General features: G+C 38.1%; 55 protein-coding genes and 1 pseudogene (2 of these 56 running past the window's edge). 31 read left to right on the top strand and 25 right to left on the bottom strand.

The genetic code is table 11. The features are described from left to right. The 4 genes from MMP60_RS08670 to dxs form a co-directional block, all read right to left on the bottom strand. Positions 1–263, bottom strand: partial view of a DEAD/DEAH box helicase gene (locus MMP60_RS08670; RefSeq protein ID WP_241335886.1) — the 5' portion only. Its footprint begins 1,711 nt before the window's first position; the window shows 263 of its 1,974 coding nt (coding positions 1–263); the start codon lies at positions 261–263; its stop codon lies off the left edge, out of view. Positions 264–638: 375 nt separating this feature from the next. Beyond that, positions 639–971 carry a hypothetical protein gene (locus MMP60_RS08665; protein WP_241335885.1) on the bottom strand — a complete coding sequence of 111 codons (333 nt, stop codon included), beginning with the start codon at positions 969–971 and terminating at the stop codon, positions 639–641. Positions 972–1,514: 543 nt separating this feature from the next. Then, entirely contained in the window at positions 1,515–2,345 is an 831-nt protein-coding gene (locus MMP60_RS08660) for an inositol monophosphatase (RefSeq protein WP_241335884.1), read from the bottom strand. A 130-nt stretch (positions 2,346–2,475) separates the two neighbouring features. Further along, positions 2,476–4,377, bottom strand: coding sequence for a 1-deoxy-D-xylulose-5-phosphate synthase (dxs, locus tag MMP60_RS08655; RefSeq protein WP_241335883.1), 1,902 nt, complete (start codon positions 4,375–4,377; stop codon positions 2,476–2,478). A gap of 304 nt (positions 4,378–4,681) precedes the next feature. Between dxs and ribA the strand changes: the two genes are divergently transcribed. The 4 genes and pseudogenes from ribA (at position 4,682) to aroE (ending at position 7,799) form a co-directional block, all read left to right on the top strand. Further along, positions 4,682–5,284 carry a GTP cyclohydrolase II gene (ribA, locus tag MMP60_RS08650; RefSeq protein WP_241335882.1) on the top strand — a complete coding sequence of 201 codons (603 nt, stop codon included), beginning with the start codon at positions 4,682–4,684 and terminating at the stop codon, positions 5,282–5,284. 34 nt (positions 5,285–5,318) lie between these two features. Then, positions 5,319–5,802, top strand: a pseudogene (locus tag MMP60_RS08645) (DUF4844 domain-containing protein). Positions 5,803–5,935: 133 nt separating this feature from the next. After that, entirely contained in the window at positions 5,936–6,877 is a 942-nt protein-coding gene (gene hemF, locus MMP60_RS08640; RefSeq protein WP_241335881.1) for an oxygen-dependent coproporphyrinogen oxidase, read from the top strand. 133 nt (positions 6,878–7,010) lie between these two features. Continuing rightward, a complete protein-coding gene (aroE, locus tag MMP60_RS08635; protein WP_241335880.1) occupies positions 7,011–7,799 on the top strand; it encodes a shikimate dehydrogenase in 789 nt (262 codons plus the stop codon). A gap of 62 nt (positions 7,800–7,861) precedes the next feature. On the opposite strand, the gene MMP60_RS08630 is transcribed toward aroE, so the two are convergent. Then, on the bottom strand, positions 7,862–10,186 hold the full coding sequence (locus MMP60_RS08630; protein ID WP_241335879.1) for a hypothetical protein: 2,325 nt from the start codon (positions 10,184–10,186) through the stop codon (positions 7,862–7,864). A 239-nt stretch (positions 10,187–10,425) separates the two neighbouring features. Between MMP60_RS08630 and MMP60_RS08625 the strand changes: the two genes are divergently transcribed. Beyond that, positions 10,426–12,249, top strand: coding sequence for an acyl-CoA dehydrogenase C-terminal domain-containing protein (locus tag MMP60_RS08625; protein ID WP_241335878.1), 1,824 nt, complete (start codon positions 10,426–10,428; stop codon positions 12,247–12,249). A gap of 58 nt (positions 12,250–12,307) precedes the next feature. On the opposite strand, the gene MMP60_RS08620 is transcribed toward MMP60_RS08625, so the two are convergent. After that, positions 12,308–12,976 carry a hypothetical protein gene (locus MMP60_RS08620; RefSeq protein WP_241335877.1) on the bottom strand — a complete coding sequence of 223 codons (669 nt, stop codon included), beginning with the start codon at positions 12,974–12,976 and terminating at the stop codon, positions 12,308–12,310. A gap of 324 nt (positions 12,977–13,300) precedes the next feature. Between MMP60_RS08620 and MMP60_RS08615 the strand changes: the two genes are divergently transcribed. Continuing rightward, the gene (locus tag MMP60_RS08615) at positions 13,301–13,570 is read left to right on the top strand and encodes a PspC domain-containing protein (RefSeq protein WP_241335876.1); all 270 of its coding nucleotides are present in this window, start codon (positions 13,301–13,303) and stop codon (positions 13,568–13,570) included. 61 nt (positions 13,571–13,631) lie between these two features. On the opposite strand, the gene MMP60_RS08610 is transcribed toward MMP60_RS08615, so the two are convergent. From MMP60_RS08610 to MMP60_RS08600, 3 genes are all read right to left on the bottom strand, one after another. Continuing rightward, positions 13,632–14,744 carry an HPP family protein gene (locus MMP60_RS08610; protein WP_241335875.1) on the bottom strand — a complete coding sequence of 371 codons (1,113 nt, stop codon included), beginning with the start codon at positions 14,742–14,744 and terminating at the stop codon, positions 13,632–13,634. Between the two features lie 122 nt (positions 14,745–14,866). Beyond that, positions 14,867–15,247, bottom strand: coding sequence for a lysozyme inhibitor LprI family protein (locus MMP60_RS08605; protein WP_241335982.1), 381 nt, complete (start codon positions 15,245–15,247; stop codon positions 14,867–14,869). Positions 15,248–15,471: 224 nt separating this feature from the next. Next, complete coding sequence (locus tag MMP60_RS08600; protein WP_241335874.1) at positions 15,472–16,740, bottom strand: hypothetical protein; 1,269 nt, start codon at positions 16,738–16,740, stop codon at positions 15,472–15,474. A gap of 256 nt (positions 16,741–16,996) precedes the next feature. Between MMP60_RS08600 and MMP60_RS08595 the strand changes: the two genes are divergently transcribed. The 5 genes from MMP60_RS08595 (at position 16,997) to MMP60_RS08575 (ending at position 22,213) form a co-directional block, all read left to right on the top strand. Then, positions 16,997–17,437: a phosphoesterase gene (locus tag MMP60_RS08595; RefSeq protein ID WP_241335873.1), complete on the top strand. Its 441-nt coding sequence runs from the start codon at positions 16,997–16,999 to the stop codon at positions 17,435–17,437. A 112-nt stretch (positions 17,438–17,549) separates the two neighbouring features. Next, the gene (gene glyQ, locus MMP60_RS08590) at positions 17,550–18,539 is read left to right on the top strand and encodes a glycine--tRNA ligase subunit alpha (protein ID WP_018679456.1); all 990 of its coding nucleotides are present in this window, start codon (positions 17,550–17,552) and stop codon (positions 18,537–18,539) included. After that, a complete protein-coding gene (gene glyS / locus MMP60_RS08585; RefSeq protein WP_241335872.1) occupies positions 18,539–20,608 on the top strand; it encodes a glycine--tRNA ligase subunit beta in 2,070 nt (689 codons plus the stop codon). The genes glyQ and glyS overlap by 1 nt, the downstream gene beginning before the upstream one ends. A 76-nt stretch (positions 20,609–20,684) precedes the next feature. Beyond that, positions 20,685–21,617, top strand: a complete 933-nt coding sequence (locus MMP60_RS08580) for a hypothetical protein (protein ID WP_241335871.1) — start codon at positions 20,685–20,687, stop codon at positions 21,615–21,617. Positions 21,618–21,790: 173 nt separating this feature from the next. Continuing rightward, positions 21,791–22,213, top strand: a complete 423-nt coding sequence (locus MMP60_RS08575; RefSeq protein WP_241335870.1) for a hypothetical protein — start codon at positions 21,791–21,793, stop codon at positions 22,211–22,213. A gap of 54 nt (positions 22,214–22,267) precedes the next feature. Here MMP60_RS08575 and MMP60_RS08570 read toward each other — a convergent pair whose 3' ends face one another. Then, on the bottom strand, positions 22,268–23,764 hold the full coding sequence (locus tag MMP60_RS08570) for an NAD(P)/FAD-dependent oxidoreductase (RefSeq protein ID WP_241335869.1): 1,497 nt from the start codon (positions 23,762–23,764) through the stop codon (positions 22,268–22,270). A gap of 240 nt (positions 23,765–24,004) precedes the next feature. Here MMP60_RS08570 and MMP60_RS08565 point away from each other — a divergent pair, with 240 nt between their 5' ends. The 3 genes from MMP60_RS08565 (at position 24,005) to MMP60_RS08555 (ending at position 25,847) form a co-directional block, all read left to right on the top strand. Further along, positions 24,005–24,457 carry a hypothetical protein gene (locus MMP60_RS08565; RefSeq protein ID WP_241335868.1) on the top strand — a complete coding sequence of 151 codons (453 nt, stop codon included), beginning with the start codon at positions 24,005–24,007 and terminating at the stop codon, positions 24,455–24,457. Positions 24,458–24,554: 97 nt separating this feature from the next. Next, the gene (locus tag MMP60_RS08560; RefSeq protein ID WP_241335867.1) at positions 24,555–24,944 is read left to right on the top strand and encodes a tautomerase family protein; all 390 of its coding nucleotides are present in this window, start codon (positions 24,555–24,557) and stop codon (positions 24,942–24,944) included. Positions 24,945–25,259: 315 nt separating this feature from the next. Continuing rightward, positions 25,260–25,847 carry a hypothetical protein gene (locus MMP60_RS08555; RefSeq protein WP_241335866.1) on the top strand — a complete coding sequence of 196 codons (588 nt, stop codon included), beginning with the start codon at positions 25,260–25,262 and terminating at the stop codon, positions 25,845–25,847. Between the two features lie 54 nt (positions 25,848–25,901). Here the strand turns inward: MMP60_RS08555 and MMP60_RS08550 are convergent, their stop codons facing one another. After that, a complete protein-coding gene (locus MMP60_RS08550) occupies positions 25,902–27,185 on the bottom strand; it encodes a hypothetical protein (RefSeq protein ID WP_241335865.1) in 1,284 nt (427 codons plus the stop codon). Positions 27,186–27,306: 121 nt separating this feature from the next. Here MMP60_RS08550 and MMP60_RS08545 point away from each other — a divergent pair, with 121 nt between their 5' ends. Both MMP60_RS08545 and MMP60_RS08540 read left to right on the top strand, forming a co-directional pair. After that, positions 27,307–28,086 (top strand): class I SAM-dependent methyltransferase, encoded by a 780-nt coding sequence (locus tag MMP60_RS08545; protein ID WP_241335864.1) that lies wholly within the window; start codon positions 27,307–27,309, stop codon positions 28,084–28,086. Positions 28,087–28,105: 19 nt separating this feature from the next. After that, complete coding sequence (locus MMP60_RS08540) at positions 28,106–28,681, top strand: hypothetical protein (RefSeq protein ID WP_241335863.1); 576 nt, start codon at positions 28,106–28,108, stop codon at positions 28,679–28,681. Between the two features lie 186 nt (positions 28,682–28,867). On the opposite strand, the gene MMP60_RS08535 is transcribed toward MMP60_RS08540, so the two are convergent. Both MMP60_RS08535 and MMP60_RS08530 read right to left on the bottom strand, forming a co-directional pair. Then, entirely contained in the window at positions 28,868–30,826 is a 1,959-nt protein-coding gene (locus tag MMP60_RS08535; protein WP_241335862.1) for a TonB-dependent receptor, read from the bottom strand. 278 nt (positions 30,827–31,104) lie between these two features. Continuing rightward, complete coding sequence (locus tag MMP60_RS08530; RefSeq protein ID WP_241335861.1) at positions 31,105–31,668, bottom strand: hypothetical protein; 564 nt, start codon at positions 31,666–31,668, stop codon at positions 31,105–31,107. A gap of 170 nt (positions 31,669–31,838) precedes the next feature. On the opposite strand from MMP60_RS08530, the gene MMP60_RS08525 reads away from it, so the two are divergent. After that, positions 31,839–32,462 carry a class I SAM-dependent methyltransferase gene (locus tag MMP60_RS08525; RefSeq protein ID WP_018679441.1) on the top strand — a complete coding sequence of 208 codons (624 nt, stop codon included), beginning with the start codon at positions 31,839–31,841 and terminating at the stop codon, positions 32,460–32,462. A 14-nt stretch (positions 32,463–32,476) separates the two neighbouring features. Here the strand turns inward: MMP60_RS08525 and MMP60_RS08520 are convergent, their stop codons facing one another. Continuing rightward, a complete protein-coding gene (locus MMP60_RS08520; protein ID WP_241335860.1) occupies positions 32,477–32,944 on the bottom strand; it encodes a Holliday junction resolvase-like protein in 468 nt (155 codons plus the stop codon). A gap of 129 nt (positions 32,945–33,073) precedes the next feature. Here MMP60_RS08520 and MMP60_RS08515 point away from each other — a divergent pair, with 129 nt between their 5' ends. From MMP60_RS08515 to sodC, 3 genes are all read left to right on the top strand, one after another. Continuing rightward, positions 33,074–33,718, top strand: a complete 645-nt coding sequence (locus MMP60_RS08515) for a ParA family protein (RefSeq protein ID WP_241335859.1) — start codon at positions 33,074–33,076, stop codon at positions 33,716–33,718. A gap of 122 nt (positions 33,719–33,840) precedes the next feature. Beyond that, positions 33,841–34,938: an AI-2E family transporter gene (locus tag MMP60_RS08510; RefSeq protein ID WP_241335858.1), complete on the top strand. Its 1,098-nt coding sequence runs from the start codon at positions 33,841–33,843 to the stop codon at positions 34,936–34,938. Between the two features lie 103 nt (positions 34,939–35,041). Further along, positions 35,042–35,623, top strand: coding sequence for a superoxide dismutase [Cu-Zn] SodC (gene sodC / locus MMP60_RS08505; protein WP_241335857.1), 582 nt, complete (start codon positions 35,042–35,044; stop codon positions 35,621–35,623). A gap of 95 nt (positions 35,624–35,718) precedes the next feature. Here the strand turns inward: sodC and MMP60_RS08500 are convergent, their stop codons facing one another. Further along, positions 35,719–36,948, bottom strand: a complete 1,230-nt coding sequence (locus tag MMP60_RS08500; protein ID WP_241335981.1) for an MFS transporter — start codon at positions 36,946–36,948, stop codon at positions 35,719–35,721. A 364-nt stretch (positions 36,949–37,312) separates the two neighbouring features. Continuing rightward, the gene (locus MMP60_RS08495) at positions 37,313–37,684 is read right to left on the bottom strand and encodes a hypothetical protein (protein ID WP_241335856.1); all 372 of its coding nucleotides are present in this window, start codon (positions 37,682–37,684) and stop codon (positions 37,313–37,315) included. Positions 37,685–37,866: 182 nt separating this feature from the next. Here MMP60_RS08495 and MMP60_RS08490 point away from each other — a divergent pair, with 182 nt between their 5' ends. Continuing rightward, a complete protein-coding gene (locus MMP60_RS08490; protein ID WP_241335855.1) occupies positions 37,867–38,739 on the top strand; it encodes a DUF4349 domain-containing protein in 873 nt (290 codons plus the stop codon). 210 nt (positions 38,740–38,949) lie between these two features. Here MMP60_RS08490 and MMP60_RS08485 read toward each other — a convergent pair whose 3' ends face one another. The 4 genes from MMP60_RS08485 to MMP60_RS08470 all read right to left on the bottom strand — a co-directional run bounded on the left by MMP60_RS08485 (position 38,950) and on the right by MMP60_RS08470 (position 43,220). Beyond that, a complete protein-coding gene (locus MMP60_RS08485) occupies positions 38,950–39,714 on the bottom strand; it encodes a nucleotidyltransferase domain-containing protein (protein WP_241335854.1) in 765 nt (254 codons plus the stop codon). Between the two features lie 585 nt (positions 39,715–40,299). Then, positions 40,300–40,857 carry a hypothetical protein gene (locus MMP60_RS08480; protein ID WP_241335853.1) on the bottom strand — a complete coding sequence of 186 codons (558 nt, stop codon included), beginning with the start codon at positions 40,855–40,857 and terminating at the stop codon, positions 40,300–40,302. Positions 40,858–41,085: 228 nt separating this feature from the next. After that, positions 41,086–42,000 carry a lipid A hydroxylase LpxO gene (gene lpxO, locus MMP60_RS08475; protein WP_241335852.1) on the bottom strand — a complete coding sequence of 305 codons (915 nt, stop codon included), beginning with the start codon at positions 41,998–42,000 and terminating at the stop codon, positions 41,086–41,088. Positions 42,001–42,155: 155 nt separating this feature from the next. Next, positions 42,156–43,220, bottom strand: a complete 1,065-nt coding sequence (locus tag MMP60_RS08470) for a GGDEF domain-containing protein (protein ID WP_241335851.1) — start codon at positions 43,218–43,220, stop codon at positions 42,156–42,158. Positions 43,221–43,830: 610 nt separating this feature from the next. Here MMP60_RS08470 and fadB point away from each other — a divergent pair. From fadB to MMP60_RS08455, 3 genes are all read left to right on the top strand, one after another. Next, positions 43,831–45,984, top strand: a complete 2,154-nt coding sequence (fadB, locus tag MMP60_RS08465; RefSeq protein ID WP_241335850.1) for a fatty acid oxidation complex subunit alpha FadB — start codon at positions 43,831–43,833, stop codon at positions 45,982–45,984. A 12-nt stretch (positions 45,985–45,996) separates the two neighbouring features. After that, positions 45,997–47,169, top strand: a complete 1,173-nt coding sequence (gene fadA, locus MMP60_RS08460) for an acetyl-CoA C-acyltransferase FadA (protein WP_241335849.1) — start codon at positions 45,997–45,999, stop codon at positions 47,167–47,169. 148 nt (positions 47,170–47,317) lie between these two features. Next, a complete protein-coding gene (locus MMP60_RS08455) occupies positions 47,318–47,821 on the top strand; it encodes a hypothetical protein (protein WP_241335848.1) in 504 nt (167 codons plus the stop codon). Between the two features lie 28 nt (positions 47,822–47,849). Here the strand turns inward: MMP60_RS08455 and MMP60_RS08450 are convergent, their stop codons facing one another. After that, positions 47,850–48,158 carry a hypothetical protein gene (locus MMP60_RS08450; protein WP_241335847.1) on the bottom strand — a complete coding sequence of 103 codons (309 nt, stop codon included), beginning with the start codon at positions 48,156–48,158 and terminating at the stop codon, positions 47,850–47,852. Beyond that, a complete protein-coding gene (locus tag MMP60_RS08445) occupies positions 48,149–48,613 on the bottom strand; it encodes a hypothetical protein (RefSeq protein ID WP_241335846.1) in 465 nt (154 codons plus the stop codon). The genes MMP60_RS08450 and MMP60_RS08445 overlap by 10 nt, the downstream gene beginning before the upstream one ends. Positions 48,614–48,966: 353 nt before the next feature. Here MMP60_RS08445 and MMP60_RS08440 point away from each other — a divergent pair, with 353 nt between their 5' ends. Further along, positions 48,967–49,590 carry a PH domain-containing protein gene (locus MMP60_RS08440; RefSeq protein WP_241335845.1) on the top strand — a complete coding sequence of 208 codons (624 nt, stop codon included), beginning with the start codon at positions 48,967–48,969 and terminating at the stop codon, positions 49,588–49,590. Positions 49,591–49,640: 50 nt separating this feature from the next. Here MMP60_RS08440 and MMP60_RS08435 read toward each other — a convergent pair whose 3' ends face one another. Then, on the bottom strand, positions 49,641–50,138 hold the full coding sequence (locus MMP60_RS08435; protein WP_241335844.1) for a hypothetical protein: 498 nt from the start codon (positions 50,136–50,138) through the stop codon (positions 49,641–49,643). 304 nt (positions 50,139–50,442) lie between these two features. Between MMP60_RS08435 and MMP60_RS08430 the strand changes: the two genes are divergently transcribed. Beyond that, positions 50,443–51,141, top strand: a complete 699-nt coding sequence (locus tag MMP60_RS08430; RefSeq protein ID WP_241335843.1) for a hypothetical protein — start codon at positions 50,443–50,445, stop codon at positions 51,139–51,141. A gap of 47 nt (positions 51,142–51,188) precedes the next feature. Here MMP60_RS08430 and MMP60_RS08425 read toward each other — a convergent pair whose 3' ends face one another. Further along, complete coding sequence (locus tag MMP60_RS08425; protein ID WP_241335842.1) at positions 51,189–51,938, bottom strand: hypothetical protein; 750 nt, start codon at positions 51,936–51,938, stop codon at positions 51,189–51,191. Between the two features lie 176 nt (positions 51,939–52,114). On the opposite strand from MMP60_RS08425, the gene MMP60_RS08420 reads away from it, so the two are divergent. From MMP60_RS08420 to MMP60_RS08400, 5 genes are all read left to right on the top strand, one after another. Further along, complete coding sequence (locus MMP60_RS08420) at positions 52,115–52,804, top strand: DsbA family oxidoreductase (protein WP_241335841.1); 690 nt, start codon at positions 52,115–52,117, stop codon at positions 52,802–52,804. 399 nt (positions 52,805–53,203) lie between these two features. After that, on the top strand, positions 53,204–53,389 hold the full coding sequence (locus tag MMP60_RS08415) for a hypothetical protein (RefSeq protein ID WP_241335840.1): 186 nt from the start codon (positions 53,204–53,206) through the stop codon (positions 53,387–53,389). A gap of 11 nt (positions 53,390–53,400) precedes the next feature. Then, entirely contained in the window at positions 53,401–54,843 is a 1,443-nt protein-coding gene (locus tag MMP60_RS08410; RefSeq protein ID WP_241335839.1) for a hypothetical protein, read from the top strand. A 201-nt stretch (positions 54,844–55,044) separates the two neighbouring features. Then, positions 55,045–56,178 carry a hypothetical protein gene (locus MMP60_RS08405; RefSeq protein ID WP_241335838.1) on the top strand — a complete coding sequence of 378 codons (1,134 nt, stop codon included), beginning with the start codon at positions 55,045–55,047 and terminating at the stop codon, positions 56,176–56,178. Positions 56,179–56,313: 135 nt separating this feature from the next. Further along, complete coding sequence (locus MMP60_RS08400) at positions 56,314–57,198, top strand: selenocysteine synthase (RefSeq protein ID WP_241335837.1); 885 nt, start codon at positions 56,314–56,316, stop codon at positions 57,196–57,198. Positions 57,199–57,291: 93 nt separating this feature from the next. On the opposite strand, the gene htpG is transcribed toward MMP60_RS08400, so the two are convergent. Continuing rightward, a protein-coding gene (gene htpG / locus MMP60_RS08395) for a molecular chaperone HtpG (protein WP_241335836.1) crosses the window boundary here: on the bottom strand, positions 57,292–57,671 show its end. 1,540 nt of this gene lie beyond the right edge of the window; 380 of the gene's 1,920 nt are visible here — the last part of the coding sequence; its start codon lies off the right edge, out of view; the stop codon is at positions 57,292–57,294.

The raw sequence follows: 57,671 nt of genomic DNA, 5'->3' as shown, positions 1-57,671 counted from the left end.
ACCAAAATAGTTGGTTGTGTTACAGCTTTCATACGGTCTTTAAAAGAAACAAAAGCTTCTTCGCCAGCTAAAGCATTCAATGTAGGGAGTAAGAATGCAGCTGTTTTACCTGAACCAGTTTGGCTCGAAACTAATAAATCTTTCCCTTCTAACGCAGCGGGAATCGCTTGTTCTTGCACAGGAGTTGGTGTGGTAAAACCTAAACCTTCAAGCGCTTGTTGTAAGGTTTCGTGTAAAGAAAATTCGGCAAAAGTTTTGCTCATAGAGAGTTTCACCCTAATGGGTGCTCCATTTTAATAAATTCAAAAAAATAGACATCGGCAACAAGCGGCAAAGCGACTCAAGCTGAAAATAGATGAAGTTCAGCGGCGATCCGAATAACGACGATGTGGACTAAACGCACGCTTGATTACTGCTTCAACCTGAAGAATCGCTAAGCGATTTGGGCGCAAGATGTGGTCCTCTCGATGGACAGCGTGCGCTTTATGATGAATAGAACTGAATGTTCAGGTAATGAACTGGAATTTAAGTGCGTGGGCGGATTATAGCAGAATAATTTTAAAAGTCACCTTTTTTAATAGGTTTTTTCTATTCGATCACTTTTATTCTTTGTATATTAATTACAACTAAAGAAAAAATTAAGGATTATTGGCTACTTGAGTAAATATCTCCCCAATATTCAAAGATTGATCATTTAAGATATTCCGAATCGCTTTTACCAAACATTCAACTGTCATTTCCTTCAGAATGATCATATCTGAAGCCCAAAAATATGTACCAAAAGCAGATTCACCTGTTCTATTATCTTTAGTCATTAAATATTGAATATTTGCTAGTGTAAAAGCACTTCCCAAAAAAGTTTTGTCACCAATAATAAGCCAAAAATCAATATTTTGTTGCTCAATATCATCCTCTGGAATGTTATGGTATGTCTTGATAGAGAATGCATCATCTTGGTAAATCGTTTGCATTATTATATTTACTCCATTGCTATTTATAAGAAACATTTAAGTCAAACTTAAGTTAAGCTATTATTATTTCTAACAAAAAATATACCACCTGACCACCAATATGAAAAATAAAATTAAAAATCATCGATCACTAATCAAATTATTAATAAGCTTTTGGCTACTCGGATGCCTCAATATTGTCTATTTCGGTTTTCAAATTGATCCGTACCTTAGCAAACATGAGCCTGAGTATATTTATCAATATCCCATAGATGGTGTAATTTTAATTTCTTTATTTTTTTCTAGTTATTTTATCGTTACATATTTCCTAGCATCGACTTCGTTTAATCAAAAACATCCTTTTTTGAGTTGTACAATCTTAAGTATCATTACTTTTGTACAACTTTTAATTGCATATAGCGGTGCTATGCATGCACCACCTTTTATGTGGGCATATATGATAAATATATTTGTTCTATTCTTTTTTCATTTTGCTCTATGTGTTTTTATTATTAGACATAAAAAAGAGTAGCCAATAGCTACTCTTTTCTCAAAATCTACAAATTATTTTGCAGCTTCGCCCCAAGCAGGAACAACAGTCTGCATCAATGGTTTTAACATTTTTAATGTACAAGCAAGCACTTGACCATTTTCCATCGAATCATTACCGCCACGCGCATCAACAACAACACCGCCAGCTTCTTTGACAATCAACTCACCCGCAGCGATATCCCACGGTTTTAAACCAAGTTCAAAGAAGCCATCAAAACGCCCCGCAGCAACATAAGCCAAATCTAAAGCAGCTGAACCACCACGACGGATTTGCGCGCCTGCTTTAGTCACTGCTAATAATGAAGCAAAATGTTGTTCTGCGTAAGAAACGATTTCACCATTACGTTTTGCACGATAAGGATGACCTACTGCAAGGAACGTGTTTTCTAAACTATCTTTTACATTCGCACGGATACGACGTTGGTTCATGACTGCACCACGACCACGGCTTGCAGAGAATAATTCATCACGAACTGGATCATAAATCACACCGTGTTGAGTTACACCTTTATGTTGTACAGCAATAGAAATACAGAAATGAGGAACAGCGTGAATAAAGTTTTGTGTACCATCTAAAGGGTCAATCACCCAACACCAATCGGCATCGTGACCTTTACCTTCTTGCATACCAAATTCTTCACCAAGAAAACTGTGGTTTTTATAGCTTTTACGAAGTGTATCAATTGTTAGTTGTTCGATGTAACGATCTACACGCGTTACTGGACCATCAATGCCTTTTTCTTCAACTTGCAAATCGAGTTTATGACGATTTTGATGCGCCTTTAAAAGCTCTTGACCAACTGTTTGAGCCGCACGCGCAGCCATAACCACCATAGGTTCCATTGAACACCCACTACAAATTTGAAGATTTTGACAAAGAATAATGCATAAAAGCGCTCACATTCTATCAAATATAAGCGCTTTTAGGGGAAAAATGTTGCGAAAAATTATTCCCGCTTTCACATTCTTCTATTTATGAGAACCAGGCTTCTTCAATTGAAGCTAAAATACCATTGCTATCTAAACTACAGTCTTGCAGCATTTGCTGATGGGTCGCTTGATGTAAGAATTCATCAGGCAAACCTAAATTCAACATTGGTTTTAAAATTCGCGCATGTGCCAAAAATTCATTGACCGCACTGCCTGCTCCTGCCATCACTGCATGTTCTTCCACAGTGACAAAAAGTTGGGTGCTCTCTGCAAGCTCACGGATCATTTGTTCATCCAGTGGTTTCACGAAACGCATATTGACCACACGCACACCAATTGCATGTTTATTCGCACACTGTTCTGCGGCTTCAATTGATGCCGCAACTCGACTACCAAACGCCAAAATACTGATCTGCTGTTCAGCATCTACATTAAATTCTGCAACAATTTCAGCTTTACCAATATCCAAAGCCGTCATTTGTTGTTGAATTTCAACACCTGTACCTACCCCACGAGGATAACGCACGGCAGTTGGGCCTTTATAAAGATAAGCTGTGTGTAGCATTTGGCGGCATTCATTTTCATCTTTTGGCGCCATGATCACCATATTCGGCACAGTACGCATATAAGCATAGTCATATGCACCTGCATGGGTTGGGCCATCTTCACCGACTAAGCCCGCACGATCAATACCAAAAGTCACATCTAAATTCTGGAGTGCGACATCATGGATTAACTGATCATAGCCACGTTGTAAAAAGGTTGAATAGATTGCTACAACAGGTTTTAAACCTTCGCATGCCATACCTGCTGCTAATGTCACTGCATGTTGCTCAGCAATAGCCACATCGAAGAACCGTTCAGGATATTGCTTTGCAAACTGTACCATTCCTGAGCCTTCGCACATGGCAGGTGTGATTGCAAGTAAACGCTCATCTTGAGCTGCCTGATCACATAACCATTGCCCAAATACATCTGAATACTTAGGCGCAGATTTTTTTGTCGGTGTTGTCGTCGCTGTAGGCGAAATTTTAGTAATGGCATGGTAGGTAATCGGGTCTGCTTCCGCAGGCGCAAAACCTTTACCTTTTTTAGTATAAATATGAACTAAACGCGGTCCTTTACGTTTTTTCAATGCTTGAAAAACTTGTGCAAGTTGTTCTACATCATGCCCATCAAAAGGGCCAAAGTAATCAAAACCAATTGCTTTAAATAAATTATCGGCAGCATTTGTTGCAGATTGATGCAAACGTGAATTATAAGTCCACTTTGGATGCGGCTGAACATAAGCTTCACCATGTTCATTTAGATTAATGAACTGACCTGTTTCCCAAATCGCTGCTAAGTGCTTGGCAAAACCACCTGTGCTACATGAAATCGACATATCGTTGTCATTTAAGACCACAATCAAATCAGCATCATGCGCTACTGCATCATTCATGGCTTCAAATGCCATGCCTGCTGTCATCGCACCATCACCAACAATCGCAACGACATCACATGGATCTTGTTGATAACGACGCGCCAGTGCCATTCCCAAGCCTGCTGAAATTGCAGTTGATGAATGTCCGACGCCAAAGGTATCAAATTCAGATTCTTCACGTGCTGGGAATGCAGCCAAACCATCTTTAGTACGAATCGTCGTGATACGTTCACGGCGACCTGTCAGCACTTTGTGTGGATAAGCTTGATGACCCACATCCCAAACCAAACGATCTTGTGGCGTATTAAAACAATAATGCAATGCAACAGTTAATTCTATTACACCAAGATTTGCGCCAAAGTGACCACCACTCTGTCCTGCCGCATACAAAATATATTGACGCAACTCATCCGCCACTTGTGCGAGTTGGCTTTGCTCGAGCTGACGTAATTGTTGTGGATGGTCGATTCCATCTAACAATGGCGTAACAGGGCGTTGAGTTGGAATTTCGGTATACAACATAATGTGGCAAAGCCTTTTTAAGCCTGGCAAATCCGAAGCTGGGTTAAATGGGGGCAATCATACAATTAAATACAATCTACCTTCAATCAGCCACATGTGCGAATGATGTAGTGCTGAACATTCTCAAGCCAATCTTAAAGATTGACTCGCTGATTATCCTGAATTATGTCACTGTTTATCAACTATTATTGTGTGCTTTCCATGAAAAAGAAAAACTTATGTGAAAAATCAGAACTCGCAATTCACTCAATCTTCACACATTAAGCTATACTTTGACTGTTTTTATCATGATAGTGAGTTATCTGTGCCGATTGAATTTATTGCAACATCAAAGCTACCAACCGCTTTTGGTGACTTCAATATTTCTGTGTTTCAAGACCCTGGAACGGGTGAAGAACATGTGGCGCTGTCTAAGGGTTTAGAAACAACGCCTGAGGCACCTGTACTGGTACGCATTCATTCTGAATGTTTAACAGGCGATGCTTTCGCTTCGCTTAAATGCGATTGTGGACCTCAACTACAAGCAACTCAACGCTTGATTAATGAAGCAGGTCAAGGTGTGATTTTATATTTGCGCCAAGAAGGGCGTGGCATCGGACTGACCAACAAAATTCGTGCATATGCCTTGCAAGATCAAGGACATGACACCGTTGATGCTAACTTATTATTAAATCTTCCTGCGGATGCACGTCGTTATGATATGTGCAGCATTATGTTAGACCATCTTCAGATTAAAGAAGTCAAGCTCATTACCAATAACCCTTTAAAGCTGAAAGCTTTGACAGATCTTGGTATTCATGTGACTGAACGTGTTCCTCTCACTGTAGGAAGCAACCCATTCAATGAACAATATTTAAAGACCAAACGTGAGCGTATGGATCATCTTTATCACAAAGATGATTTTTAAATTAAAAACAGAGTCTTTTTTAACTCAAAATAAAATGAAATTATTGCAAACTCTGTGGCTAATGAGCCTAGGCTTGTTTAGCCACGAGGCTCAGGTCACAGAGAATAAAACCGAAATAAAAATAAAGGCTTAAAAAATGACAACAATTGAACAGTTAAAATATTTTCAAAAACAAGATCATTTTTCGAGTGATAATTATCTCTACATGTATTCAGGATAAGCAACCAAAAAGATTATTGAATCAAAAAGTAGCCAAAACTGCTGAAGCTTATATCTAGCTTTATCAACGCTCTGAGCAACTGAATACAGAACAACATCTTAAAATACTTTCTGATGGTATCCATCAAATTGATCCTGATTCACTCGATACCAAAGATAGAGAGTAAGTTACAGGCACATTTGAAAAATTCTTAGATATTAAAAGCTTGGAAAGCTCTAAAGGTATTCTAAATACTTGGCTATATAATGAAGAAATTAGTAGACTTATTGAAAAGAATCGTTCTACACAATCAAAGTAAAAGCGTTATTGACTGATCAGAACTTTTCACCCTAAATCATGCATTTTTTAATATAGACTCATAAATCCCTTACTTTTTTTATGGTTTTATGTTTTGATGTAACTAATTCTTAGATCACATCATGAGGATCATCATGCAGCATCCAACTTCAGCTGATATTCAACGTGTTCGCGAGTTTTTACTCGATCTACAAGCACGAATTTGTGCAGGACTAGAGCAACAGGAACGTGCAGGCGGTGGTACCGCTGAATTTATCATTGATGATTGGCAACGAACCGAAGGTGGCGGTGGTCGCTCTCGTGTTTTGCAAAATGGTGAAGTGATTGAAAAAGGTGGGGTGATGTTCTCCCACATCAATATTAGTAAACTCCCCGCTTCTGCAACAGAGCGTCATCCGCAAATTGCTGGCGCAAAAGCACAAGCGTTGGGCGTATCTTTAGTGATTCATCCAAATAACCCCAATATTCCAACCTCACATGCCAATGTTCGTTTATTTGTCGCTGAACCTGAAGGACAAGATCCCGTGTGGTGGTTTGGCGGTGGCTTCGACTTAACGCCTTTTTACCCAGATGATCAAGATATTCAGAATTGGCACCAAACAGCCTACGATCTCTGTCAACCTTTTGGCGAGAATGTCTACGCTGAACATAAACAATGGTGTGATGATTATTTCTATTTAAAACACCGTGATGAACAACGTGGCGTTGGCGGTTTATTCTTTGATGATTTGAACCAGTGGGATTTCGAGACCTGCTTTAAATATATCCAAGCCGTGGGTAATGGCTATTTAGCCGCGATTTTACCGATTTTTGAAAAGCACCGTGAACAACCTTATACCGAAGCACAACGTTCTTTCCAACTGTATCGTCGTGGTCGCTATGTTGAGTACAACCTTGTTTATGACCGTGGCACTTTGTTTGGTTTACAAACAGGTGGTCGTATTGAGTCTATCCTAGTGAGTTTACCAAATCTTGCAGGTTGGTCTTATCGTCCTGAATGGGACGCTGATTCAGCAGAAAAACGCTTAGCCGATTATTATCTTAAACCAAGAGATTGGTTGGGTTTAAATAAATAATTCGCTGTAATAACCCCAAGCACCTAAACTCAGGTGCTTTTTTTGTACCTACAGATTGTCGTATATTGTGTGCGTATAAACATGAAAGCATGTTTAATAACCACCATCCTCTCTTTAAACTTTGGATAAAAGTATGACCAAACAATTTGCTGTCATTGGGAATCCGATTGAACAATCTCGCTCACCAGAACTCCATCACGCATTTGCAGCAAAAACGGGGGTCAATTTAGACTATAAAAAAATTCTTGCACCTTTAGACGGCTTTGAAAGCACAGCAAAAGATTTTTTTGCTCAAAACGGTATTGGGATGAATGTGACTGTTCCATTTAAGGAACAAGCATTTGCCTTATGTGACCAACTCACTGAGCGTGCAAAAATTGCCAAAGCAGTCAATACCTTATGGATGCAAGATGGCAAACTTTTTGGGGATAATACCGATGGTCAAGGTTTAGTTGCAGCCATTCAAGCCTTAGGTTGGGAACTTAAAAATAGCCGTATTTTAATTTTAGGGGCTGGTGGTGCAACACGTGGTGTGATCTATCCTTTAGTACAAGCAGGTGCAAAAAAAATTGTGATTGCCAATCGTACTCAGGCGCGTGCGGAGCAATTGGTTGAAGATTTAAAAGATGCCGTACCACAGGCAGAACTTACCGCACTTAACTTAGAACAGCTTTCTGGTGAATTTGATTTTGTAATTAATGCAACTTCAGCGAGCTTAACTGGTGATACCTTACAACTCCCTGAAAGCTTAGTTTTCCATCATGCTTATGAGATGGCGTATGGCAAACCTTCGAGCTTTTTAGATCAAGCCCAAGAGCGTCAAGTTCCCTCGACAGATGGTTTTGGTATGTTAGTGGGTCAAGCGATTGAAGCTTTTTCTATCTGGAATGGGGTCAAACCTGAATTGAAAGATTTTTTATAATTCACCCTCTATTCAACAAAAAAGAACCTGCATTACGCAGGTTCCTTTTTATCAAGGTTCAATTATTTTGCCGTCAGCATTTTCAAATAAACGTCTTTAAAGATTTCATAATCAATAAATTCATTATGCTCAATTTTTAAAGCTTTAATGGTTTTCTCAGACAACTGATTCTTACGTGCATCAACATACGCTTGCCCTAAGATCGCAGCGGTTTGTGCCAGTAAAGGTTTTTCTTCACTTGAAACCCCATTATCACGTTCAAATTGGATTTGATATTGTTGAGCAAATAGCTGCTGTGGCTGTTTATATTGGGCTTGTAATTTTTTCCATGCTTGACGATCTTGATCACCATGCATCGCATTATTCACAATACGATTAACTGCCTGACCTAACTTGTCATCAAACTGATCTTCTTGCTCAAGATGATGTTTCTTCTGTAAGGTTTCAATGCTTTTTAGTGCTTTGCCTTCTGGGTTATACACATCTTCATCGCCATACCAATACGCATAAACCGCTGCAATTTCTTGTAATTCTTGGCTAGAGTAACGCTGTGCAATTTGAGGCTTACTTTCAACCAATTTAGCAATAAAGACGGCTTTGTAGGTGTGTTCATAAGCATGTGTTGCATCATAACGTTGTTCTGCAATCACTTTCAGTTGATCATCTAAAGATAAAGTATAAGGCTCAACTGAACGCTCTTGGATACCCGTTTGTCCCAATTTCTCAGAGAAACTTCCCATCGCTTGTTCCAGTATTGAACCTTTACTGGTTTCTGCCCATGTTTTTGCACGTTTCAATTGAGCCTGATCAATCGGTGTAGCGTTACCATAGTTCGAAATCAGCATATCCGCTTTCATATTGAAGCGAGCCTTTAACTCAGGTAAGCCATAATTGAAATCATAATCAATTTTGACTGCACGCCCCTCTGCATCTAAACCAATATCAATGATCAATGGATTGCGCTTGTCTACAGGTGGTAATGCTTTATCGATATCAGCTTGGTGTTTTGTCCAAAGTGCTTTAAAGGCTTGATCATCAACAAACTGGTTTTGGTCATAGACAACAAACTCTTTTTCCAAAGCCTGCAATTTATCAATATAAGATAAGAAGCTTGGTTCTGTCTTCTTCACACCAAATACATCAATCTCATACATACTTTGGCAATACTGCGCATCACCATAAATCGCCTTCATGGTATTTTGCAGTGCCGTACATTGCGCCTCGGTTAAACCTTCATCATCTACAGATGAAGCTGAATCAGCGACAACATCAGTTGGTTCTGAAGCATCTTTTGCAGCTTGTCTAGCTGCTTCTGCAGCATCCTCTGCAACGTCAGTAATAGGTGCATCATCTGCTACTTCATTTTCAACACCAAAATGTTGATTCACTAAACGATAGAGTTGTTGGCTGACCACACTAGCATCATCTGCGGAATCTTTTTTATCTAAGACAGAAGTCGTTGTTTCAGGTTTGGCTTTATTTGTTGTACTTACTTCATTTGCAATAAATTTTTCTAAATTTTGCTCTTTAATATTCAAAATGCTTTGCATTAAATATTTTTCATTAACTTTGCTATACAAATTCGCTTGTAGAATTAGCTCTTCAACGGTCGATTTTAAGCGGATTTTTTCAACCACACCTGCCTTTTGGTCAGTTGAAGAAATAGACAAAGCTTGAATATTATTTTGATCAGCAAGGCGATAATACACCGCACCTGATGCTTTCATATATTCGACTAGTTTTTTGTAATCAACTTGCTTAAATAAATCCTGATATTTAGAAAAATCTAAATATGCCAAATTGTTCTGGTTTTCTTTGTTGACCAAATACGGCATCAGCGCAAAGTAGTTGATATAAAACTTATAATTATTCAAATCAAGCACCATCGGCACTTTAGCTTGTATCAATAAGGTTGGTTTTTCATAACGTGCTGTGAGGTTGAATGAGCCTATTTTTTGGCGATAATGCACAGAACCATCATATTCAAATTGCATGTCGTTTAGAATATTGACCATGACCTGCGCAAAATGATCTGCTTTAGAAAGTTTAGTCGTTTTTTGTTCTTGTGCCAGTGCAACATAAAGCGCTTGCTTCTGTTTACTATTTAAATTGACCTTTTGATCTTGTAAATATTGATCAACTTTTTGCTTGAGTGCTGCATCTAGAGATGATTGTGCTGATGGAGCTGTTGACTTATTTCGTTCAAGATCGACGTGAACATTAAATTTTCCGCGATAATCATAGCTCGGATATTCATACATCGCATTGAGACTATTAATTGCCTTTTGCTCTAAGTTTTTAGAACCTGAATTGGTTTTAATGACATGCTGCGAACAAGCAGATAGACCAAGACCCAACAAGCATAATGTTAAATATTTTAAACGCATAGCTTTACCAAACACCCTTATATCGTTATATTTTCAACTATAAAATAGATCATTTTTCACATATAATATACGCAAAGACTCTAACAGAAAAATGATTTTCTTACGTATTACTTTTTTCGAAAATTCGCTTTTCTGACATTTTTTTCCCTAGGGTTTATCAATGTATTTTTATCACCATTATGAATAATCAAAGTATCGAAACAGATAATCCAAAATGATTCAAATACAGGATTAAGATTATGCCAGCATATAAAGCCCCTCTCCGTGATATTCGTTTCTTAATGAACGAAATGTTAGATTATCCAGCACATTACCAAACTTTGACAAGTGGTCAAAATGCGGATGCTGAAACAGTTGATATGATTCTTGAAGGTGCAGCAGATTACTGCGAAAACGTACTTTCTCCACTCAACCAATCAGGTGATGAAGAAGGTTGTACTTTCAACAATGGCGAAGTAACAACACCTAAAGGTTTTAAAGATGCTTATGACCAGTTCGTAATGGGCGGTTGGCAAGGTCTTTCTTATCCAGAAGAGTTTGGTGGTCAAGGCTTACCAATGTCTTTAAACCTCATTAAATCTGAAATGATGGGTACGGCTAACTGGTCATTCACCATGTATCCAGGTTTAAGTACAGGTTGTATGAACACAATCATGCAGTTCGGTACGGATGAGCAAAAAAATACCTATATGCCTAAACTCGTTGAAGGTACTTGGTCAGGCACAATGTGCTTAACTGAACCTCAATGTGGTACAGACTTAGGTCAAGTAAAAACTAAAGCAGAACCTGCTGCTGACGGTACATATAAAATCTCTGGTACTAAAATCTTCATCTCTGCGGGTGAGCATGATTTAACAGACAATATCATTCATATCGTACTTGCACGTCTTCCAGATGCACCTGCGGGTACTCGTGGTATTTCTTTATTCATCGTACCAAAATTCATCCCGACTGCTGATGGCGGTGTAGGTGAGCGTAATACAGTTTCTTGTGGTTCAATCGAACACAAGATGGGGATCAAAGCATCTGCAACTGCAGTTCTTAACTTTGATAATGCAACAGGTTACCTCATCGGTGAAATCAACAAAGGTTTACATGCGATGTTCACCTTCATGAACACTGCACGTATTGGTACAGCGGTTCAAGGTGTTGCTCACGCTGAGCTTTCTTTCCAAGGTGCTTTACCTTATGCGAAAGATCGTATATCTATGCGCGCACTTTCTGGTAAGAAAGAGCCTGAGCGTGTAGCTGATGCAATTATTCACCACGCTGACGTACGTCGTTTGCTTTTAACTCAAAAAGCGATTGCTGAAGGTGGTCGTTCAATGATCTACCATGCTGCAAAACTTGCAGACAAAATGTCAGATGCATTGGCAAGTGGCGATCAAGCTGCTTATGAAGCTGCCGATGACAAACTTGGTTTCTATACACCGATTTTAAAAGGTTTCTTGACTGAGCTTGGCTTAGAATCAGCGAACAACGGTATGCAAGTGTATGGCGGTCATGGCTATATCCGTGAATGGGGTATGGAACAAATCGCGCGTGATGCTCGTATCTCAACATTGTATGAAGGTACAACAGGTATCCAAGCACTTGACTTATTAGGTCGTAAAGTGCTTTTAAGCTCAAAAGGTAAAGTCGTTCGTGACTATACTGCTGAAATCTTAAAGTTCTGCGCAGCACATGCACGTAACAAATACTTACGCCGTTTTGCTTGGGACTTAACAAAACTTTGCGCACAATGGAATACATTGACTGTTCGCATCATGCTTGCTGCTCGTAAAGACCGTGACATCGTATCTTCAGCTTCAGCTGATTTCTTGATGTTCTCTGGTTATGTGATGATGGCTTACTTCTGGGCGCAACAAGCAGTGATTGCTTCTGAGAAATTAGAAGCAGGTAACGGAATTGAGACACCAGAATTCTATAAAGCAAAAATCAAAGTTGCTGATTTCTACTTCGACCGTTTATTGCCACGCGCTCAAGGTCATGCAGAATCAATGGTATCGACTTCACGCACTTTGACTTCACTTGCTCCAGAACATTTCAGCTTCGATTACTAATCGAACCTGCTAAAAAAGAGCGCTTTATGCGCTCTTTTTTATACCTCAATACAAATCATTATTTCACTTTTTTAAATACATATGCCTGTTGAGGAAATGGGTACTCTTTAAAAAACTGACGATTGCGTCCATGATCACCATTCCAAATTTGTTCTAGATCTAGAACCAAATCATGGTTTCGGTTAATTTGATAATATAGATTTACATTTGCAGCATCGCAACGAACAATAATTTCTTTTTCTTTCTGTTGCACATGCCATTGCACTTGTTTGCACGTCTGTTCAATTTTCGTCATATTTCGAGAGGAATCTGAACTTAAGCGCCCAAAGCTGGTATTGGTCCAATACACAGAACCATCTGCTAACAAATTTAAAATGTATTCAGCTTCTTTTTCACCCTTTACACAACCTGCAAAAGCATCTGTACATGGAATTCGTGCATGATAACGCCCAACATAATGCAGATCTTGCTGAGTCGGTTTTGACACATGTTTAGAAGCCACATGAGGTACGGTTGCTTGTCCTGCAACTTCAGTCAATGCAACACCTTCGCTAGATTGTGTTTGCTTATCATCTGAAATCACAGGAATAGAACTTTCTTTATTTGGCTGCGACTGGGTTGCTGTTTGAATAGTATCTGGATAATGGCTATCGCAAGCACTCAAGCCAGAACTAAAAATAAACCCGACACTAAAACACCGTAACAATAATCGGAACTGTGTATCCATAATTCTCTAACATTATCATTTCTTAATACAAAACAAAGCATTGAATACACAAGAGTTATTACTCATGCAAATTCATTTTAGCAAAGGAAAAATCAAGAAAAAAGATTGGTTAAAATAAAAATCTGACCAAGTAAAGTGCTTTAAGTCGGTGCATTTTAGAGGATATTGCCGTTTTCCCCATCAAAATTTTACACACCGTAACGATTTTTTCATCTGTTTAAACTTTAAAAAATCGAGTTCACCCCTATTTCATTATTAACAGCAACTCATCGTGAATGACGTACCATTCTGTTGCTATCTTATATATCTAAGGAGAAAAATTTAATGGCCACTTCTGGTTTATATCGCTCAAACCAACAAAGCATGCTCGCTGGTGTAATGGGCGGTATTGCGGAACGTTTTGGTTGGAATGCAAATTTATTACGCTTGATCTTTGTGGTGATCTCGCTCATGAGTGCCGCATTTCCGGGGATTTTAGTCTATCTGATTTTATGGTTGGTGATTCCAAAACAGCAGCAAGCGCGCGTTGATCACGTACAAGGTTACCCACAACCAGTCAAAACAGTCTATGAAGACCAAAGTATGAAACGTTAATTTTCGGTTACCTTTTTGGTCGCTACGGTTGAGTCTCCCCCGAATACAACCGTAGCTTTTTTTATTCAAATGAAAGTTTTTGACGATTCAGTTGCTGCTGTAATGCAGCAATCATATCAGCACGACTAATGATCCCAATCAAACATTGATTTTCAACTACAGGGATATAGTTAAATGACTTCTCCACAAAATAAGGGATTAAATCCTGAATGGGTTGGGATGGATCAACGATGACAACACGGTGACTCATAATTTGTCGGACATAGTGTTGCCAAGAATTTCTTGGATCAGTCGCACTTTTAAACCATTCCACCACTTCATACAAAGCCAATGTCCCCACCAAATGATTTTCGCTATTCACCACAGGCAAACTCATCAGATTCACTGCTTTAAATTTATCCAAAGCCTGATGAATATCATCATCTTCATGCAGTTTCATCACATCTCGGCTCATAATGTCTTGGCAAACAAATAAGTTCGTCAAACGTTCATTGGCTCGTTCTTGTGCTTCTAAAATAATTTTTTCCAAATCATATTGGCTAATGTCTAATAGCTCAGTGTGATGCGCCAAAGCATATCTAATATCTTTCGGTTGAATCGACACTTTTTGGGTTGGTGTAGGGTCTTTAGAGCGTTCATTAATATGCGCTGTTATTGGATAATGTCGACCAATCAACCGATTAAAAAAGACAGCAATCAATAATAATAAAATCGAATTGAGTAACACAGGATATAAAATAAAGTGAAAACCTAAACGGTGTACAGCATCCCCACCTAATACCGCTGTAATCGCCACTGCTCCACTCGGCGGATGCAATGAATCAGTGGTCATCATCATAAAAATTGCCAACCCAACTGCAATACTAAAAGCAGAGGTTAAATCAGGCAAAAGCTGTGTACAGGTTACCCCGATTAACCCTGCCAAGGTATTCCCAACCACAACATTCCAAGGCTGAGCTAATGGGCTATTGGGAACAGCAAAAAGTAGCACTGAGGATGCACCCATTGGGGCGATATACCATATATTTATACCATCCAATACATACCAACTGATCAAAGATGATATGGCTAAACCACACAAAGCACCAAAACTAGAAAGAAACCGTTCTTTAAATGATAAAACTTTATAGTTAGGTTTTAAAAAATTTAGCCAGTCTGATTGGGTTAAGCTCACAATGCACCTTGCTGGAATCGTCTTGTTCTCATTGGGTGCAGTAGTATACTGTCATCTTAAAGTAAAGATGTATTTAAATTATAGTTTTAATGTATGCTCAAATCTGCTGAACACAAATTATATCAATTGAGATATTCTCGCAGTTGCTCCAACCGCTCTGCATATCTTTGCATAGGGCAAAATTGATACATCGGTGAACCGATATAAGCACCTGCATTACGACATTCCTGATCAACAAAATTTTTCCAAAGTTGTTGTGATTTCATAATATCCTGATAACGCTCAGGTTGCTTGTATTCCCTACTTTGAGTCTTAATTTGATCTAATAACCTGACGATTTTCTTGGCATATAAAGCCTTCGTTTTATCACTACAAATTGCCACGACTGCATTATTAATATTATTTAGCTTTAAGCTCTGAATGGTTTCATCGACACATTGGCTATACGGGTCAATGGTTTTATTCTGTGGTGCAGCCAATCCATCCACACTCAGAAAAATCATGGCAAGCAACAAACCATTGAGGCTTAATTTTTTCATTACCCTATGCTGTATTCTCATCATATTTAAAAATCCCAAATGACCGCTATATTTTTACTTTTAACCATACGAATCATAATGAAATTTTTTGCATCACTTCAACAAAAGAATAGAATCTGATCAGAACATAATCCTCCTGTATCATGTAAAAACAGCCCATCGAGTAGGCTGTTTATTTGTATTGTCCCTTAAAGCGCGTTGGCGACTCCCAACCAAGTAAAGCTATTTGGCACATCATTTAACTGAATGGTTTGTTTGATTTTTAGATTTTTTAAATCCAATTCTATAATCGTTTTGGCTTGTGTATCATTCAAAAATACCGTGCCTGACGTTACATTCACGACTAAGCGACTTTTAGAAAGCTCTGTGCTCAGCACCGTTGCAATTGCCTTTACTTGCCCAATACGCTGCCAAGTTTGTGTATCAATCACATGCACTACACCTGCACTATCTAAAATCGCTAAATAACGACCCGATGCATCGACCACTTGTTGTAAACGCTTCACTGGTGTCACCCCATCAGCTTCTTTAGCACCTAAAGACCAATCTAAACTGACTGCATTTAGATGCTGAGGATCAACGATAAATAAAGCATGTGTTCCCGTTGCAAAGGCCGCGAATTTATCTAATTTTTCATGTCCTGCAATTGTGGCAATACGTTGGTCAATCAGAACTTTTTTATCAATAAACTGACTGCCTTTTTGTTCAACCACCAATACACCATCTTCACAGCCAAACGCCGCATATTGTTGAATTGAAGCTGCGCCATGCAAACGATTACAAGCATTAGTCAAAGTTTGTTCTTCATGAAAATGATCGCCATGTAATTCATAGCTTTTTACCACACTCAATGTGGTTGCATCCGTCGGTAAATAAGTACTCAGTACATAGCCACCACGTGGCTCAGCCACGCCATGATGTTTTTTCGGCAACTTTTGGCTAGAAATTTCTTGTTTCTCAATGGCTAAATCATTGAATACATCAAATTTAGATACCTCTGTGTCATTTCCATCATAAAACAGCGCAGCGAGCCCATTAAAACTACGGTAATGTGCAGGCGTTGCTCCCTCCAATTGAAATGCCAATAAATTGGGTGCATTTTTCTGTAGGACATTATTTTTATTAAAAATTCCACCATCAGCGAATTGCACCACACCATCAACACGACTGAGCATCACTGCATAACGCGATTGTGGACTGCTATACATCGCAGATGGCGTATAACTCAGTGCTGTTGTATTGATAATTTTCTGTTCTTTCAAATCGTAGATTGATAATAAAGGGCGCACGGTATCCGCATTGGCAATTGCTAAACGTCCTTCATTACTCTGTACAGGTTGCTCAGGTTTAGGCGCAATTGTTGATACCGAATTTGATGAATCGCTTCCCCCACAAGCCGATAACAACACACTACTAAATAAAATACTCAAGATATAACTTCGTTTTAAACTTTTCACCCTATTTGCCTCTGTTGAACTCATTTCATATTATTGTTATGTTATAACATAACGATAATATAATAAACAATTCATCATTTTTTAAGCTTTGTCTGACTGAAATGAACTTTTAGAGGGCACTCGCGGATGATTTTCAACATGCTGTGATGATTAAAAATTAAGAGCATCAAAGATGCAATTCGTTATCAAATCATATTTAAATAATTAATTTTAATCATGAATTATTCATCTCACCGCAATTTAACCGATCTATAATATGGTTAAGAAAACTCTATCACTGAATACAATGCACAATTTCTTATACTTATTTGCTCTACTTTCTTTAATACTAACGCTGTCAGCTTGTGGCACAAAGAATGAGCCTGAATTCATTGAAGTAAAAACTATGAAATCAATTACAAGTCCATATTTTATAAAAGAGTTTGCTTTACTTAAATATGATAACACCTGTTTTTTAAAGACATCTGCTGTCCTTGAGGATGGAAGCGAAATCAATAAAAGTTGGGGTTTTACCGAGGGTAAAGTATTTTTAGTTGATGACAATACGCCGAAAACCTCATCTATTGACACCAATCAAAGTTCACCTGCTGACCAACAGATAGATCAATACATCAAACAGATGAAAACAAATCAAGAAATAGGCTATATCAAAAGTTTACTATCAGCCAAAAGTAGAAATGAATGTGGAATAAAATAACATTTTTTTATTTCTAGTCAGAACTTGCTGCCGAAGTGTTTGAAGCCTTTGCACTCCCTTTGAAAATCCTTATACTTAACCACAATTTTTGTTTGATTCCAGTGGATGCACCATGAGTCGTGCTATATCGCATATTGACACATTTCAGGGCTTAATTCTTGCCCTACAAAACTATTGGGCGGAGCAAGGCTGCGTCATATTACAACCATATGATATGGAAATGGGTGCAGGGACATTCCACACTGCAACATTCTTACGTGCATTAGGTCCAGAAACTTGGAACGCAGCTTATGTTCAACCTTCACGTCGTCCGAAAGATGGTCGTTATGGTGAGAACCCGAACCGCTTACAACATTACTATCAGTTCCAAGTCGTCTTAAAACCAAACCCCGACAATATCCAACAGCTTTATCTCGATTCTTTAAAAGCGATCGGGATTGATACGTTGACACACGACATTCGTTTCGTGGAAGACAACTGGGAATCTCCAACACTTGGCGCTTGGGGCTTAGGTTGGGAAGTTTGGCTCAACGGTATGGAAGTGACTCAGTTCACTTACTTCCAACAAGTCGGTGGTGTTGAGTGTTATCCAGTCACAGGTGAAATCACCTATGGTTTAGAACGTCTTGCGATGTACCTGCAAGGTGTAGACTCCGTTTACGATCTGGTTTGGACTAAAGGTCAGTTTGGTACAGTGACTTACGGCGATGTATTCCATCAAAATGAAGTTGAGCAATCAACCTATAACTTTGAATATGCCAACGTTGAAAAAATGTTTGAATTATTCGATTTCTATGAAGCGGAAGCAACTCGCTTAATGGAAGCTGAACTGCCACTCCCTGCTTATGAGCAAGTCATTAAAGCATCGCATAGCTTTAACTTACTTGATGCGCGTGGTGCGATTTCTGTGACTGAACGTCAACGTTATATTTTACGTGTGCGTACCTTGGCGCGTTCAATTGCACAAAGTTATGTCGCTGCTCGTGCAAAACTTGGTTTCCCAATGGCAGAACCACATTTACGTGATGAAGTATTGGCTCAACTCAAAGCACAAGTTGAAGCAGAAGCAGCCCAAGCTGAAAAAGCGAAGGAGAATAAATAATGACTCAACATACTGTTTTATTCGAACTTGGCTGTGAAGAACTTCCACCAAAAAGCTTAAAAACTTTGCGTGATGCACTCAAAGCTGAAACTGAAAAAGGCTTAAAAGATGCAGGCTTAAACTTCGCGTCTATTGAAGCTTATGCTGCTCCACGTCGTTTAGCCCTTAAAATTGTGGATATTGATGCGGCTCAAGCGGATACACAAAAACGTTTTGACGGCCCTGCTGTACAAGCGGCTTATGATGCTGAAGGCAAAGCAACCAAAGCCCTTGAAGGCTTTATGCGCGGTCAAGGCATTACGGTTGATCAGCTTTCAACGTTCCAAGCAGGTAAAGTTGAAAAAGTGTGCTTCTTGAAAGATGTGAAAGGTCAAAGCCTTGATGCTTTACTGCCACAAATTTTACAAGCTGCGTTGGATAACTTACCAATCGCAAAACGTATGCGTTCAGCGGCAAGCCGTACTGAATTCGTGCGTCCAGTAAAATGGGTAGTATTGCTGAAAGATGATCAAGTGGTTGAAGCAACCATTCAAGATCATACAGCAGGTAACGTGACCTATGGTCATCGTTTCCATGCGCCAGAAGCAGTGATTTTAGCGCATGCAAATGACTACTTAGCTGCTTTAGAAAAAGCTTATGTCGTTGCGAACTTTGAAAAGCGTCAAGCGACGATTCAAGAACAAGTCAAAACATTGGCAGATGAAGTCAATGCGACTGCAATTGTGCCAGCAGATTTGCTTGATGAAGTGACAAGTCTGGTTGAATGGCCTGTTGCATTACGTGCGACCTTTGAAGAACGTTATTTAGCTGTTCCTCAAGAAGCATTGATTACCACCATGCAGGATAACCAAAAGTATTTCTGTTTAATCAATGCTGAAGGTAAATTACAGCCTTACTTCATTACTATTTCAAATATTGAGTCGAAAGATCCGATTCAAATTATTGAAGGAAATGAGAAAGTTGTTCGCCCTCGTTTGTCTGATGCAGAATTCTTCTTCTTACAAGACCAAAAGCAACCGCTTGCATCTCGTAAAGAAAAATTAGCCAACATGATATTCCAAGCGCAATTGGGCACACTTTGGGATAAATCAGAACGTATTGCAAAATTGGCTGTGGCAATGTCTCCAATTACAGGTGCAAATGCAGCTGATGCTGAGAAAGCAGCGTTACTTGCGAAATGTGACTTAACCTCTGAACTTGTGGGTGAATTCCCAGAACTTCAAGGGATTGCAGGCACGTATTATGCTCGCCTTGAAGGTGAGAATAGCGAAGTTGCTGAAGCGTTAGGCGAGCAATATTTACCGAAATTTGCAGGTGATGTATTACCGCAAACCAAGACAGGTACCACCATTGCGCTTGCTGACCGTTTAGATACGCTTGTTGGTATTTTTGGTATTGGTCAAGCACCAACAGGTTCTAAAGATCCATTTGCCTTACGTCGTTCTGCAATCGGTATCTTGCGTTTAATCATCGAAAATGAACTTGATGTGACGATTGAAGAACTAGTTAACTTTGCCTTGCAAGGTTATGGCGACGTGGTTAAAGATCATGACAAGACGCGTGCTGATGCGGTTGCTTTCCTTGAAGGTCGTTACCGTGCCAAGTATGAAGATCAAGGCGTTGCTGTTGATGTGATTCAAGCGGTTCAAGCACTTGCTCCAAAATCTCCACTTGATTTTGATAAACGTGTCACTGCTGTCAATCATTTCCGCACCTTGCCAGAAGCGGCTGCATTGGCTGCGGCAAATAAACGTGTTGCCAATATTCTTGCCAAAGAAGCGACTCCTGAAGGTGCAGTCGTTGAAGCGAATCTGGTTGAAGCTGCTGAAAAAGCGCTTTATGCAGAGTTATCAGCTTTAACACCAGTAGTTCAACCTTTACTTGCTGCACGTAACTATACAGAAGCACTCTCTAAGCTTGCTGCGCTTCGTGCGCCTATTGATGCTTTCTTTGAAGGCGTGATGGTTATGGCAGATGATGCAGAATTAAAAGCCAACCGTTTACGTTTATTGGCTCAATTACGTGATTTATTTACAGCGATTGCAGATGTGAGTGTATTGCAGGGTTAAATATTTATAATCCTTGATCTTTCAAATAAACCCCGCTATATATTTAGTGGGGTTTATTATGTAAATTAGAAGAATTATGAAAAGTTTAAAATTATCTATTGTTAATTTATTTATGTGGGGAGGAGAATCTTCTTATAGTGGCGGACCTAATGATACAACTATAATAAAGTGTGATGGCTTTGCGTTTAAATTTAAACAACATGATATTCTTTTAAAACATAAAGACTTTGAAAATAAAAGAAAAGTTACTACACATGTTGAAGTGCAATACACTGAAGAAACGCAAATACTACAAATTTTCGAAATTATTGATGATATTTGCTATTTACTATCTTTTGCTCAACAATCATATGTTCGTTGTGAGACCTATGGCCGATGCTCCACTCAATCTCGACCATGCTCTGATGTAAAAACTATGCGAGCAGACAATAATATTATTGATATGCATGGTTTAGAAATTAGGAACTTTATTGAACAAACATATCCAACATTCAAAAAGCTAAAGTCATCTAGGCAGCTAACTGTTGTATTTGACTATTTATGTGAAGCAAATCGTGCAAATCTAGCCACAGAAGCATCACTTATTTTGCATTATGTAATCATTGAAAATCTGAAACATACCTATGCATTAGAGCGTGGTTACCAATATCAAAAAGGGAAATATAATCATCCCCTATATCCCCCTCAAAACTATCAATGTATAAATAAAGAAGAATATTGCTTTGATGAAAATACTAGTCAATATATTCATAAGCTTCATAGCAAATGTGGTTCTACTGAAATGACTAAAAGAATGTTTGAGTCAATCGGCATAAGCAGAAGTAATAACCTTATTAAAGATGCTCTAAAGAAGAGAAATCGAATTATTCATGAAGGTCTGTTATTGCCTTTAAACGATTCTCAATATTCAAAGCAAGCTAGAGAAGACCTAAATGAAGCCAGTAATCTAATACAAGAATACTTGTTTACTCTTCTAAACTATAAAGGCACTTACTGTACTAAGTCATGATCAAACAGAGTCTTCTGGTCTTATTGAATAAATATCTATATAAAAGACTAATTTGCTCATAAGCTAACTCTTTACTGAATATATCAATTTCACATCACCTACATTCTTTTCTTATACTTGGCGATAAGCTATAAAGCTTGGATTGTGGCAAGGTCACTTAGGGAACGGAAAAGATGATGAATAAAGTAAAAATATTATGTGTTACGACTGCACTGATCGCATCGTCTTCTCTATGGGCAGCCGATACAAATGTAGCAACAACAAGTACAACCAATACCGTACCTGAAAAAACTATGCCTTATGGCGATAATCCAAGCATCGGACGTGTATTACTGTATAAAACAGGAAAAGGCATCCAAAACTTAGGTCACTCAATTCAACATAGTTCAGAAAAAACATCTGCAAAAATAAGCAAATCATGGCAAGAAGCCAAAGTTTATAGCGCTGAGCAATCCCAATCAATTCAGGCAAAAGCTGAAGAAACCAAAGAAGTCACCACAAAGAAACTGCAAGAAACCAAAGATGCTGTCATCGGTACAAATGATGGGAACATTCCAATTGTGCATGCAGAACTTAGCCAATCATCATCGAACTAAAAGTAAAAACACCTCTAATCGACTCAGAGGTGTTTAGCTTAACCCTTAGTTTAATTAAACAAGTTCGGCTTCTACCCCAACTTGATGATCAATTAAATATTCATTCAAATTAAAATAACTGAGTTGCTGACGCATCTTAAACGTCGTCCACGGCCATACCGTACTATTTCGTCCGTTCCGATCAATGAAATAACTCTGACAACCCCCTTTGTTCCACACCGTGGTTTGTAAAGCCTCTTGCACGCGTTGATTAAATTCAGCCATACGCACAGGATCAGGTTCTATGCTTTTGATATTTTTTTGAATTGCTTGTTTTAAGGCATCAACAATATAAGTCAGTTGGGCTTCAATGATGATAAAAGCAGATGAACTCACTGCAATATTAGGGCCGAACATCAAAAAACCATTCGGACAATCTGCCACCATCGTTCCCATATAACCTTCTGGACTGCCCTGCCACACATCAGACATGCTTTGTCCATAACGGTTATAGACTCGCTGGGCAATTGGCGGTTCAGCAACTTCAAAACCTGTCCCAAGAATGATCACATCAGCCTCAAAGGTTGAGCCATCACTGGCAATCAACTGCTTGCCTTTCACTTCGCTCAATGCACCCGCCACCACATTAACATTGTCTTGGGCTAGAGCTGGATACCATTCATTAGACTGGAGAATCCGCTTACAACCAATCACATAGTTTGGTGTGACTTTGGCACGTAACTTAGAATCTTTAATGCCCTGTTTAATATGAAATTCAGCAATACGTTGTACTTGTCGCATCGCCGCATTACTTTGTAAACCACCATTTAAGGTTTCAAAGATGCCATAGACTGATCCACGCATCACCGACTGAGTGACAGGGACATATTTAAATAAGGTTTGAATCGCACTTGGGAGTGGCATATCCGATTTAGGTAAAATCCAATGCGGTGTGCGTTGAAATACAGTGAGTTCTTTTACCAAAGGCTGGATTTGTGGCACAAACTGAATTGCGGAAGCACCTGTACCAATTACTGCAACGCGTTTGCCTGTTAAGTCCACATCATGTCGCCAACGCGATGAATGGAAAATCTCACCTTTAAAATCTTTTAAGCCTTGTATATTTGGAATCACTGGCTCATGCATTGGGCCACATGCCATAATCGCAAATTGTGAATGTAATTCGCCTTGATTGGTTTTAATAATCCAGCACTGTTTGGCATCTGACCACGTTGCTGCAAGGGCTTCATGTTGAAAACGGACATGGGGTAATACTTGGTATTTCTGTGCCGTATTTTGCAGATATTGTTTGATTTCAGCCTGTCCTGCAAACACACGACTCCATGCAGGATTGGGTTCAAAAGAATACGAATACAATGCCGAAGGCACATCACAAGCACAGCCCGGATAGGTATTTTCACGCCATACCCCGCCTAACTCATCGGCTTTTTCCAACAAAATAAAATCTTGGATACCTGCTTGTTTTAATTTAATCGCTGCGCCTAGACCTGCAAAACCACCGCCGATCACAATGACACGATGAAATGGAACAGTCTTCGATTGTGTACCCATAACCACGTATTTCCTTATTTTAATTCCGTGAACAACATGGCATAAACGGTGTAGAGGGTCATTATCAAGACAGGCCTTTTCTTAGGTCATTTTTGACACAAATTGCTAAGGCGGCTTACCGTTGTTTGCATTCAACCGATTCAGCTTAGATTTACAGTGTTATCCCAAAACATAGATTGAACTTCTCAGCGTTTATCTACACACTCAATAACATAAATTCATAGGATTGGAATTTTGCAAATGATGCATCACCCATTCAAAATAATGGCTCTTTCCTTGTTGAGTGCAATCAGCTTCTCTGCGTGTTCTTATTTACCAACAACATCACCTTCGCCCATAAAACAGTTAGAACAAGTCCAAAATATTGAGGCACTGCCAAATACCAAAGCCAATGTTGCAACGCTGAGCCAATCTAAAAATGATTGTCTTATTCAATTTACAGGCTATTTTGATGCTGGGGAAAGCACAGAAACTTGGCGTTTCAAAGCAAATCAACTGCGCCATGCCTTTTCTGAAACCTATCAATATGATTTAAATCGTGCGATTGATGTGGCGACGCAAAAGCATAAACTGGATCAGAAAACACGGACTATCACTGTTTTCGATATTCAAAGTGATGAAACAAAACATAATTTTGAGAAGCTCAAAAGCCATTTCAGTCAAACGGCGTTGGCTCAATGTCACTCAATATAACGATGCAGGGGAAATAAAAAATTCCCCTTTCTATTCAAATATGTTGTTGTAGAATTATCAACTTAATCAAAGTAATAAATAAAAAGAGCAATTCACCATGCCATTATCAAAAATTGAGGTGTGCTATTCACACCCGCCAACAACAGTTCAAGCCCTAATGGATGCTGTTATACAAGCACAACGGGAAGTTTTACAAATCCCTGAGCATGATCGACAAATTCGTTATATTGAGCATCGCCCTGAACACTTTTGGATACCACCGAATAAATCTCAAAAATATACTTTAATTGAAATTTGCATGTTTTATGGTCGCAGCCTTGAAACGAAAAAGAGGCTGTATCAAACTTTAGTTAAAAATTTAACTGAACTGGGTATTCCTAAAGATGACATTTTTATTTTGCTTCAAGAACAAGCCTTAGAGAACTGGGGAATTCGCGGAGGGATTCCTGCTTCAGAAGTTGATCTAGGTTTTAAAGTAGAGATTTAAAATAACCTTTAAAGCAGCGTAAACTTGATCATTCAATTTCCTTTATTCCATCAATATGAAAGTTGATCAAATATGCTTTTCACCTTTTATTTCCCATAAATTTGAGATTAAGCTTTGATATCAACTCTATTTTTTACTTTATTTTTCATTTAATTATAAAAAATATCATCTCCACAATTTCTAGCTACAGTGTTTTTAAGCTGTAATTTGCTTGTAAAGTTTTGCTGAAATCCATCGCTTTCTCTGTTTTGCTCGTTATGATGCATTTGCGTTGATGAAGTACCCCAATACGGTACATCGCTTAAGGAAATCGCAATGAAAAAAATGATCAAAACAGCTATCGTGACAACAACTCTCCTCGCTTCTGCATCTATTTTTGCACAAAACGTTGGTGTCAATGCCAATGGCTCGGCGCAAGTGAATGTAGAATCAGGTGGCTTGATCAAAGGTGTTACAGGTGCAGTTAAAAACACGGCACAAGGCGTAGGTCATACCGCTCAGCATATTGGTCATGCTGCTGTAAATACGGGCGTAAATGCAACTCAGCAAACGATCGGTGTCGCAACCAATGTCAGTTCACAAGTGATCAGCAAAACTGATGAAACTGTCAAAAATACTCGCAACTACACGGTCAATAAAGCGAATGATGCTAAGCGATTTACGGCTGATCAAAAAACAAAGATCAACAAACAGCTTGAAGAAAAACAAACTCGACCTAAGGCATTAAATTTAGATGCACAAACCAGTCTCAATACACAAGTGAATGGTAAGACTTCATCAGTAAATGCCAAAACAGGCTTGAATGCAGATCGAAAAAATCTACACACAGGTGCAAATGTAGGTGTGAAAGTCTTAGGCGTAAATGCCAATGTAAACACCAGTGCTAAAGTTGGCGTGAACTAATCGAGTTAAATCCGCTTTAAAGCAAGCCCTTTGTCGAGACAAAGGGCTTTTTTATTAAATCATTGAGCTGACGAATTGTAGTTTAGTCTGTTCGTCGGCACTGTTGTCAATAAAGTGGCTCAAACCCTGATCATCACAACTCAAGGTCAATTGTTTATAACTCAGACTATAAAAGTCAGCATAATATTTAAACAGCAATGGCGACTGATCTAAGGCTAAAGCTTCGCCTACTTTGACCAACTTATGAATGCCACGATCATTCATAGTCAACAGATAAGATTCAGCATTGAGTTCTAGTTCAACAACTGCATTTGCTGTGACTTTTAATGGCAATAAATATTGTTGATTCGCCTTAATCACTTCAGCACTATAGCTCTCTAGCTTTAAACTCACCAAATTAAAGACCAGAAACTTATCTTGCACCGTGCGAATGCTTAATGCTGAAATTTCAGTGTGTTGGACAAAGTGTGGCTGAATACCCAACTTCTGCAAGTTTTGTTCAGTGCCCTGTTTGAGATTAAATAATTGTTGAACTAATTTTTGTTTGAGTAGCGCATCAAAATAACGCTCGTCTAAGACAAAATCATTATTCTCTAAAATCCGCAATAAAGCCTGATGGTGTCTCGTTAACAACGCATCAAGTACATGACGATAATAAAATTTACTTTGCTTTTTAACTTCCCGAACACGCTGATAAAAATAGGTGATATCAAATGGCTGTTCGACAAAATCATTTAACAATTGCGAACTCGCCAAAACCGAAAGTGCCTCATGCCCTGTGAACGGTAAATGAATCACATGCATGTTTGGCAATAGAGGTTGTATTTTTAAGAAATGTTCTTTGTCTTCTGCAAAATAAGGATCATAAACAATGATGTATTCACGAGATGCATCCACTTCATCGACTTGAATCTGCATTTCTTGATGAATGGATGGATCGAAAAATTCCGCATAACGGCGGTCTTGAACCACATCAGGGTCAATTGAATATTGTGGAACAAAGGCGACGATTTTCTGCATATTCAATAAATTAGAATACTTAATCGCAGCATAGCCTCCCATTGAGCCGCCATAACCAACGATCTGTTTAAACTGTTCTAAAATTGGCTGAATCTGCTGCTGCATCTGGAGCATGCTGCTTTTAGGAAACCAAGTTTTTTGTTTTGGCATAATGCCAATCACATTATATTGATATTTTATGAGTGATTTTTCAGCATTAATCGACATTCCTTTGGCACGACTAATCAAATCGCCAAACGAAACCACTAAAGTGTCACTTGAACCTTTTAAAAAAATAACGCGAATATGTTCATCTTCAAATATTATTTGCTTATCCATGCTCACACTGAAAAATCAATCCTAGGCTTGTCGCAAAAAGTCATCAAATGATGGCTTTGCCAAACCCTATTTGCGGAGTATCTTATTTTATAGAGATAAGACAGATTAAAAAGCGCAAAAAATGACACAATCCTTGCATCCTGCTGCACAAAAAGGCTTTAGTTTAGGGGCAGAACTCTATCAGCAAGTTCGCCCCAGTTATCCACCAGAAGTCATCGTTTGGCTGCAAGATCAGCTCAAAGTTGGTGAAAGTTCCACTGTTATTGACCTCGGTTCAGGGACTGGCAAATTCTTACCTTACCTCATTCAAACACAGGCAAAGGTGATTGCGGTTGAACCTGTGACAGAGATGCTAGAACAACTGCAACAAAGCTATATCACGGTTGAATGTCTACAAACTTCCAGTGAGCAACTTCTGTTAAAGGATGAATCGGTTAACGCGATTATTTGTGCGCAATCGTTCCATTGGTTTTCAAATATTGAAACGCTCAAGGAAATGTATCGTGTCTTAACGCCATCGGGGCATCTAGGATTGATTTGGAATCAGCGTGACATCACTGTGGACTGGGTAAAAGCGTTAGCTGATGAAATTGCACCTTTTGAAGCAGATACACCGCGTTACCATAGTGAAAAATGGAAGCAAGTTTTTGAGCATCAAGCGCTATTCCAATTCAAAGGGCTGCAAACCTTTCAACTCAAGCATACAGGTACGGTAGAACATGTTGTCAGTAAACGTTTACTTTCTACCAGTTTTATTGCAGCAATGCCGCAGCTTGAACAACAACGCCTGAAAGCAAGATTTGAACAAATTGTATTTGATTTTACAGGGCGAACTGCGCAAGATCAGATTGATTTTCCCTATACCACCTTTGCCTACCATTTCCAAAAAAGAGTAAATTAATAATCAATCAGGTGTATTTATGACGATTAAATTTAAAACTACTGTTGCACTCACTAGCTTACTCAGCGCTACATTGCTACTGAGTGCATGTAATAAAGACCCGCAAACAACAGCACACCAAGAACAACAAAGTACGACCAGCAACGATGCAATTGGTCAGATCAAACAAATACCGATTAAACAGTTCCCAGCCACGGCTAACGATGCGCATGATATTGCAGCCTTGGATGACTATGACCGCCGTTTTACCGAAATGAGCGATAGTATGGAAATGGAATTGGCAAAGATGAAAGAAGCCAATTCACTCACACCTGAATTTGAACAACAACGCCAAAAAGATAATGTCCGATCTGCACTCAATATGCTGAAAGAGTTAGAACTCAAAACCGAACAAGGTCGTTATATTCAAGGGCTTTTGTATGAATATTGGGATAACCAAGCCAAAGTATTAGAACAAAGTACCTTATCTAGCACCGCTCAAAATGCCGATACTGCCAAACAAGTTGATCATTTAAATGAGTATTTACATGCACAAAGCCAACTGCATCATTGGAAGAGTTCACAAACATCTGAGATCAAAATGAAAACTGAGTAAATGCTATTCTATTTCATCAGATATTCAATCTAAGTTACATCATTTCATCCTTAGCAGATTTTGGTATTAATGCTTTCCATCGCATTGACACTATCAAATAAAAAAACCGAGCGAATGATTTAGCTCGGTTTTCAATAAAATAGTGCTGATCAAATTGAGGATGCAATCTATAACAGATTGGTTGAATTAATATTTAAAGTTAAAACCAACAAATGCTGTTCTACCCATTAAAATATGATCAATCGAACGTGCGACCTCATCACGTTTAGTATTAGTCAAGTTCTTGAGCCCTGCTTGAATGCTAAAACTCGGATTGAATTGATATTGCCCATTTACGCCTACTACATGATAGGCATCAGATTTCTTACTTTTCGATGTCGCAGGAATATATAACATCTGACTGCCAATATATTGATAATTCAAGTTCAACCCAAATGCATCATTGATATGCCAATCCCAATTCATATTTCCAGTATGACGTGGACTATAATCAAGCACTTGATTATTATCTTTATTTTTCCCATCCGAATACGTGTAATTGAGTTTCATCGCTATAGCGTCATTCAGCTCATATTGGCTTTCAAGCTCTATGCCTTTCACAGAGGCAGAATGGACATTCGTATAAGTCATCACCGTTGGACGATATCCAGCTCTCCAACTATCACTCACAATCATATTTTTAATATCATTATTAAAGTACATCAAACTCGCATAGAAACGCTCATTTTCATACACACCACCAAACTCATAACTGGTCGCTGTTTCTGGTTCTAAATCAGGATTTCCCACAACACGACATAAGCCACGGCATGCTAAGACAGCATAAGTAGGATCAGATTGGGAAATACTTGGTGCTTTAAATGACTTACCAATACCGCCTTTTAAATTAAATTGGTCTGTAAGTTGATACACACTATAAAAGCGGGGGCTAAATTCATTCCCAAAACTTTCATAATCATCATAACGCCCAGCCAAAGTCAGTGCGAGGCGATCTAATTGCCACTCATCCTGTAAGTACAAAGCTGTTTGATTTAGAGAAATCGCCCCTTTTAAATTTTGGTTATGACTCAGTTCAGTTTTCCGAAACTCAGCACCGCCCGTCAATAGATGTTGTTCGCCTATACGACCACTCACTTGAGCATCAATCGTATGATTGGTTTGCTGGATATCACCTGTCTTCTTATACAAATTGGTGATAATTTCTGAATTATCCATTAAATCAACATGTTCATAGTAATAACGTAAACGGCTATTCACTGCATCCCAGTTCGCAGAATGTGTCAGACCAACACTTGTTCGATCCATTTCCTGAATATTGGTTGGGAAAGACAATCCATAATTGCTCCACTGTGCTTGACGCTCATCAGAACGATGCGTTAAGTCAACATCCAACGTTTGTTGCTCATTGATTCGCCAACTTAAATTAGATAATAGACTAAATCCTTTCCGCTCCTCAGCAGCATCGGTATTTTTATAAATACTCTGCTCCGAACGCCATGCTTGCTGATTGATGCCTTCCAATACAAAATTCGCCAATAGCTTATTTTCAATTAAGCTCCCCCCAATATAAGCACTTGCCTTATGTACAGCACCATCATCACCTTCGGTTGGTAACTCATAACTATACTTGGCTGTGGCTTCCAATTGATCACTTGGCTCTTTCAAAATGATGTTAACGACCCCGCCCAAGGCATCAGCACCATATAAAGAAGACATAGGACCACGGACTACTTCAATTCGTTCAACAGCCGCCAAAGGAATCGAGGAAAGATCAAAATCATTGGAATAATTCGATGTCAAAGCATCTCTAGAATTGATTCGTCGTCCATTCACCAAGATCAACGTATAGTCAGCATCTAAACCACGAATTTTAATCTCTTTGCGACCATACGCAGACGAGCTATTGATATGAATACCTGCGCTTTGTTGTAAAGCATCTGCAAGGTCATAAACAGGACGTTTCGCTAACTCTTCTTGAGTGATAATACTGATACTGGCAGGCGCACTTTTTTGATCATGCTCAGTCTGAGTCGCTGTCACCGTGATTGTTGCCAGTTTTTCTACAACCTCTTGGGCATAACCATAACTGGAAAATAAACTTAGTCCGAGTAAACCACATATTGTGGTGCTGAGAGCCTTTGGCATAAAAATTGTTTTATTAAGCATATTATAAATAATGAGATTAAAAATGATAATTGTTCGCAATTATATTTAATTGTATATTTTTTGCAATATTTTATTTTATGGTAAATTAAATTTAACAAGTAGCTGTTTATAAAAATATAATCAAAATAAAAAATCAAATAAATTATCAGGTTTGAAAGGTGACAATGCTTTTCCAACCTTATTTAGATTGTCACCCATTTTTAAAAACTTATTCAGAAAACCAGACTAACTCTGCTCAAAATACGGTTGAATATATATTAAATTTTTTGTTTTTCTATCCACTGAATGGAATTAACACGGAACAACTCGCAAGCACCATCACCTGTATCAGTTGGTGTTAAAGAAGATTTCCAAACCAAATCCTTATCACGAATCTCGACCAACTCACCTTTCAACTGCACCAAATCCCCACGCTTCACTTGTTTGATTTGCTGAGCAATTTCAGGATTTGCAGGAATAATATGCATATTGGACACCATTTGCATGGCTTGATCGGCAGGAACAGGCAGTTTATCAATTTTCCAATTCAGATAGCGATCATATTGATTCACTGAAATTTTACGTGCAATCTCAGGCTTGGCAAATAAGCCCCAACTCACAGCATAATCAATTGGAGAGAACTTGGCTTGTTCGTCATCCTGATACATTTTAGAGCCGAGAATACGGAAGTTGCCATAAAAAGGCTGCAACACCGAAATAGACTGATCCTTTGCAATCGGCGATAAACCGTTGGCAATGTTATATTCTATTCCACGGGTCGATGCATGTGCCTGCCCAAGCACTGCAACCATGCCCAAACTCATCCATAGACGTTTTTTCATGGTCCATCATCCTCAAAATATCACTAAAATCTTAGAAAAGCATATATCTTCATAGTATGCTTAGATGATGAAAAAAAGTGCTTTTTTTAGTAACAATCAAACTCACTTTAGTCCTATTTTTGTGCTGTGATTTCAGTATTATCTTTATTAAAACGAGTGAATAGAGCTTTATGATTTACCAATTTTACCAACGTCGAATTTTTCCGCATTTACTTAATCAAGTAATGCAAACTGCAAGCTTGATGGACAAACGTCGTGAATTATTAGTTCCGATCGAAGGTGAAGTGCTTGAAATCGGATTTGGTACAGGGCTGAATATTCCTTTCTACGGCAATGTTGATTCACTTTATGCCTTAGAACCCAACCCAGATATTTATCATCTGGCAATTGAACGGGTTCAACATGCACCCTTTTACGTAAAGCACGTACAATCAAGTGCAGAAAAACTCCCCTTTGCAGATGCAAGTTTAGATCATATTGTTTCTACATGGACTTTATGCAGTATTCCAAATCTTGATCTCGCCTTGGCAGAAATTTATCGGGTGTTAAAACCTACAGGGACATTTCATTTAATTGAACATGTCAAACACCCTGACTCAGTTAAATTACAATCCCTACAAACCTTGCTGACCCCAATACAAAAACGAATTGGTGACGGTTGCCACCTCAATCGCAATATTGAACATCATCTATTACAAGCTCAATTTAAGTTTGTGGAAAAAGAATATTTTGATGCAGATGGTATTCCTGCTGTTGCACAGAAAATGCTATTTGCACGGGCACAGAAACAATAGATTCAGAACGCTGATTAATCTTCAAAGTCAATTCTCAGTGTTTCAAAACGAATTCGTCCTTCACGTACCGCTTGAGCAATTGCCTGTTGCCCTTTGCTCAAGCGCGCACCACCACTTTTAATATCCAGCAGAATCACTTCAATGTCATCTACAGTGCCATCTCCATCACGAAAATTAGTATAACCATCAAACACCACATAATCGACGGGATCACCGAGAAACTTTGCATCACTGGGTAAATACCGAAACTCAGGCAAGATCGGTGCAAACTGTTCAGCCATTTTCCCTTTTAAAACCGCACGACTGGTATTTACACTGCGTTTCTGTGCATCAAGTAAGGCTTGTTTATGTTCTAATTCTAATTCAGCAATATATTTTTCGTATTCTGCCTGAATACGACCATTGCGTGTATTGGACAAAATCATGGTTGTGATAACGACACCAATACAACCACCAATCAACATTGCAAGCCAAACTGACATAAAAGTATTCCTTTTTCTAGGTTTGCTATTTAACTGCAACATTAAACTTTTGTCATGTGTCATACACTCTGGTCAAAAAGATGCTAAGGTATCGTTGAATACAAAACACTTGTTAAAAAATCTAATTTCATGAAGACAATATTAATCGCAAATCAAAAAGGTGGTTGCGGCAAAACCATGACCGCTATTACCCTTGCCTCAGCATTATCACAAAAAGGTTATAAGGTTGCGCTTGCCGATGCCGATAACCAAAAATCATCATTACAATGGTTAAAGCAACGTCCTGAAACTGTGACCGCAATTCAGAGTCTCGATTGGCGACATGAAAAATCAATTGGTGATATTCCAAAGCATCTCGACTATTTGATTATTGATGCACCTGGTGCGCTGTCAGGCGAGCATGCTGAACAATTGGTCAGTGAAGCACATGCGATTGTAACGCCATTGCAACCCTCATTTTTTGATATTGATAGTACGCGTCGTTTTCTGAAACATTTGCAAGACATTAAACGTATTCGCAAAGGAAAAGTGCAGATTCTGTTGATTGCCAATCGTGTCAAACCGAATAGTTCTAGTTCAAAAGATATTCAGGATTTTTTTAATAAGATCGAACAAGAACCTGTTGCGTGGATCTCAGAACGTAGCGCTTACGGCACATTGGCAATGCAAGGCTTGAGTATTTTTGATAAAACACAGAAAAACTTTGTCAGTATTCAAAGCCAATGGCAGCCTGTTCTAAATCAATTGGTTGATGATCCAACTGAATGGTTCTAAGCATTGTAAGGAAAGCTAATCTTTTGATATTGAATCTTAAAATAAGGCAATGAAAATTTCCCTAGGCTGGTTTTTCAGTTAATATGGTTTTATTCACCTACCAGCACTAGAGAAATACTATCGTGCAACAATACGCCCCAACATTACAACGCGTTTTGCTGTTTGGACTATTTTTTGTCTTAATGTTCCTCGGATTTAGTATTCTCAAATACTTTATCGTTCCTGTTCTTTGGGCTGCAATTATTGCGTATATGACTTGGCCTGTGTATTTATGGGTACAACGTCGCTTTTTTGGTGAAAATCGTCCGACGCTCAATGCAACCATTATGATTACGTTGGTCATTCTGGTGATCGGAGTTCCTTTTATCTGCGCGATTTTTATGCTGCAATTGGAAGGACGCAATTTATATTTTAATTTACAAAAACAACTATTTTCAGGGCATATCCAAATTCCAACCTTTGTTCGTGAACTACCTGTCGTTGGAAAAGATATTAGTCGCACCCTCAATGAGTTAAGTACAGATCCCAATAGTATTACCAATAACATCGCGGAATGGATTCAAAGCCATTTAAGTTATGGACGTTTTGTGCTGAGTGAAATCAGTCGAAATTTAGTTAAACTCTGTTTTGCTATCATGACCTTATTCTTCTTCTACCGTGATGGGCAAATGATCTTGTCTCAAGTCAGTCGTGCCTTAGAAATGGTGATTGGGCCTCGTGTACATCATTATTTAGAGACAATCTCAGAAACTACCCGTGCTGTGGTTTATGGTGTAGGCTTAACGGCGGTTGCTCAAGCGATTTTAGCTGGTCTCAGTTACTTCGTTGCAGGTGTTCCAAATCCAATGCTCCTGACGATGGTGACGTTTATTTTAGCCTTGATCCCATTTGGTACACCGATTTCTTATTTTGGTGTCGGGCTATGGCTGCTCGCGCAAGGACAAACCGTTGAAGCGATTGGCGTCATTACATGGGGTGTTTTAATCGTCAGCAGTTCAGATAATGTGATTCGCCCTTTGGTGATCTCTGGCGCAACTCAGATTCCATTTTTACTGATTATGTTTGGCGTATTGGGTGGAATCGCAAGCTTTGGTTTAGTGGGCTTATTTATTGGCCCAGTCATCTTGGCGATTTTATTGGCAATTTGGCGTGAATGGTTACATGAAAATGTTCAAGAACCAATCGCTGCAATTGAAGCACCACCTGAAACAAAATTGTGAGTCATTTACACCACTTATCATTTAATCTGCATTGCAACTTGCGAGTTATTCAATACTTTGTTTGAATCGAACAAATAAAGATAATAGATAAGGATAATTCGCAATGTTTTTAGCTGTACACAAATATTCCATTCTAAGCGGTTTAATTTTGATGATCAGTGCCTGTTCATCTATTAGTTTAGATAGTAATGCATCTAAAATTCAAACACGACCCACCACCACAGATCAAAGACAACTCATTCCCGTTTATCAAGTCGATGCCAATGGCGTCGGGGCTTCGATTGGCACAGTTTCATTCAGACAAACGCCTCAAGGTTTACTCATCACCCCTGCACTTTGGAAACTTTCTCCTGGCGAACATGGTTTCCATATCCATGAAAATGCCTCATGTGATGCTACATTAAAAGATGACAAAATGGGGGCTGCTCTTGCAGCAGGGGGACACTTAAATCCTGATAATACTGCCAATCATGGCACACCAGAAAATGGGCATTTAGGTGATTTACCTGTACTCGTCGTCAATGACAAAGGCTTTGCAATCACACCCGTCACCGCTCCTCGTCTCAAACTTTCTGATATTCAGGGACGTACGATCATGATTCATGCAGGGGGAGATAATTATTCAGATACCCCGAAACCCTTAGGTGGTGGTGGAGAACGAATTGCTTGTGGTGTCATTCAATAATTTAAGCACTGTGGGTATCTAAAAAGATATCCACAGTTTTGTTGATCTTTTAAACACTATAAAAAATCTAAAACATCAACTCAGCATTTGATTGATCAATTAATCCCTTCCGCTTTACGCTCCAACATTACCTGCTTCAACGCGGCTCTTGGTTGCAGAAACCAAAAACCAATCAGCGTTACACAGGCTAAGGCAAAAGCCCAAATATGGAAATATGTATACAGTACCCGTACCAATTCAATAATTGTAAAGAAACTCATCATCAATAACATTGAAACGGCGGCTGCTACTGTGCCTTTCGAAACTTCCGAAGACATCAACGCAAAACGGTACATGACGGAAAAACTAATCCCCTCACCCAAGCTCACCAAAGTCATACCAATCAATAAACAAGGGACAAGATACGTTTGCCAAATCACGCCTAAAATTAAGAACAGCGTTCCAATCAACATAATCGGCAAGCCCATCAAAATGGTTTTGCCTAATGGAAAACGATCAATTATTTTGATCAGGATAATATTCCCTGCAATTAAGCCAAAAAATACAGGAAACTGCGCCAGACCATATTGCACACTACTCAGTTTCAACTCATCCACCAAAATAATTGGCGACAAAGCAATCCAAAGCATCAACGGCATCCCAACTAAGGGCAAAGCGATACTTAAACCCAAGAAACGGCGATTCGTGAATACCTTCTTAAAATCATCAAAGATATAACTAAAAGGTTGTCTCGCTCGGCTCTCTTGTTTGGTCGGCATAAATTTATTTAAACCAAACCAACTTAAGAATGAAACTGCGGCAATCGCAACAAAGCCCCAATGCCAAGACACATAATCAATCAGAAATGCACCGAGAACTGGTCCAAGTAACGGCGCAAGCAAAGAAATATTCGCCATCAATGCCATCACTTTAATGGCATCACGCTCTTCAAATGTTTCCTGAATCGCGGCATACCCCACTGCTGAAATGACAGAGAGACCAATCCCTTGCAAGAAACGTAAAGTCAGGAATTGTTGAATATTGTGTGTGAGTAAAATCAGTAAACAACAGATGGTAAAAAATGCCACGCCTGCCAATAATACTTTTTTACGCCCAAGTCGATCCGAAAGCGGCCCAAGCAACCAAGCGACACTTGCCCCACCCAATAAATAAAATGACATGGATGATGGTGCCCATGTTGCACTGACCCCAAATTGTTCTGTGATCGCCAACATGGCTGGTTGGATTAGATCATTACCGATATAAACTGAAAATTCGAATAGCACTAAAGCTAATGGAAACATAAGCGTTATACGGTTTAACGTCATGCTCTGATTATTCGTCATCATGTTCTATTCACAAAAATAACCAATTCGCATACAGCCCATTTCCACAAATAAAAGGAAAATAGGATCATCAGCACACGATTTTATGGCTTTGATTTAAATTAAATTTTGATTTTCATGCAGTGAGAGCGCATGTAATAAATGTGAAAACACCGTATTCACAAGGTGTATATAAGAAAACAATTTATTTACGTGAGATTGGTAAAAATTTTACCTATTGGAAAAATATCCAAACTTAATTTTAGCATTTTTTAGAAATGACCGCAATTTGAGCAGAGCTTAGGAATTGTGTTGATATGTGAATAACCATAAAGTTATCCACAGTTTTGTCTATCTATTCACCCGTCCAAAACATGCTATATGGCTATGAGCATAAATCAAACTGGAAGGTCTTGGTATTCGCTCCCCTCGTACATTGGTAACTTTGCTGCTTATTCACAATCTTCCAAACTGCTTGATCACGCTTTAACTGATATTTAGTACGAATCGCTAAAACGGAATCATCCAGCTGTGCTTGTTCAACTGTAATTTCAGCATCGGTTGGGTTTTCTGCACGATTAAACTGCTGATCTATTTTTAGATTGCTTTCATCATGAAATAAATTTGGCTGATCCGACAGAACTGCGTGCATAGCTGTACTGTTTTGCACGGCAGCTTGCTGCTGAGATTGAAGCATCGACTGATTACAGGCTGCCAAAAATAAGCTAGTCACCAAGATCATCCCAATTTTATGCATTTTGTACACATCCTATTCACTTTGCTGATTTATGCTACTATGCAAAACTGAATTTACAAGCCACAAAATGTAGGTGGCTTGCAAGAGATTTGTTGTGTTTGACAAAGCTTAAATACATACAACAACCTATTAAAAACACAGATTTTATAACATCAATATCACAACTTTTTAGGCATGCAAAAATGTCAGATTTAGCAAAAAAATTAACCCTTATTTTAATCGTTAGCAGCACCATTATCGGTTGTTCTAAAAAAGAAGAAGGTATGGCAAATGATGCATCCGTTGCCGCAGAACACACCACTGAGCGTAGTGAAGCAATTCGTGCGAATGCCGCTAAAAATCCAGAACAACTGGTCAGTACCCAACAAAGTGCTTTGGAACAAAATCGCCAGTTGATCAAAAATGCTCAATTGCAATTTGAAGTTAAAGATGTGTTAAAAACCACGGCAACCCTTGAACAACAGTTGTTGCAATACAACGGCTATATCGAAAATAAACAAATTGATTATCAAGTCAGTGACCGCTCCCAACGTAATCGTAGCGATGGCACAGTTGATATTTATGAAAAAATCACGCCAATGGTACAACTGACTGTGCGTATTCCAAATGATCAGGTAACAACGTTTCTAAACAATCTACTGCCTTTGATGTTGAACTTTAATACACAAACCTATGAAGCAAAACGTTATGAATTAAAGCTATTAGAAGAAAAACTGAATACCGCGAATCAAAGTAATAGTTCGTCGAATACAGTGAACAATCAACTGCAACAACTGACAGATCTAGAAGTGAAAGATCGTTTAGCTTATAGCACCATTCGTTTGGAATTTTTCCAACAAGCAAAAGTGCGTAAAAGCCATGATTTAAATATCAATCGAATTGCGACACTCGATAGTGACCCATTGCTGACCCGAATTGCAGAAGCCTTCAAAGTGGGTCTATCTTATTTTAAAGAAACGATTTTATGGCTAATTCAATTTTGGGCTTTCTATCTCTTGTTTATTACGATTTGGGTTATTCGAAAAGCCTATAAAACTCGAAAGCAGAATAGCTAACTATTAATTGTGCATCACTCGTATTTTGCCTATTTGTGCATGCTCACTCACGAATAGATTTCCTAAAATACACAAGTTTTAGAAATCTATTTTTGAGTGATTCCATAAACAATATTTTAGTTATTGATGGAAATAGCATGTGGTAGATACGAAAATTCGTATTTTTAAAAGTGTAATTTAAAATTTAAAATGATCAGTAGAAACAAACTTCTACTGATAATAATGCTGTTTTAAATGACGACTATATTCTGTTAAGTATGCTTCCAAACTAACACGACGATCAGCTTTCTGCATTTCTTTGGCTGCTAACTGCTCAATCTTGGTTTCCAATAAATTGAGAATCGCTGCTTGCTCTACTTCAGGGAGTTGAGCTTTCTCTTTCTGCTGCTTTTTAATTTCCAGATAATCTTCTGCCCAATGACGCAATGGATCATGCTCAGACACTTGAGCAAATAGGTCTGTAATCAGTAACTCAGGCATCACTTCTTGGGTTGCCAACTCTGCCGACATCAAACCACGAATTGAATAAAACACTTTTTTATACGTAAAATTATCTGCGGTTTGCATCACTTTCATGCCACCTTTCGCCAGTGATAAATAATGGTGATATAACGCACTATAGTCGATTCGCTCAAGTAACCCATCTCGAAAGGTTTGCCATTCTGGGAAAGCATTAAAGTACACAATATGCGCTCGCACCCACTCCAAAACAGTCGGGTTACTTTTTGCCAGTAATCCAAACATTTTATCGAGATCATAAGAAACGAAGTCAAAATCACCATCCATGATCTCGATCAGATCACGATGTTTTTTATAATCAAAATACTGATCTTTGCTCGGTAAATGAAAACCACGTACATCATAGTCACTGTCAGGACTTGCCATACCCCATAAACGACTACCACTTTCAATATAAAATAATGGGATATCTTGGCGTTGTTGAAACAGTTTTTCGATTTCTTGGTTGATGTTCATATTTCTCTCTAAAATTCGATTAAACGAGAATTTTATTATTTGTAACCTGTCAATTTGATTCTCTACCCTTAATTTGTCCAATAAAAAATAGTATTTTTAATTTACTAGCTAAGTTAACCTATAACACATCAGTAAAATAGATAAGTCCTATCCGTTCATTTTTTAAGTTATGGAGCTCATAATTCTTAAAGAAATTTAATTCTCCGTCATAACAAAGAAAATTTATCTCACAATGAATAAGCTCTCCTAATATCCATGAAGAGAAGTCTTTGAATATAAATGAACAGGAGTAAAATAGACCCCTGATTTTTACTCTCAACATAATACGCATACACTTTACATTATGTTCATTATAGAAATGATCAATATAGTCGCCATATACTTGATCACTCTCTAGATAAATATAAGCTTGAGTTTTCATATTGGTTTTATAAAAAAAGTGCACCTTACGATAACTTTTAGCAGAAATTCTTTTATCTAATCAAGCATTAAAGATCAAAAAATTCTAGAGCCGCAACTCCAATTAAGTCAAAGAACTATAGCAAAACTTTACTTATTCGACTTAATAATAGATTCATGCCCTACCTAATGATTGTTTTCACCAAAAATCTTATGAAGTAAGGATTTATTTTTTGGGACTTCAATCTCTATAGGCTGTTCAATTCGAAAAGGTACTGCCTTTCCATTATCAAGATAAGGGTAAAACTTTGCGTTTAGAAATATTGGTTTTAATTTTTGAAAAATTTTATCAGACTTATCTGTTTTATTCATATTTTTCAACATAACCCGCTCTACATCTCCATGTACATTCACGAACAACTCTAGAACCAATTGTTGCTTTTTCCAGTTCAGCTCATCTGGACTAAAACTAGGAACTACAGGTGTTATTCGATATTGCACTTTCTTAGATAAATCTCTCTTTTCGACTGAATTTACAGGAGTATCCACATGATGATCCTGTTCTTTTGTTACTTGTGGCTTCTCTGATTTATTGTCATTTCCTGAAGCTATAACATGCTCTTTTACTCGAGTCTTTTCATTTAACTCATTGGATGTAACCTTATTAGATTGATCACTTCCCACAGTCTCTTGCAAAACAAAAAATAGAAGCAATGCTAGAAATATGGTTGTATTTATTGACATTATATTCAGCTCAGAACATATGAATTGACCAATAAAGTCTGGTCAACTAGAGCGCATATCTTAAAATAAAAAAGCGAATTTTTCGATACACTTTCAACAAAGATTATTTTTAATATCATGTTTCAGCATTAAAAATACATGCAAATTAGCGTAGTTGATAAAATGATTATAAATAAACAATTTCTATGTATAAAAAAACGCCCTTACGGGCGTTGATCATATACAAATTTAAAATACATAAGGTCGAATAAAAATAAGAAAAAATAGACCTAACATTAAAAACCATTTTAGGAAGTAATATAAAGTTTGGTTTCTTGCTTTCAAAGCTTTTGCTTTCAGACGAACCTGATAAACATAACCAAATGCTTTATTCAAACCGCCTGTTTGATCACCCACTTCATTCGGTGAACTTGCAGCGGTCATAACGCTTTTGCCAAACCAGTGATTAAACTTTTCCATAAAACGTGTTTTTAAGGGGCGTTCTACATCTGCAAAAAAGATAATACGATTTTGATCAGTGGTGTTTTCTGCGTAATGAATATAGGTTTCATCAAAGACGACACTTTCACCATCACGCCATGAGTAACGTTGACCATCGACATCAATAAAACAACGATCATCGTTTGGCGTGATTAAGCCCAAATGGTAGCGTAATGAACCTGCGTATGGATCACGATGACGAACTAAACGACTATCAGGTGCAAGTTCTGTAAACATCGCAGCTTTAATACTCGGTAAAGTCTTTAATAAAGCTGTTGTTTTAGGACAAAGCTCTGCTGCGGATGGATGCGCTGAGTCATACCACTTTAAATAAAAACGCTTCCAACCTGTTTTAAAAAAAGAGTTAAAACCTAAGTCATCATAACTACTCGAAGCCTTAATACCGCCCATTGCATATAATGCTTTGGCTTCATCACGAATCATTTCCCAATTTTCATCCAGAACTTTTAAATCCTTAAAATATTGAGTCTCAATATAAGGTTGATTCGGCACTTTAGAAAATAAGTACATTAAGAAATTAACGGGAGCAAATAACGTTGAATGGTCAAAAAATTGACGATAAAACGAATGTCTAACCTGACCACGACGATGAATATACAAAGCAGAAATAATGAAAATTGCTAATATGATCCATTTAACCATTGGAGAAATCGACAAAAGAATAATTGCTAAATTTTAACATCGTCTGTTGTAATTTCTAGCCAGTTTTAGTTTAACAATTTCTTCATTTACTTATTAATTAAAATTAATTGTAAATATCAACCACTTAGACCACACGACTTTTTAAATAAAATTTGTTATTTTTTTATTTTCTGCTCTTTTTTAGCTAGATACATTTTTGCATCGGCTTCATGAACCAAACGAGATGCATCTAGATAGCCATCAACATGATCCGTCTGCTTTACACCGATGCTGAGGGTAATGTTAGGTTCAATTTGATAGACGTATTGCAGTAATCTAGGCACAAAACTTTCAGTTGCCTGCTCTTCTGTACAACGAGGAAATACAATACAAAATTCATCACCACCGCATCTAAAGCAATGGTCATCTAATCGTGCAACATATCGAATCGCATCTGCCACAACTTTTAAAATTTGATCACCTTTAGAATGCCCAAAATTATCATTAATCATTTTAAAATCATTAATATCAATAAATACAACGGTCACGGGTTCTAAACTTCGTTCAGCAGTATCAATAATTGAGCTTAAAATACGATCTAAATGTCTCACATTAAGTAAGCCAGTTAAAGGATCTGTCTGAGACAAAGCTTCCATTTGCTGCGCACGATCTTCTAAAACAGATGCATATTGTTCAATTTTATCTTTAGATGTCTTTAACTCACTAACGAGACTCCACACATAGGTTTCCACCACCAAAGACATATCAAACATGAATAATTTTTCTAACGTAGCGCATATTTGGCGAAAATCGACTGTATCTCCTAACTGTTGTTGAATCATCAAAATTAACATTGCCTTTAAATGATAAACTGCTGATAGATATAACTTAAGTTCTACCCCAATCCGTTTATGAACCAAACCTATTCTTAGACGATTATTAACATAATTCGCATCATAGTTTCCCGAAAACAAATCAACCAAATACTGGCGTTGCGCGCGTTGTAAACGAGATAGCGTATCAATATCACCAATCAATATTGCAATCTCAGAAATCGAGGTTTGTTGTTGATAAAATCGGATGACGACTTGATCAATTACATATTCCAAATCTAGCAATTCACCCAACGTCACCAACTGCTGTAATTCTTGATGGGTTAAGGTCAGTAAGGATCGTCGATATTCGATTTCCTCAATAGAAATATGCATTTGTTTCATCAATGTTTGATCTGTTGGTTTCATCCTGACCCAGCCTTTTTAAATAAGTTTGTCTCTTTTCAGCCTTCAAAACATGCTTTCAACAAATAATTATTTTTTTACTGGTTCCGCAGACCACCCAAAAAATAAGTCATAACTAACATTTTTGGTCAGCGCATCGGACTATTTCTAAAATTAAGATCAAACAATAAAATATAAAAGTTAAATATTTACAATTAGTTAAAAAAGTAAATCTTATTTCAATCACCCAAATTGCCATGCAATAAATACGCCAAAACACCCTATAAAAATCCTTGATTATGGCGATGTACTAAAATACAAATACATTCCACACGCATAAATAAGTCATTAATCAACTTTTATGATCAACATTCACGTTACTAATCAACAATTAAACTTTATAAAATTAGCTTTATCTATGTTTTTTAAAGAAAATTTTTCTTTATTTGTAAAAATAATGATGCAAAATAAGGTCTTTATATCAATAGATGACCCTAGCGTCACGGCTTGATACAACTTGTTATGTCCTTTTTGGATATAGTTATCGTAAGATTAGCGAAGCATTTTGTGTGCGCTAACGCATACACGCTTTATGACATCAACTCAGAGTCCTCCACAACAAGGGAGATCAGGCATGATCCACGCTGGCAATGCCATTACCGTCCAAATGCTTGCGGACGGAATTGCAGAATTCCGCTTTGACTTACAAGGTGAGTCGGTTAATAAATTTAACCGTGCAACCATCGAAGACTTCCAAGCAGCAATTGCTGCGGTTAAAGCCAATAACGACATTAAAGGCTTAGTTGTTACATCTGGAAAATCAACATTTATTGTTGGTGCAGATATTACTGAATTTGGCGACAACTTCGCTGCTGGTGAACAAGCAATTGTTGATTGGCTTATGCCTGTACATGACGTCTTCAATAGCTTTGAAGATTTAGATATGCCTAAAGTTGTTGCTATTAACGGCACAGCACTTGGTGGCGGTTTTGAAATGTGCTTAGTGTGTGACTACCGTGTCATGTCTGAGCAAGCACAAGTTGGCTTACCAGAAATCAAACTTGGTATCTATCCTGGTTTTGGTGGTAGCGTACGTTTAAGCCGTGTCATCGGTATCGACAATGCCGTTGAATGGATGGCAATGGCGAATCCTAAAAAACCAGCTGCTGCACTCAAAGATGGTGCTGTAGATGCGGTTGTTGCTGCTGACAAATTACAAGAAGCTGCTGTTGACTTAGTGAAACAAGCACTTGCTGGTCGTTTGAACTGGAAAGCAAAACGTCAAGAAAAATTAGACGCAATCAAATTGAACCCGCTTGAACAAATGATGGCGTTCAATACAGCGAAAGGTGCGGTACTTGCTAAAGCAAACCCGGCACAATACCCTGCGCCTAAATTGTTACTTGACTCATTACAAGCAGGTGCAAGCCTTACACGTAATGATGCATTAAAAGCAGAAGCTCAAGGTTTTGCTAAAGCAGCAATTACTCCACAAGCAGGTGCATTGATTGGTTTATTCATCAATGACCAAGTTGTGAAGAAAACTGCGAAAAAATATGAGAAAGGTGCTCACCCTGTTAACCAAGCAGCTGTATTAGGTGCAGGTATCATGGGTGGTGGTATTGCTTACCAAACGGCAAGCAAAGGTACACCAATCATCATGAAAGACATTGGTAACCCTCAACTTGCACTCGGTATGAAAGAAGCGAATGGCTTACTGACTAAGCAAGTTGAACGCAAGAAAATGAAACCTGCGCAAATGGGTGAAACACTTGCTCGCATCCGTCCTACTTTAAGCTACGATGAGTTTAAAGAAGTGGATATCGTGATCGAAGCAGTGACTGAAAATCCAAAAGTAAAAGAAATGGTACTTGCAGACACTGAGAAAAATGTTCGTGAAAATACGATCATTGCTTCTAACACGTCTACGATTTCAATTACGCGTTTGGCTAAAGCATTACAACGTCCTGAAAACTTTGTTGGTATGCACTTCTTCAACCCAGTACACATGATGCCATTGGTAGAAGTGATCCGTGGTGAGAAGACATCTGATGAAGCGATTGCAACTACTGTTGTTCTTGCTCAGAAAATGGGTAAAACACCAATCGTTGTCAACGACTGCCCAGGTTTCTTAGTTAACCGTGTATTGTTCCCTTACTTTGGTGCATTCGACCTTCTTGTAAAAGATGGCGCGGATTTCCAACAAGTGGATAATGTAATGGCGAAATTCGGCTGGCCTATGGGTCCTGCATACTTGATCGACGTTGTTGGTATCGATACAGGTGTTCATGGCGCAGAAGTGATGGCTGAAGGTTTCCCTGACCGCATGAAGCCAGACTACAAAGGTTCTATCGAAGCGATGTACGAAGCAAAACGTCTTGGTCAAAAGAATGACGTTGGTTTCTACAAATACGTGTTAGATAAGAAAGGTAAGAAAGCGAAAACTGTTGATCCAACAGCTTACGAAATCATTGCACCTTTCATCACTGGTGAAAAACGCGAATTTGACAACCAAGAAATCATTGACCGTATGATGCTTGCTTTCTGTAACGAAACAGTTCGTTGCTTAGAAGACAACATCGTTGCAACTGCTTCTGAAGCAGATATGGCGATGATCATGGGTGTAGGTTTCCCTCCATTCCGTGGTGGTCCATGCCGTTACATCGACCAAACAGGTGTTGCTGAATACGTTGCGCTTTGCGACAAATATGCACACTTAGGTAAAGCTTATGAAGCGCCACAGATGTTGCGTGACATGGCTGCTAACAACAAAAAATTCTACGGTTAAGGAGCAACGTGAATGGCTACTTTAAATCCACGTGACGTTGTAATTGTTGATGGCGTTCGTTCAGCAATGGGCAAATCACGTAACGGTATGTTCCGTAATGTACGTGCAGACAGTTTATCTGCTGAATTAGTACGTGCACTTGTTGCTCGTAACCAGTTTGATACCAACGAAGTTGAAGACGTAATTTGGGGCTGTGTAAACCAAACTTTAGAGCAAGGTATGAACATTGCTCGTAACATTGGTTTATTGGCTGACTTACCTAAGACTGCTGCAGGTCAAACTGTAAACCGTCTTTGTGGTTCATCTATGCAAGCACTTCACACTGCTGCTGCACAGATTGCAACCAATCAAGGTGATGTATTCATCATCGGTGGTGTAGAGCACATGGGTCACGTAGGTATGATGCACGGCATCGACCTTAACCCAGAAGCGTCTAAACACTATGCAAAAGCATCTAACATGATGGGCTTAACCGCTGAAATGTTAGGTCGTATGAATGGTATCTCTCGTGACGAACAAGATGCGTTTGGTGTTGAATCTCACCGTCGCGCTTGGGCTGCAACACTCGAAGGTCGTTTCAAAAACGAAATCGTTGGTGTTGAAGGTCATGATGCGAATGGCTTCAAAATCTTGTGTGACATCGACGAAGTAATTCGTGCTGATGCAAACCTTGAAGCGTTCAAAGCATTGAAACCAGTATTTGACCCTAAAGGCGGTTCAGTAACAGCAGCAACTTCTTCTGCTCTTTCTGATGGTGCTTCTGCAATGTTGCTTATGTCTGCTGAACGTGCTCAAGCATTAGGTTTAAAACCACGTGCTGTAATTCGCTCTATGGCAGTTGCAGGTTGTGATGCTGCGATCATGGGTTACGGTCCAGTTCCAGCAACTCAAAAAGCGCTTAAACGTGCTGGTTTAACGATGGCGGATATCCAAACTATCGAATTAAACGAAGCATTTGCTGCTCAAGGCTTATCAGTAATGAAAGGCTTAGGCGTTTATGATAAACAAGACATCATCAACCACAATGGTGGTGCGATTGCATTAGGTCACCCATTAGGCTGTTCTGGTGCGCGTATCACAACGACATTGTTGAACGTGATGGAACAACAAGATACACAAATCGGTCTTGCGACGATGTGTATCGGTCTTGGTCAAGGTATCGCGACTATTATCGAACGTGTTTAATTCTTAAATACGTGAGAAAAAGAACCCCGCTTATTGCGGGGTTTTCTTTTGTCCCGTATTTGTCCCTTTTTGAATATACTTAAACTGGCAATATTCCTTTCGTAGCTTAATCACTACAAAACCTTAAGCATTCGAAAAGGATAAGCCCATGACACATTTAGCAGTTAATTTAACAATTGATACAACTCTACAAAGCACTATTTTACCTGCATCTATCGAGGCTTTAAATTTTGACAAATTAAAGTTTAAACTTACGTCAGCTAAAGAAGCTGTTATGTCAAAAAACGTATGTCAGTTTGCTGAGCAAGAATATAAAAGATTTTTAGCTCTTAAATATTTTTATCCAAAAGAAACATTTGTACCAAACAAATTAGTAGATGAGTTCTGGCATGCTCATATTTTAGATACAAGAAACTATCAAATGGATTGTTTAAAAGTATTTGGAACCTACCTACATCATTATCCATATTTTGGAATTCATGATGAGTTAGATCAACAAAACTTAGAAAATACGTTTCAACGAACAAAAGAATTATACGAAATATGGTTTGGTCCATATCCAGATTTTACAATAGCAGCAAGATGTGGAGATGATCATGCATGCCATGCTCCATCCAGTTGTGCGTGCCGTGTTCCAGGAGCATGTAAATAACCCTATTAGGGAGCTTTTGCTCCCTTCCTTATTTGCATATACTTTTAATTAATCCATCAACGTTAAAGTCAAATTTCTTCATTTTCTTATCAGTATTATTCTCCTCCCAAAGCCTATACTCTAAGAAAAAATTATATTTTTTAAAAATATCTTCCTTTTTAGCTGAAATTTCACCTACTTTGGAGCGCTGTACTTCTTTTTTTAATTTTTCATAAAAAGTTGAATCCGAATCAGAAAAATCATCACTAAACTGCTTTAATTTGCCGTTATAACAAGCTTCCAGTAGTTCCAAAAACTTGGTCACTTGCTCATTCTGTTTAATATCATCTATCGACATTTTTTATCTCCAGTACTTACAATACCGTCACTTAACTTACCCCATATTGGAAAATCTGTATTCTCTACAATAAAGCTAACATAACAAGTACAAGTTTTAGCAATTTTCTCAGCAGACCAATTAGGCTTACTCGTTGTAAAACTTGCTTTACATTTCATATCAAAGTGCTGTATTTGCGCTTCTGTCCATGTCGTTTTCAATTTAGAATAACTAATCTCTTCCAGTTTAAGCATCTCATGAATTTTATCAACTCCCAAATAACCAGTAATTCCAATAGAAATCGAAATTACAACTATCGCTCCCCATCCACCACTTTTCTTTTCCTTGCTTACGATCATTATAGTACTTTTACAGGTACCACATTTATAAATACCTTGATCACTAAGATTCTTCACTCTATTCAAAGAACTACATTCAGTACATGTTAAATAACCATTTGTTTCAAAATCATTCATAATAAAAGTAATCCATTAAACCCTATCAAATAGATTATAAATATCAGTAGTTATGACTCGCTTGCTCCACCAACATCACAAAATGCTGTTTAATTACACTATGCATCGACCCGATGCAACTCTCCAATACTTTCAACGATTCGAAAATCGGTATTAATAAAGTATCACGACAATTATCAAACGTGTTTAATTCTTAAATACGTGAGAAAAATAACTCCGCTTATCGTCAGTTATTCCTAACCAACTAAAATTATTAGAAAATTCAAACCACTATTCAACTTAAAGAAAGCCTATAGACAAATAAAGCGACATCAGATTAAGATCATTTTTCCAAAAAATATAAGGTTCTAAAAATGTTTAAAAATATGGCAGCCGATCTAATGGGAACTAGTGATATCGGTAAAATTATTGAGCCTAAAGATTATGATAAGACCGATATTGATGACTATATTTTCCATGAAGACAATGAAAAGATTTTCTTTTTGATCAAAGCAAAAACCGATGAATACTGCTTTACCAATACTGCTTTCATTCATCTAGATGGTACAAGTGCGGTCAGCAAAAAACGGACATTGAATCGCTATCCATATAAACACTATCAGATCAGTCGGGTGCTTCTAGAAACAGCAGGTACAATTGATCGGGACGTTGAACTCAAGTTCCAACTCGCAGGGGCAGCTTATTCAATTGATATTGAAAAATCACAAATTGAAAAAGTCCGTGATCTATATAAAGCTCTATTTAGTATCGGTGAAGCATGCAAAGAAATTGAACGCCAAATGAATTCGTTAGTAATCACTCAACAAGCTGTGAATAACATGTTTTCTCTGCGTGAATTACCAGAACAAATTCTATTGAACTTACCTGACATTATTTCTCAGACCACCATTCAAGTTGAAAATAAGTTTACTGAACGTCGTAAACAAATTGAGAATTATGATTTTTCTGCAATTTTTGAACGTTACCTAAAACAATAAGATAGAGATCCCCCGCAATATGCGGGGATTTTTAACTTCAACGATAGAAGCTATGGCTGTCTAAAGTCTTTTAAACCATATTGGATTTGCTGCTGTAATCTTAAAATATCATCTACATTCACTTTGATCGTGCCATCCCGAATCCCATCGATATTGTTTCGATTAATGTTCAGGGGTTCTAGTATTCTAAATAGACCATTGGTTGGATCAGATGATTGAAAACCCGAAGCAACAGCTAAAATATACTGCTGTAACTCAGGTGAAACTTGAGACAAGCCTGACGGCACTTGTGGTTCATATTCAATGCCACCAGTGATCTCGCTAATTCCTGCATTTTGCATATCTGTATGGGTTTTATAGATACGATGCTGAAGTGCTTGGCGTACCTTTTCATCTTCTTGAAATGGAACAGGTCCGACCTCCTCACGTAACTCAGACTCTGCCATAACACGAATGGTCGGTAGAGTTGCAACCTCATCAGCGTGTACGGTTGATAAACCAAGAGCAGAAAATACCGTGACAAGGGCTGATCGTTTTAGAAAGTTCATCGCTTGCTCCAAAAATGAGTCACCATGTTTACATGTAGTGAATAAAATAAAAGCATCTATAGAACAGGCTACAACAAAGTCGTACTTGATTCAGTATGGCTCAGATAAACGGTAAATTTCACCAAAATTTTAAACGATAGATCAAATTTTCTCATGTTATCCATCATGTTTAATCTTTGTAAAGATCGGCCTATTTAGGAGAAAAGTCCTCGCTTCTATTTAGATTTTTCATTATGGTCTTTTAAATATTTTATGAATATCAATTATTTTTTAGATTTTAAACTTAAATCATTAGGAGAACTGGATGTTTTCAATTCTGACTAGAACAACCAGCGCTATCGCAATTACAGGATTATGTTTAACTGGCTGTGCAACCAAAACACTGATTAACAAAGACAACAAAACCTATACTCGAACAGAACGTGTCACTTTAGTTGAAGACAATGTGGTTGCTTTTGGGCGACCTGCACAAATGTCATCAAATTTACCCAAAGACAGTATCGTGATCGCAGGGCAAAAAAATAGCTATATTTTGACTCAAGGCGGTTCTCAATTTGTGGGCTTGATTAGCAAACTTGATGCTAAAAATATTCAAATGACACGGGACTTAAGTTTTTATTCGGAAAAGAATGATGGTAATTTTTCAGGTACATTGCCACTTTCCTATATAAAACTTAAAGAAGATTTAAGCAAAAAAGATCTAGAGTTCTTTATTGAAAATGGTGCAAAAGAATGTTCATCCTCAAGTGATGAACGTATGCAAGCACAACGTTTTTGTTTTGATATTAAGCTTGCTGGTGTCGTGTACCCTGCTGCAAATAATCTCACCTCATTAAAAGCGTTAAGTAAGCCATATCAAGTGACGATTTATACCAATAAAGAAGAAAGCTACAAATCCAAATCAGGTATGAATCCTTTAGAAAAACTGGTACTACTGCCTTTTGCTGTGGCGATTGATGTTGTGAGTTTACCTTTCCAAGCAGCAGAAAAGATTTTCGACTAAAGTTAATTTTAGCAATGATTCATCAGTTGAATCATTGCTTGATCGAACTACAATTCTTCATCCAATACTTTGACATTATTGTTTTTAATTCTTTCTATCTTGGCATTCAACTTCAAAATGTCTTGGTACAGTGCATTGAACTTTTTCACTTGTGCTGTTTCATAAAAAAGTATCATTTGATCTTTTCTCTGCCACTGATATTTTTTCAACATATCAAACATGGCTTGTGCCTTTTCAATGATCTTCTGCTCAATCGCAAAAATATCATGAGCTTGATCTATTTTAAGATTACTCTCTAATTTTGATTGTAGTGATTTACGCATTTCCTTATGAATAGCAAGATTTTTTGCCTGCTCAAGTGAGCTTGATTGTATCTGTTGCCGCCGTTGTTCATATTCCTCTGAGATTCTCCGAACATCAATAAACATCTGTTCAGTGTCTTTATAAGCTTGCTGACGATCTTGATCCAAACGCTCTACATCTAAAAAAGTATCCCAATTTGCTGCTTTAAGCTCACGTAAATAATGGTTTCGGGCTTCCGTATTTTGCATCCAATAATTGAGTAAAAATTCTGACATCAACTTATAATCACCTGACAAACGATCATCATGCACATTCATTTGCACAGGTTTCGACCAATCTTGCGCTTGGTCATACAGCTCTCGCATTTTCTCAGCCATCACCACTTCAAACATTTGTTCAGTATTGACTGCTTTTTGCTGCACACGATATTGATAGAAAAAGAAAGTACTTATACAGATTACAATGACTGCGAAGAAGAATAGAAAACGGCGCATACAACCTCCTACCTTAATTATATTTTTATGTTGTTTTATTTCAGTTTAATCAATAAAACACTGTAGCTTATATAATTTTTATTTCATTTCTCGTAACGGAGCATTACATTTTCATCGCTTTAAATTCAATAACACTGCCCCTATTATTGGTTGAACTAAAATTGTAGAGATATACCATGCGTGTAGATATTTGGTCAGATGTGGTTTGCCCTTTTTGTTATATCGGTAAAAAGCGTCTTGAGCATGTTGCTGAACAAGCAGGTATCGAGCTTGATATTCACTGGCATAGCTTTGAGCTTGATCCAAATGCACCTGTAAAACATGACACATCGAATACTGAACGCTTAGCGCAGAAATATGGACGTAGTTATGCAGAGATGGAAGAAATGGAGCGGAATGTCGCTGCTATGGCAGCAGCTGAAGGCATCGACTTCCAATGGCAAAAAGCCAATTCAGGCAATAGTTTTAATGCCCATCGGATCATTCATCTTGCTCAAAGTAAAGGTTTAGGCAATGAGGCAGAAGAAGCCTTTTTTCATGCTTATATGACCGAAGGTCTTGCAATTGGTGAACGTGAAATCGTGGAAGAAATAGCATCACGGATTGGTTTAGATCATGCTGAGGTTGAGTATGTACTGGATTCAGATGAATTGGCAGATTTTGTTCGCCATGATGAAAAAATTGCACGTGAGCAATTAAATGTTACTGGCGTGCCTTTTTTTATCTTTGATCAAAAACTGGCTCTTTCAGGTGCGCAACCACGTGAGATTTTCTTACAAGCATTACAACAAGCCCAATCAGTATCTACACAAGAAATCAAGCAAACTGATGCGGCCCAATGTAACGATGATCAGTGTGAAATTTAGTCCTAACTATTTTTACTAAATCACAAGCTTCAAGATCAATTTGAAGCTTGTTCAGGACATTTTCAAAGACCGCTATTCTTGTGCCTTCACCTATTATCCTGAAAAGAATACCGCTTATCTTGAGCAGAAAATCCTGTAACAAAGTAACCATCTTCATTGATCAACTTTTAACTCACTGAATTGTGATATAAATCACAATTTGATGATATATTTATAGATATGTTTTCGTATAACTATCTATTTATCCGATTTATTGTTTTACGGTGTTGATATTTTGAAAGCTAAAACATGATCAAAATCTCTATTTAGAATACCTAAATGAGATTTTTTACTAACTTGCGGTCTATAGATTTTGCATGGTTTTCTTCTATAATCGTCATAAAGTGACATTCTTTTTTTATGAAAATTCAAGAGTTACAAGCCCTAATAAATGGTCAAATTCAACCACAACAAATATGCATAGAGCAGCTTGTAGCATTGGCTAGGCAGCATACTTTGACGAATACACCTGAATACAAACTGTTAGATGATGCTGTGAATATTGTACTTATTCATTATTTAAAACAGGCTCAAGCCTATCTCTAAGGAAACTATCAATGGACGTATTAGAGAAAGCATTATTGGTTGACGAGCTCAAACATCTCATTGTTGGGCTTAATAATGATAAAACCTCGCATTTTGAGATTGCCAAATCAAAACAACGTATTAAAGACATTTGTGCATCTTGTGATGATCCCGTTTTTCAAGATCAACTCACTCCATTTAGAGAGCTTATGCAACAAGAAGAATTTTCATCTGATGAATTGGAACGTTTTGGTTATGCATTGACTTATCGTGGTACATTCAACTTCATGGGCCGAGTTGAACATGCGTTATTTGCCTCTGGTGATATGGGGTGGGCTGCTTTACGTCAAGCTCAACATTGGCAAATTTGGGTCATTCGTCCAGCATTATCTTTTTTAAAGAGTCCTTGGCTGATATCGACCCAACAAGCTTTGGAATGGTTACAGACACATACCAATGACTATATAAAAACAGATGATGAGCTCAAAAGTCTTATTCCTGTTTTAGAGCCAATTCATCAAAGTTCAACAAATTTATCATTAGATTCAAATCAGACAATTCACAAGGACAGATTATCTGCTATGAGAGAAGAAACTGCGAATTTTGAAGCACAACTCGAAGCACTTATTCAAGAAAGAATTCAATCTGTACCACGAACTCAAGTCGCAACGACGCCACCGCCAGCAAAGCCTAAACCAAGTTTTAGGCAAAATGTACGCCCAGTTGCAAATCTCAATAAGGCGAAACCCGTTGCGCTTAAAGATTTCAATTTAGATGGATTACTTTGTCGTCTTGAACGTATAGACCCAAGAACATTCCCTTCTTTATATCGTGTCGAATTACATGATGAAATTGATCAAAATATTAAAATTGATTGGTTATATTTAAAAGCCGAGAATGACGTACAACCGATATGGGAAAAAGCCCAAATCTTTGTTGCGGAACAGCTCTACGGACAAGGACAATTTTCGCATTATGTCGTGCTAATCGGTACACATAGTATCGACTATGCAACAACCATTCTACAAGCCTATACAGACCAACGTCATACCCAAACTAGCTCCATCCATCAAATAGATTGGGTCACGTTTAAACAGCATTACCATCACCATGAGACCTTATTTAATGAATGTATCATGAATGGTAGTCAGGTTTGGCAACGTAATGATCGCTCATATCCATACATTCCTGCATCGTTTATTAATACCCAGAAATTTATTCCTTTCGAAGAAACGACCGCGACTTTTTTAACACCTGTGATTTTGCTCAGAGAACGCCAAAAAATTAGAGTGTTACATGGTTCTGAACGCGTAAAACTATCAAGTGAAGATCAAGCTTATCCATATCTTTTATTAGATCGTGCAGATGGCTATACATGGCAATTGATACGTCAAGTGATTAGTCGTTTACCACAACCTATTTCCGTACATGACTTATACCAAGCCTTAGAAAATGCAGATCTTTCTGCATCATAATTTCTTATAAAATAATCATAATGCTTATCCATCATCAGACCTACGATATTTATATCGCAAGTCTGATGATGGATTTTTTATAGCGACCTACACGAGAAATTATGGGCAATCTCGTTGAATTGCTGTTTTTTGTGTCTTTAGCTTGATTTTATGGGGCAAATCATCAAAAGTTAAATGAATAACAATATATAAGTTTGAATCATGACCACTCTTAATCAAACGGTACCATCGCAGATCTTGTACACGTTACTTGTGCTTTCATTAGGCTTGCCAATTACAGTCAATGCAGCGACAGATACAAGTATAGCTGAGCCTGAGCAACAGAATGTTTTAAAACCTGAAACAACCCAAGAAAATGTCTTAGATTATATTCCTAAATGGGTCGATGCGACCCCAACGGTTCTCCCTGAACAATCCAATCAACCGATTGTCCCACCCACCTCAGAAACAGAAGATAAAACATGGGTTGATCGTAAACAACGTGATATTCGACATTGGGCTGATCAAACCTCTGTCAAAATTGATGATTGGTTTGGTGATGTTGATCCTGAAAGACCTGCTTCAGCAACGATTCGTGTCATGTTGGATAATTACTGGAATAAGTATGATGAATATGAGGTCAAACCGCGTATTCGAGGGAAAATCCGCTTACCGACCTTAGAAAAAAAATTCAGTGTGGTATTTGGTGATGATTCACTCGATGATGAGTTTAGCAACAATATTGCCAATACCAATACCCAACCGAATCAAGATCCGGATAAGAGATTCGACTCTAAGCAAACACGTGATTCCAATGGATCAATTGCGTTACGTTGGTCAGATTTCTCGAAAAAACTTCCTTTCGAAACAGATGCCGATATCGGTATTCGTTCTGGGGATGATGTTTATCTCCGCCTAAGAGCAAAGAAAAATTGGGAGCTACATAATAATTTCCACTTCAATGCTGAGCAAATTTACCGTTATGGCAGTGATAGTGAAAATTATCTTCGAACCAATCTAGAACTGATTCATGCGCGCCCCAATCAGCCATTTTTATCAAATCAATTCAGTTTGACCTATGCCGATACGCAAGATGATGACCTCACTTGGGATAATCGAATTTTCCGCCAACACCAGTTCTTTGCGCATAACAATTTTAATTACGGTATCTATACAGGTGGCTATTACAACAGCAATGACTTACGTCTAAACAGTTGGGGACCCTTTGTCTCATGGAGACAACCGCTATGGCGTGAGTGGTTCTATGTACAAGGCGATCTAAACTATTTCAATGATCATCGTGAAGACCGCAGCCATTTCATCAGTACATTTGTTCGTCTTGAAACCCTATTCTAAATTCACTTAAATCATCTAAATGCCCAATCAAACTGTCGATTGGGCATTTTTATTTCTAACAATCGTTCTAAAGTAAATAAACAGTTAAGCTTTGATTGTTATCATCATGTCATTTTTATCTTTCTCTATTTCAACATGAATCAACGATACGCTTTGCCCGTGTATTTATTGATTGTAGGAACCTTGTCTCTCGGTTATCTACAGCTCCCTTTATTGGCTGTCGTCTTACCTTCGAGCAGAGATATTACACTCTCACCTATTACTGCACATCTTAGCTATACTAAAAACCAACCTCAACAAAGTGCTTTGAGCTGTACTCACCCAATCACGCTCGATATTGAACAACAAACTAATGAACAATTAAGTCAAGAACTCATGGAGGTTTTTGGTCATGACTCATTATGGCAACGCGCACAACAACCCCAACCGACAAAGAAATTAGGGAAAAGTACTAAACATCATTCTCATAAAATCAGCGCTACACCCAGCCCTTTGAGTGCAAGCTGGACTACGATTTCCAGTTGGTTACCTTTTAGAAATGATCTTGATTTAGGTACAAATTCAGAGACAGATATTTATATCCAATTTTTAGCAAAGAAACGGTGGGCATTACATTCAGGACTACATCTCGATACAGAACAAATTTTTCGTTATGGTTCAAGCAGTAAGAACTATACCGAAACTCACTTAAATTTAACCCGACAATTCCAACAACAAAATCAGCTTTCCACACAATTTAACTTTTCTAAAACACAAGATACAGAATATATATGGAGTAATCGCACCTTTCAGAAGTTGAATTTATTGTCTCAAAATAATCTCACCTATGGCATTTTTAGTACAGGTGATTACGAGAACAAAGCACTACGTGTCAATGAATGGGGGCCTTATTTTTCTTGGAAGCGACCCATTTGGCGTAATTGGATCTATATGCAAAATGACATTAATTATGTAAACATGCCTGCCACCGAGCAAGGCTATTACCTCAACTACCAAATGAAGTTTGAAGCACACTTCTGATGAAAAGATCAGCATCTCTGTGGATAACTTTAATGTTATCCATAGACATAAAAAACCTCCGCCAATGAAGCAGAGGTTTTTTTATGCTGTTGCTTATTTCAATAATAAACTATTAATGCGTTTCACATAGGCTGCTGGATCTTCGGGTAAACCACCTTCTGCAATCACTGCCTGATCAAAAATCACATTGGCTAAATCATCAAACTGCGCTGAGTTCTCTAATTTTTTCACCAAAGGATGCTCAGGGTTGATCTCTAAGGTTGGTTTAATCTCAGGAACAGCTTGTCCTGCTTGTTTCAGCATACGAATCAATTGCGGAGACAATTCACCTTCACTGGTTACCAAACATGCCGGTGAATCAACCAAACGAGTGGTCACACGAACTTCTTTGGTCTTGTCTTTTAACGATGCACTTAAACGGTCAACCACAGGTTTGAATTGTTCAGCTGCCTCTTCAAGTGCTTTTTTCTCTT

Origin of the sequence: Acinetobacter sp. ANC 4805 (assembly GCF_022549495.1) — a bacterium.
Classification (GTDB): domain Bacteria; phylum Pseudomonadota; class Gammaproteobacteria; order Pseudomonadales; family Moraxellaceae; genus Acinetobacter.
Note: the sequence above shows the minus strand (reverse complement) of the source record. Positions and strands in the feature narration are given on the sequence as shown.

Bases quoted from the DNA above. Each gene is read 5' to 3' on its own strand.
- MMP60_RS08430 (WP_241335843.1), top strand. From the start codon at position 50,443: ATGTTTTCAATTCTGACTAGAACAACCAGCGCTATCGCAATTACAGGA.
- fadB (WP_241335850.1), top strand. From the start codon at position 43,831: ATGATCCACGCTGGCAATGCCATTACCGTCCAAATGCTTGCGGACGGA.
- MMP60_RS08535 (WP_241335862.1), bottom strand. From the start codon at position 30,826: ATGCCAAAGGCTCTCAGCACCACAATATGTGGTTTACTCGGACTAAGT.
- MMP60_RS08450 (WP_241335847.1), bottom strand. From the start codon at position 48,158: ATGTCGATAGATGATATTAAACAGAATGAGCAAGTGACCAAGTTTTTG.
- MMP60_RS08625 (WP_241335878.1), top strand. From the start codon at position 10,426: ATGCCAGCATATAAAGCCCCTCTCCGTGATATTCGTTTCTTAATGAAC.
- MMP60_RS08490 (WP_241335855.1), top strand. From the start codon at position 37,867: ATGTCAGATTTAGCAAAAAAATTAACCCTTATTTTAATCGTTAGCAGC.
- MMP60_RS08530 (WP_241335861.1), bottom strand. From the start codon at position 31,668: ATGAAAAAACGTCTATGGATGAGTTTGGGCATGGTTGCAGTGCTTGGG.
- hemF (WP_241335881.1), top strand. From the start codon at position 5,936: ATGCAGCATCCAACTTCAGCTGATATTCAACGTGTTCGCGAGTTTTTA.
- MMP60_RS08615 (WP_241335876.1), top strand. From the start codon at position 13,301: ATGGCCACTTCTGGTTTATATCGCTCAAACCAACAAAGCATGCTCGCT.
- MMP60_RS08580 (WP_241335871.1), top strand. From the start codon at position 20,685: ATGAAAAGTTTAAAATTATCTATTGTTAATTTATTTATGTGGGGAGGA.
- MMP60_RS08555 (WP_241335866.1), top strand. From the start codon at position 25,260: ATGAAAAAAATGATCAAAACAGCTATCGTGACAACAACTCTCCTCGCT.
- glyQ (WP_018679456.1), top strand. From the start codon at position 17,550: ATGAGTCGTGCTATATCGCATATTGACACATTTCAGGGCTTAATTCTT.
- fadA (WP_241335849.1), top strand. From the start codon at position 45,997: ATGGCTACTTTAAATCCACGTGACGTTGTAATTGTTGATGGCGTTCGT.
- MMP60_RS08620 (WP_241335877.1), bottom strand. From the start codon at position 12,976: ATGGATACACAGTTCCGATTATTGTTACGGTGTTTTAGTGTCGGGTTT.
- MMP60_RS08660 (WP_241335884.1), bottom strand. From the start codon at position 2,345: ATGGAACCTATGGTGGTTATGGCTGCGCGTGCGGCTCAAACAGTTGGT.
- aroE (WP_241335880.1), top strand. From the start codon at position 7,011: ATGACCAAACAATTTGCTGTCATTGGGAATCCGATTGAACAATCTCGC.
- MMP60_RS08605 (WP_241335982.1), bottom strand. From the start codon at position 15,247: ATGATTTTTCTGAGTGTGGATGGATTGGCTGCACCACAGAATAAAACC.
- sodC (WP_241335857.1), top strand. From the start codon at position 35,042: ATGTTTTTAGCTGTACACAAATATTCCATTCTAAGCGGTTTAATTTTG.
- MMP60_RS08480 (WP_241335853.1), bottom strand. From the start codon at position 40,857: ATGTCAATAAATACAACCATATTTCTAGCATTGCTTCTATTTTTTGTT.
- MMP60_RS08595 (WP_241335873.1), top strand. From the start codon at position 16,997: ATGGTTAAGAAAACTCTATCACTGAATACAATGCACAATTTCTTATAC.
- MMP60_RS08515 (WP_241335859.1), top strand. From the start codon at position 33,074: ATGAAGACAATATTAATCGCAAATCAAAAAGGTGGTTGCGGCAAAACC.
- MMP60_RS08560 (WP_241335867.1), top strand. From the start codon at position 24,555: ATGCCATTATCAAAAATTGAGGTGTGCTATTCACACCCGCCAACAACA.
- MMP60_RS08525 (WP_018679441.1), top strand. From the start codon at position 31,839: ATGATTTACCAATTTTACCAACGTCGAATTTTTCCGCATTTACTTAAT.
- MMP60_RS08545 (WP_241335864.1), top strand. From the start codon at position 27,307: ATGACACAATCCTTGCATCCTGCTGCACAAAAAGGCTTTAGTTTAGGG.
- MMP60_RS08575 (WP_241335870.1), top strand. From the start codon at position 21,791: ATGATGAATAAAGTAAAAATATTATGTGTTACGACTGCACTGATCGCA.
- MMP60_RS08665 (WP_241335885.1), bottom strand. From the start codon at position 971: ATGCAAACGATTTACCAAGATGATGCATTCTCTATCAAGACATACCAT.
- dxs (WP_241335883.1), bottom strand. From the start codon at position 4,377: ATGTTGTATACCGAAATTCCAACTCAACGCCCTGTTACGCCATTGTTA.
- MMP60_RS08420 (WP_241335841.1), top strand. From the start codon at position 52,115: ATGCGTGTAGATATTTGGTCAGATGTGGTTTGCCCTTTTTGTTATATC.
- MMP60_RS08500 (WP_241335981.1), bottom strand. From the start codon at position 36,948: ATGACGAATAATCAGAGCATGACGTTAAACCGTATAACGCTTATGTTT.
- MMP60_RS08435 (WP_241335844.1), bottom strand. From the start codon at position 50,138: ATGAACTTTCTAAAACGATCAGCCCTTGTCACGGTATTTTCTGCTCTT.
- MMP60_RS08550 (WP_241335865.1), bottom strand. From the start codon at position 27,185: ATGGATAAGCAAATAATATTTGAAGATGAACATATTCGCGTTATTTTT.
- MMP60_RS08630 (WP_241335879.1), bottom strand. From the start codon at position 10,186: ATGCGTTTAAAATATTTAACATTATGCTTGTTGGGTCTTGGTCTATCT.
- MMP60_RS08445 (WP_241335846.1), bottom strand. From the start codon at position 48,613: ATGAATGATTTTGAAACAAATGGTTATTTAACATGTACTGAATGTAGT.
- MMP60_RS08470 (WP_241335851.1), bottom strand. From the start codon at position 43,220: ATGAAACCAACAGATCAAACATTGATGAAACAAATGCATATTTCTATT.
- lpxO (WP_241335852.1), bottom strand. From the start codon at position 42,000: ATGGTTAAATGGATCATATTAGCAATTTTCATTATTTCTGCTTTGTAT.
- MMP60_RS08400 (WP_241335837.1), top strand. From the start codon at position 56,314: ATGAATCAACGATACGCTTTGCCCGTGTATTTATTGATTGTAGGAACC.
- MMP60_RS08540 (WP_241335863.1), top strand. From the start codon at position 28,106: ATGACGATTAAATTTAAAACTACTGTTGCACTCACTAGCTTACTCAGC.
- MMP60_RS08415 (WP_241335840.1), top strand. From the start codon at position 53,204: ATGAAAATTCAAGAGTTACAAGCCCTAATAAATGGTCAAATTCAACCA.
- MMP60_RS08455 (WP_241335848.1), top strand. From the start codon at position 47,318: ATGACACATTTAGCAGTTAATTTAACAATTGATACAACTCTACAAAGC.
- MMP60_RS08520 (WP_241335860.1), bottom strand. From the start codon at position 32,944: ATGTCAGTTTGGCTTGCAATGTTGATTGGTGGTTGTATTGGTGTCGTT.
- MMP60_RS08410 (WP_241335839.1), top strand. From the start codon at position 53,401: ATGGACGTATTAGAGAAAGCATTATTGGTTGACGAGCTCAAACATCTC.
- glyS (WP_241335872.1), top strand. From the start codon at position 18,539: ATGACTCAACATACTGTTTTATTCGAACTTGGCTGTGAAGAACTTCCA.
- MMP60_RS08425 (WP_241335842.1), bottom strand. From the start codon at position 51,938: ATGCGCCGTTTTCTATTCTTCTTCGCAGTCATTGTAATCTGTATAAGT.
- MMP60_RS08440 (WP_241335845.1), top strand. From the start codon at position 48,967: ATGTTTAAAAATATGGCAGCCGATCTAATGGGAACTAGTGATATCGGT.
- MMP60_RS08405 (WP_241335838.1), top strand. From the start codon at position 55,045: ATGACCACTCTTAATCAAACGGTACCATCGCAGATCTTGTACACGTTA.
- MMP60_RS08570 (WP_241335869.1), bottom strand. From the start codon at position 23,764: ATGGGTACACAATCGAAGACTGTTCCATTTCATCGTGTCATTGTGATC.
- MMP60_RS08485 (WP_241335854.1), bottom strand. From the start codon at position 39,714: ATGAACATCAACCAAGAAATCGAAAAACTGTTTCAACAACGCCAAGAT.
- MMP60_RS08495 (WP_241335856.1), bottom strand. From the start codon at position 37,684: ATGCATAAAATTGGGATGATCTTGGTGACTAGCTTATTTTTGGCAGCC.
- MMP60_RS08565 (WP_241335868.1), top strand. From the start codon at position 24,005: ATGATGCATCACCCATTCAAAATAATGGCTCTTTCCTTGTTGAGTGCA.